This window comes from Actinomyces sp. ZJ308 (genome assembly GCF_011752065.1).
GTDB lineage: Bacteria > Actinomycetota > Actinomycetes > Actinomycetales > Actinomycetaceae > Actinomyces.
The window spans coordinates 56,624-114,294 of record NZ_JAAIJY010000004.1 but is presented as its reverse complement, the minus strand read 5'-3'; the positions used below and the strand labels follow the sequence as shown (position 1 = coordinate 114,294).

Annotated in this window: 46 protein-coding genes (2 of these 46 running past the window's edge); 39 read left to right on the top strand and 7 right to left on the bottom strand. The window is 70.4% G+C overall.

The features are described 5' to 3' along the window. On the top strand, positions 1-84 hold the end of the coding sequence (gene dapB, locus HCR68_RS03375) for a 4-hydroxy-tetrahydrodipicolinate reductase (RefSeq protein ID WP_167146171.1). The gene continues 669 nt to the left of window position 1, outside the view; only the last 84 of its 753 coding nucleotides appear in the window; its start codon lies beyond the left edge, outside the window; the stop codon is at positions 82-84. A gap of 41 nt (positions 85-125) precedes the next feature. On the opposite strand, the gene HCR68_RS03370 is transcribed toward dapB, so the two are convergent. Beyond that, positions 126-884, bottom strand: coding sequence for a GNAT family N-acetyltransferase (locus HCR68_RS03370; RefSeq protein WP_167146169.1), 759 nt, complete (start codon positions 882-884; stop codon positions 126-128). Positions 885-1,206: 322 nt separating this feature from the next. Here HCR68_RS03370 and dapA point away from each other — a divergent pair, with 322 nt between their 5' ends. After that, entirely contained in the window at positions 1,207-2,103 is an 897-nt protein-coding gene (dapA, locus tag HCR68_RS03365) for a 4-hydroxy-tetrahydrodipicolinate synthase (protein WP_167146167.1), read from the top strand. A gap of 27 nt (positions 2,104-2,130) precedes the next feature. Beyond that, positions 2,131-2,577, top strand: a complete 447-nt coding sequence (locus tag HCR68_RS03360) for a pyrimidine dimer DNA glycosylase/endonuclease V (protein WP_208320491.1) — start codon at positions 2,131-2,133, stop codon at positions 2,575-2,577. Between the two features lie 27 nt (positions 2,578-2,604). On the opposite strand, the gene HCR68_RS03355 is transcribed toward HCR68_RS03360, so the two are convergent. From HCR68_RS03355 to HCR68_RS03345, 3 genes are all read right to left on the bottom strand, one after another. Beyond that, a complete protein-coding gene (locus tag HCR68_RS03355; protein ID WP_167146165.1) occupies positions 2,605-4,395 on the bottom strand; it encodes an AMP-binding protein in 1,791 nt (596 codons plus the stop codon). Between the two features lie 81 nt (positions 4,396-4,476). Further along, positions 4,477-6,444, bottom strand: a complete 1,968-nt coding sequence (locus tag HCR68_RS03350; protein ID WP_243858910.1) for an AMP-binding protein — start codon at positions 6,442-6,444, stop codon at positions 4,477-4,479. Between the two features lie 159 nt (positions 6,445-6,603). Beyond that, positions 6,604-9,336, bottom strand: coding sequence for an AAA family ATPase (locus HCR68_RS03345; RefSeq protein WP_167146163.1), 2,733 nt, complete (start codon positions 9,334-9,336; stop codon positions 6,604-6,606). A gap of 481 nt (positions 9,337-9,817) precedes the next feature. Between HCR68_RS03345 and HCR68_RS03340 the strand changes: the two genes are divergently transcribed. After that, the gene (locus HCR68_RS03340) at positions 9,818-10,756 is read left to right on the top strand and encodes a PAC2 family protein (RefSeq protein WP_167146161.1); all 939 of its coding nucleotides are present in this window, start codon (positions 9,818-9,820) and stop codon (positions 10,754-10,756) included. Positions 10,757-10,789: 33 nt separating this feature from the next. On the opposite strand, the gene HCR68_RS03335 is transcribed toward HCR68_RS03340, so the two are convergent. Further along, positions 10,790-11,626 carry a fused MFS/spermidine synthase gene (locus HCR68_RS03335; RefSeq protein WP_243858909.1) on the bottom strand — a complete coding sequence of 279 codons (837 nt, stop codon included), beginning with the start codon at positions 11,624-11,626 and terminating at the stop codon, positions 10,790-10,792. 148 nt (positions 11,627-11,774) lie between these two features. On the opposite strand from HCR68_RS03335, the gene dinB reads away from it, so the two are divergent. Together dinB and HCR68_RS03325 are read left to right on the top strand one after the other, a co-directional pair. Beyond that, a complete protein-coding gene (dinB, locus tag HCR68_RS03330; RefSeq protein WP_167146158.1) occupies positions 11,775-13,055 on the top strand; it encodes a DNA polymerase IV in 1,281 nt (426 codons plus the stop codon). 196 nt (positions 13,056-13,251) lie between these two features. Beyond that, positions 13,252-13,665: a DUF3040 domain-containing protein gene (locus HCR68_RS03325; protein ID WP_167146156.1), complete on the top strand. Its 414-nt coding sequence runs from the start codon at positions 13,252-13,254 to the stop codon at positions 13,663-13,665. 223 nt (positions 13,666-13,888) lie between these two features. Here the strand turns inward: HCR68_RS03325 and HCR68_RS03320 are convergent, their stop codons facing one another. Further along, the gene (locus tag HCR68_RS03320; RefSeq protein ID WP_167146155.1) at positions 13,889-14,077 is read right to left on the bottom strand and encodes a hypothetical protein; all 189 of its coding nucleotides are present in this window, start codon (positions 14,075-14,077) and stop codon (positions 13,889-13,891) included. Positions 14,078-14,239: 162 nt separating this feature from the next. On the opposite strand from HCR68_RS03320, the gene mraZ reads away from it, so the two are divergent. From mraZ to HCR68_RS03205, 23 genes are all read left to right on the top strand, one after another. Further along, positions 14,240-14,671, top strand: a complete 432-nt coding sequence (gene mraZ / locus HCR68_RS03315) for a division/cell wall cluster transcriptional repressor MraZ (protein ID WP_126413762.1) — start codon at positions 14,240-14,242, stop codon at positions 14,669-14,671. A gap of 350 nt (positions 14,672-15,021) precedes the next feature. Next, the gene (gene rsmH / locus HCR68_RS03310; RefSeq protein WP_167146153.1) at positions 15,022-16,134 is read left to right on the top strand and encodes a 16S rRNA (cytosine(1402)-N(4))-methyltransferase RsmH; all 1,113 of its coding nucleotides are present in this window, start codon (positions 15,022-15,024) and stop codon (positions 16,132-16,134) included. A gap of 87 nt (positions 16,135-16,221) precedes the next feature. Next, positions 16,222-16,695, top strand: a complete 474-nt coding sequence (locus HCR68_RS03305; protein ID WP_167146151.1) for a hypothetical protein — start codon at positions 16,222-16,224, stop codon at positions 16,693-16,695. 6 nt (positions 16,696-16,701) lie between these two features. Beyond that, complete coding sequence (locus HCR68_RS03300) at positions 16,702-18,501, top strand: penicillin-binding protein 2 (RefSeq protein ID WP_167146148.1); 1,800 nt, start codon at positions 16,702-16,704, stop codon at positions 18,499-18,501. Between the two features lie 107 nt (positions 18,502-18,608). Next, entirely contained in the window at positions 18,609-20,195 is a 1,587-nt protein-coding gene (locus HCR68_RS03295; RefSeq protein ID WP_167146146.1) for a UDP-N-acetylmuramoyl-L-alanyl-D-glutamate--2,6-diaminopimelate ligase, read from the top strand. Continuing rightward, complete coding sequence (murF, locus tag HCR68_RS03290; RefSeq protein ID WP_167146144.1) at positions 20,180-21,643, top strand: UDP-N-acetylmuramoyl-tripeptide--D-alanyl-D-alanine ligase; 1,464 nt, start codon at positions 20,180-20,182, stop codon at positions 21,641-21,643. Before HCR68_RS03295 ends, murF begins: the two co-directional genes overlap by 16 nt. Further along, complete coding sequence (mraY, locus tag HCR68_RS03285) at positions 21,640-22,740, top strand: phospho-N-acetylmuramoyl-pentapeptide-transferase (protein WP_167146142.1); 1,101 nt, start codon at positions 21,640-21,642, stop codon at positions 22,738-22,740. The genes murF and mraY overlap by 4 nt, the downstream gene beginning before the upstream one ends. A 188-nt stretch (positions 22,741-22,928) precedes the next feature. Then, a complete protein-coding gene (murD, locus tag HCR68_RS03280; RefSeq protein WP_167146336.1) occupies positions 22,929-24,470 on the top strand; it encodes a UDP-N-acetylmuramoyl-L-alanine--D-glutamate ligase in 1,542 nt (513 codons plus the stop codon). 344 nt (positions 24,471-24,814) lie between these two features. Continuing rightward, positions 24,815-26,146: a putative peptidoglycan glycosyltransferase FtsW gene (locus tag HCR68_RS03275; RefSeq protein WP_243858908.1), complete on the top strand. Its 1,332-nt coding sequence runs from the start codon at positions 24,815-24,817 to the stop codon at positions 26,144-26,146. After that, complete coding sequence (locus HCR68_RS03270; protein ID WP_167146140.1) at positions 26,130-27,389, top strand: UDP-N-acetylglucosamine--N-acetylmuramyl-(pentapeptide) pyrophosphoryl-undecaprenol N-acetylglucosamine transferase; 1,260 nt, start codon at positions 26,130-26,132, stop codon at positions 27,387-27,389. Before HCR68_RS03275 ends, HCR68_RS03270 begins: the two co-directional genes overlap by 17 nt. Continuing rightward, positions 27,386-28,963: a UDP-N-acetylmuramate--L-alanine ligase gene (murC, locus tag HCR68_RS03265; RefSeq protein ID WP_167146139.1), complete on the top strand. Its 1,578-nt coding sequence runs from the start codon at positions 27,386-27,388 to the stop codon at positions 28,961-28,963. Before HCR68_RS03270 ends, murC begins: the two co-directional genes overlap by 4 nt. Then, on the top strand, positions 28,960-30,231 hold the full coding sequence (locus HCR68_RS03260; RefSeq protein WP_243858907.1) for an FtsQ-type POTRA domain-containing protein: 1,272 nt from the start codon (positions 28,960-28,962) through the stop codon (positions 30,229-30,231). Before murC ends, HCR68_RS03260 begins: the two co-directional genes overlap by 4 nt. A gap of 245 nt (positions 30,232-30,476) precedes the next feature. Beyond that, on the top strand, positions 30,477-31,841 hold the full coding sequence (gene ftsZ, locus HCR68_RS03255) for a cell division protein FtsZ (protein WP_208320489.1): 1,365 nt from the start codon (positions 30,477-30,479) through the stop codon (positions 31,839-31,841). A gap of 28 nt (positions 31,842-31,869) precedes the next feature. After that, the gene (locus HCR68_RS03250; RefSeq protein WP_167146137.1) at positions 31,870-32,715 is read left to right on the top strand and encodes a polyphenol oxidase family protein; all 846 of its coding nucleotides are present in this window, start codon (positions 31,870-31,872) and stop codon (positions 32,713-32,715) included. Positions 32,716-32,867: 152 nt separating this feature from the next. Then, entirely contained in the window at positions 32,868-33,332 is a 465-nt protein-coding gene (sepF, locus tag HCR68_RS03245; protein WP_167146135.1) for a cell division protein SepF, read from the top strand. 11 nt (positions 33,333-33,343) lie between these two features. Further along, complete coding sequence (locus tag HCR68_RS03240; protein ID WP_167146133.1) at positions 33,344-33,640, top strand: YggT family protein; 297 nt, start codon at positions 33,344-33,346, stop codon at positions 33,638-33,640. Between the two features lie 165 nt (positions 33,641-33,805). Then, positions 33,806-34,411 carry a DivIVA domain-containing protein gene (locus HCR68_RS03235; RefSeq protein WP_009232093.1) on the top strand — a complete coding sequence of 202 codons (606 nt, stop codon included), beginning with the start codon at positions 33,806-33,808 and terminating at the stop codon, positions 34,409-34,411. A 239-nt stretch (positions 34,412-34,650) separates the two neighbouring features. Further along, positions 34,651-35,421, top strand: coding sequence for a signal peptidase II (lspA, locus tag HCR68_RS03230; RefSeq protein ID WP_167146131.1), 771 nt, complete (start codon positions 34,651-34,653; stop codon positions 35,419-35,421). Further along, entirely contained in the window at positions 35,418-36,338 is a 921-nt protein-coding gene (locus tag HCR68_RS03225) for an RluA family pseudouridine synthase (protein ID WP_167146129.1), read from the top strand. Before lspA ends, HCR68_RS03225 begins: the two co-directional genes overlap by 4 nt. 9 nt (positions 36,339-36,347) lie before the next feature. Continuing rightward, entirely contained in the window at positions 36,348-36,941 is a 594-nt protein-coding gene (locus HCR68_RS03220) for a GNAT family N-acetyltransferase (RefSeq protein ID WP_167146127.1), read from the top strand. Between the two features lie 79 nt (positions 36,942-37,020). Next, the gene (locus HCR68_RS03215; RefSeq protein ID WP_167146125.1) at positions 37,021-37,755 is read left to right on the top strand and encodes a ketopantoate reductase C-terminal domain-containing protein; all 735 of its coding nucleotides are present in this window, start codon (positions 37,021-37,023) and stop codon (positions 37,753-37,755) included. Between the two features lie 172 nt (positions 37,756-37,927). Then, positions 37,928-41,521, top strand: a complete 3,594-nt coding sequence (dnaE, locus tag HCR68_RS03210) for a DNA polymerase III subunit alpha (RefSeq protein ID WP_167146123.1) — start codon at positions 37,928-37,930, stop codon at positions 41,519-41,521. Positions 41,522-41,836: 315 nt separating this feature from the next. Beyond that, positions 41,837-43,837, top strand: a complete 2,001-nt coding sequence (locus HCR68_RS03205; protein ID WP_167146121.1) for a BCCT family transporter — start codon at positions 41,837-41,839, stop codon at positions 43,835-43,837. Between the two features lie 43 nt (positions 43,838-43,880). Here the strand turns inward: HCR68_RS03205 and HCR68_RS03200 are convergent, their stop codons facing one another. After that, positions 43,881-44,165, bottom strand: coding sequence for an RNA-binding S4 domain-containing protein (locus HCR68_RS03200; protein WP_167146119.1), 285 nt, complete (start codon positions 44,163-44,165; stop codon positions 43,881-43,883). Positions 44,166-44,351: 186 nt separating this feature from the next. On the opposite strand from HCR68_RS03200, the gene HCR68_RS03195 reads away from it, so the two are divergent. The 10 genes from HCR68_RS03195 to HCR68_RS03150 all read left to right on the top strand — a co-directional run. Then, positions 44,352-46,802: a right-handed parallel beta-helix repeat-containing protein gene (locus HCR68_RS03195; protein WP_167146117.1), complete on the top strand. Its 2,451-nt coding sequence runs from the start codon at positions 44,352-44,354 to the stop codon at positions 46,800-46,802. A gap of 74 nt (positions 46,803-46,876) precedes the next feature. Then, complete coding sequence (locus HCR68_RS03190; protein ID WP_167146115.1) at positions 46,877-47,248, top strand: hypothetical protein; 372 nt, start codon at positions 46,877-46,879, stop codon at positions 47,246-47,248. A 188-nt stretch (positions 47,249-47,436) separates the two neighbouring features. Continuing rightward, positions 47,437-48,669 (top strand): methylenetetrahydrofolate reductase, encoded by a 1,233-nt coding sequence (locus HCR68_RS03185; protein WP_167146113.1) that lies wholly within the window; start codon positions 47,437-47,439, stop codon positions 48,667-48,669. After that, positions 48,666-51,056 (top strand): 5-methyltetrahydropteroyltriglutamate--homocysteine S-methyltransferase, encoded by a 2,391-nt coding sequence (metE, locus tag HCR68_RS03180; protein ID WP_208320488.1) that lies wholly within the window; start codon positions 48,666-48,668, stop codon positions 51,054-51,056. The genes HCR68_RS03185 and metE overlap by 4 nt, the downstream gene beginning before the upstream one ends. A gap of 102 nt (positions 51,057-51,158) precedes the next feature. Continuing rightward, positions 51,159-52,499, top strand: coding sequence for a histidinol dehydrogenase (hisD, locus tag HCR68_RS03175; RefSeq protein WP_167146112.1), 1,341 nt, complete (start codon positions 51,159-51,161; stop codon positions 52,497-52,499). Between the two features lie 397 nt (positions 52,500-52,896). Beyond that, entirely contained in the window at positions 52,897-53,145 is a 249-nt protein-coding gene (locus HCR68_RS03170; RefSeq protein ID WP_243858905.1) for a hypothetical protein, read from the top strand. A gap of 20 nt (positions 53,146-53,165) precedes the next feature. After that, complete coding sequence (locus tag HCR68_RS03165; RefSeq protein WP_243858904.1) at positions 53,166-54,713, top strand: glycosyltransferase family 2 protein; 1,548 nt, start codon at positions 53,166-53,168, stop codon at positions 54,711-54,713. Further along, a complete protein-coding gene (locus HCR68_RS03160) occupies positions 54,710-55,423 on the top strand; it encodes a hypothetical protein (protein ID WP_167146108.1) in 714 nt (237 codons plus the stop codon). The genes HCR68_RS03165 and HCR68_RS03160 overlap by 4 nt, the downstream gene beginning before the upstream one ends. A gap of 101 nt (positions 55,424-55,524) precedes the next feature. After that, positions 55,525-56,727 (top strand): UDP-N-acetylglucosamine 2-epimerase (non-hydrolyzing), encoded by a 1,203-nt coding sequence (wecB, locus tag HCR68_RS03155; protein WP_167146106.1) that lies wholly within the window; start codon positions 55,525-55,527, stop codon positions 56,725-56,727. Next, positions 56,724-57,671, top strand: partial view of a polysaccharide deacetylase family protein gene (locus tag HCR68_RS03150; protein ID WP_167146104.1) — the start only. 1,011 nt of this gene lie beyond the right edge of the window; only the first 948 of its 1,959 coding nucleotides appear in the window; it begins with the start codon at positions 56,724-56,726; the stop codon falls past the right edge of the window. Before wecB ends, HCR68_RS03150 begins: the two co-directional genes overlap by 4 nt.

Genomic DNA, 57,671 nt, shown 5'->3' with positions numbered 1-57,671 from the left:
ATGCCCGGGGTGGTCCTCGCCGTCCGACAGGTCTCCAGCCGTCCCGGCCTGACCATCGGCCTGGACGCCCTTCTCGATCTCTGAGGCGGGGGAGTAGGCAGAGCCGATCGGGACTGACTGACGCTCTACAGTGAGGCCGCCCAGCAGTCCTCGGTGATGCCCTCACCGACGCCGAGCACCCGGTGCGCCCCGGTGGGCGCCATGCCGACCGAGGCCAGGAGCCGGCTGACCGACTCGTCCCCGCGCACGGCCCAGGCCACCAGCGCCCTGGCGTCGTCCTGGCGGGCCAGGTCCACGGCGGCGGCCAGGAGCCTGGACCCATGGCCCCGGCGCTGGCTGGCGGGCTCCACGCCCAGGGCCGTGACCTCCACGGCTCGGACGCCGGCCTCATCGACCTGGCCGTCGGCGTCCACGGACTGCGTGGGGGCCAGGCCCAGCAGACCCACCACCGCCCGCTCCTCGGTACTGTCCCCGGCGGTGGTGGCCACCAGGACGTGGTGCCGGGGCGAGGGCGGTTCGGCCACGGCCGCCTCCCAGCCGGCCGCGATGACCGGGGCGGCGATCATGGCCCGCACTCCCTCGGGCAGGGCCGAGCCGTGCTCAGCGGCGTGCCCGGTCTGCAGGGAGGCGAGCATCGTGGCGGCCTGAACCCGGCCGATCGCCTTCAGGTCCTCCGTCCGGGCCGGACGTACGAAGCCAGCCGGGCCCTGGGCGCCGCCATGGGGGTGCTCGCTATCGTCATGCTCGTTGTGGTCCGCACGGGCGTGCCGGTGCGGCGTTCGCGCGTCCAGGTCCGGGCCAAGTCCGGCCAGCGGGCCGGCCCCCAGGAAGGAGTCGTCCGGGCTTGCGGAAGGTGAGGGGCTTGCGGGGGTCGAGGAGTCCATGACTCGAGCCTAGGACCGTTGCGCATATCGGTGTCGGAGGCCCGGGTGCCGTGGGTACAAGATCTGGAGAGGGCTCGGTGGCAAGGCATATGGCGGGAAAGTGTCCGTACGGGACGACTTTGGCTGGCCGTCTCACGGGGGCGGATTGCGTTTGTGCAGGTCAGAGAGTTCCCGTCCCGGCACTGGTAGGGGACGGAGGCTTCAAAGTCGTCCCATACGGACAAATCGGCTCGTATCGGCTCGTAGGCGGACCGCTCCTGGCCTATCCGACAGATCGTGAGAACGCGTCTTCCGCCGCTCCCGTGGGCGTTAGGGTGGCACCATGAGCGCAGCCCCTTCTCGCAGCTTCGGTTCCGTCGGCGTCGCCATGGTCACGCCCTTCACGCCCGACGGGGAGGTCGACTTCGACGCCGCCCGTGCCCTGGCGGTCAGCCTCGTCGACGACGGCGCCGACATGATCCTCCTGTCGGGCACCACTGGAGAGTCCCCGACCACCCACACCCCCGAGAAGCAGGAGCTGATCCGTCAGGTCAAGGACGCCCTGGCCGGACGCGCCATGGTCATGGCCGGCGCCGGTTCCAACGACACGGCCCACGCGGTGCGCATCGGCCAGGCCTCCCAGGAGGCCGGTGCCGAGGGCCTGCTCATCAACGCCCCCTACTACAACCGCCCCAGCCAGGAGGGCGTCTACCAGCACATCAACGCCGTCGTCGAGGCCACCGACCTGCCCGTCATGATCTACGACATCCCCGGGCGCACCGGCGTGCGGATCACCGAGGCCACCCTGGCCCGCCTGGCCGGCAACCCCCGGGTCAAGGCCGTCAAGGACGCCACCGGGGACGTCGAGCAGGGCTTCAGGCGCATGGAGTCCACGGGCCTGGAGTACTACTCCGGTGACGACGGCCTCAACTTCGCCTGGCTCGCCCACGGCGCCTCCGGAGTCATCTCCGTGGCCGCCCACGCCGACGCCCACTCCTGGCGGGACATGATCGCCGCCGTCGACGCCGGTGACCTGGCCAGTGCCCGCGCCCTGGCCCGGACGCTGCGTCCCCTGGTCCACGCCATCATGGGCGGCGGTCAGGGCGCCGTCATGGCCAAGGAGGCCCTGCACCTGCAGGGGCGCCTGCCCAGCCCCACCCTGCGCCTGCCCCTCGTGCGCGCCGAGGCCGACGAGGTCGCCGCGCTGCGCGAGGTCCTGGCCGCCTCCGGGCTCCTGTAGGCCTGTAAGACGGCAGGGACCGCAGTCATGCGCATGTGGTCGCTTCACCCCTCCCACCTGGACCGTGCGGGGCTGGTAGCCTGCTGGAGAGAGTCGCTGCTGGCCCAGGCGGTCCTGGCCGGGCGCACCCGCGGCTACCGCAACCACCCCCAGCTCGAGCGCTTCCGCGGAGTATCCGCCCCGACGACGCCGGCTGCTGCGGTGGGCGCCTACCTGTGGGGGCTGCGTGAGGAGGCCGTCCGGCGCGGCTACCGCTTCGACGCCTCCCGCATCGACGTGCCGGAGGCTGGCTGCTCCGGCGTCGTCCTGACGGTGACCGAGGGGCAGATGGACTTGGAGCGCAGGCACCTCGAGGCCAAGCTGGCCGTGCGCGCCCCGGATCTCCTGCCTCTGCCGGACCGTCTCAAGGCGCACCCGATCCTCCGGGTGATCCCCGGCGAGATCGAGCCCTGGGAGCGTGCGCTCACCCCGTAGCGCCGGCGAGGAACGGCTGGGGGCGAATCAGCCGCCTGCAGCGAGCACCCGCTCGCGCACGACGCGGCGCAGGACCTTGCCGATCTGGGAACGGGGCATCTCCTCGATGATCTCCAAGCGGCGGGGCAGCGCGTAGCGCGGAACCGTCCGCTCGGCGTGCTCGCGAACCGCCTCCAGGGTCACTGAAGCGGCAGCGGCCCCGTCGGCCAGGACGACGGCGGCGCACACGAGCTCGCCCCTGGCGCCGTCGGGCAGCCCCACGACGGCGACGTCGGCCACGCCCTCCAAGGAGCGGATCGCCGCCTCGACCTGACTGGGGTAGACGTTGAAGCCGCCGGTCAGGATGAGCTCGCGCTTGCGGTCGGCCATCCACAGGAAGGAGTCCTCGCGGCGCACGATGTCACCCGTGCGCAGCCAGCCGTCCGGCAGGATCGCGGCCCGGGTGGCCTCCTCGTCCTCCCAGTAGCCGGCGAAGACCTGGGGGCCGCGCACTAGCAGCTCGCCCGGCTCGCCGTCGGGAACCTCCCGGGCCGGGTCCGGGTCCTCGGGGTCGACGATGCGCACATCCGTGGAGGGGAACGGCAGGCCCAGGGCGCCGAGCCGCCGTGAGGGTCCCATGGGCGTGCCCGCGACGATCGGGCTCGTCTCGGTCATGCCGTAACCCTCGACGAAGTAGCCGCCGGTCGCCTTCTCCCAGCGGGCACCGACCTCCGGAGGCATCGGGGCGGCCCCGCACACCCCGTAGCGCAGGGTGCGCAGGCTCGTGCCCCTTCTCTGGGCGCCCTCGAGGATCCGCTCGAACATGACCGGCACCCCGACGAAGAAGGTGAAGGGGCGCCGCTCGTGCGCCTCGAGCACCTGGTCCACCGAGAACCTGGGCAGCATCACCTGGGTGGCGGCCTTCTGCACCGCGCAGAACAGGTTGAAGGTCAGCCCGAAGGCGTGGAAGAAGGGCAGCAGGCACAGGAAGTTCTCCCCGCCCTCGTGCAGCATCGGCACCCAGGCGATGGCCTGGTTGGCATTGGCCCGAAGGTTCTGGTGGGTGAGCATCGCCGCCTTGGGGGTACCGGTCGTCCCGCCGGTGTGCAGCAGGACCGCGACGTCCGAGCCCGCCGGGTAGGGGAAGCGCGAGGGGATCCGGTGGGCGCCGGCCACCTCCCTGTCCCAGGAGCGCACGCCGCCTGGCAGGCTGCCTGCCCGGAAGGCCGCCCTCTGGCGGCGGGCCCGCTCCACCGGCAGACGCAGCGCGGCGCGTAGGCGCACCGGCATCGCGGCCGAGAGGTCCACGGTGAAGACCGTGCGGCCCCCGAGCCGGTCCCCGCAGGCCGCCTGGGTCGCAGAACCCTCAGGATCCCCAGGATCGCAGACGAGATCGACGCCCTTCTCCCACACGATGACGACCTGAGCGCCATGCGCGTCCAGCTGGGAGCGGATCTCCTCGGCGGGGGCCAGCGGGTTGTGCTCGGCCACGATCGCCCCGACGCGCAGGGCCCCGTAGAGCGCGACGGCGTGCTGCGGGCAGTTCGGCATGATGAGGGCCACCCGGTCGCCCTTGTGCACGCCCGAGGTGCGCAGTACCTGCGCCGCGCGCTCGGAGGCCTCGAGCAGCTCGCGGTAGGTCATCGCGGCGCCCAGGAAGTCGATGGCGACCCGGTCGGGGTAGAAGCGCGCTGCCGTCTCCAGCAGCTCGCTCAGGGGCGCGTCGGGCACCTCGACCGCCGCGGGGATCCCCGGCTGGTAGTGAGGGCGCAGGTAGCGGTGGTAGTCCTCGGTGGCCTGCTGCGGCCGGGCGCCGGCGTCGATGGTGCTGTTGCTCATGTCTGTGGGGTCGGGTGGGCGGTCTCGGTGTGCGGGAGTGAGGGATGTCAGTGGTGCGCAGGGTGCGCGGGGGCGGTGAGCTCAGTGGGGGGCATGGCCGTTCTCTCTGCCGTGCCTGGCGTCGTTCCTAGTGCCGTCCCTACCGTCATGTCTGCTGTCATCCTTGCCGTCGTCCCTGCGCTCGCTCCTGCCGGGGAAGTGCTCGACGATGGAAACGGCTGCCGCCGTCGCGGCACCGGAGGCCGCCTCCCGGGCCGCCAGGAGCTCCTCGCGCACCACGCGGCGCAGGACCTTGCCGATCTGGGATCGGGGCATCTCGGAAAGGATCGCGATCTGACGCGGCAGGGCGTAGTTGGACAGGGTCTTGGCCGCCCACTCGCGCACCTGCTCCAGGGTGACGGTCTGGCCCTCCTTGGGCAGGATCGCGGCGACGACGGACTCGTTGCCGGCCTCGGCCGGCAGCCCGACGACGGCGACCTCCTCCACCTGCGGCATTGAGCGCACCGCCGCCTCCACCTCCGTGGGGTAGATGTTGAAGCCCCCTGAGATGATGAGCTCCTTGCGGCGGTCGGCGATGACGTAGAAGCCGTCCTCCTCCTGGCGCACCAGGTCGCCGGTGCGCAGCCAGCCGCCGGGCAGCAGCACCTCGGCGCTCTCCTCGGGATTGTCCCAGTAGCCGGTGAAGACCTGCGGACCGCGGGCCAGCAGCTCGCCGACCTCGCCGGGAGCCACCTCCCGCTCGACGTCCTCGGGATCCACCAGCCGCACCTGCGTGGAGGGGTAGGGCACCCCCAGGGTGCCGGGGCGGCGCGCCGGCGAGATGGGGTTGCCCAGGATGATGGGGGAGGACTCGGTCATGCCGTAGCCCTCGATGATCGTGCCGCCGGTGGCCTCCTCCCAGGCCTGGGCAACGGCCAGCGGGTTGGGGGCCGCTCCGCACACCGCGATCGTGCAGGAGGACAGGTCGGCGCCCGTGGCCCGGGCCTTGGTCACCAGGCGGTCGAACATGACCGGCACCCCCGGGAAGAAGGTGGCCGGGCGCCGCTTCCAGGCGGCCAGCACCAGGTCCGCCCCGAACTTGGGCAGCACCACCTGGGTGGCGGCCAGCCCCACCGCGCACAGCAGCGACAGGGACATGCCGAAGGCGTGGAAGAAGGGCAGGACGGCGTAGAAGGTCTCCTTGCCCACGCTCGTGGTGCGCGAGGCCCAGGCCAGGGACATCTCGGCGTTGGAGCGCAGGTTCTCATGCGTCAGGCACACCGCCTTGGGCGTGCCCGTGGTCCCGCCGGTGTACAGCAGTGCAGCGGTGTCCGAGACGCCCGGCAGGGGGAAGCCCGTGGCCAGGGGCGTGGCCGACGCCGCCAGGTCGTCCCAGGAACGCACCCCGGCCGGAACCCTCCCGCGCAGCTCGTGGCGCTGGGTGCGGGCCGCGGCCACCGGCAGCCTCAAAGCCAGACGGCTGCGCAGCGGCAGGTGCCGGGACAGGTCCACCGAGTACACGCTCAGGCCCCCCAGGCCCGCCGCCTCCAGGGAGCCGACCGCCGCCACGAGGCGCTCGAGGGTCTTCTCCCAGGCGATGATGACGCGCCCGCGATGGATGTGGAACTGCTCGCGCAGCTGAGCGGCCGGCGCCAGCGGGTTGTGCTCGGCGACGATCGCGCCGATGCGCCAGGCCGCATAGGCCAGGACCACGTGCTGGGGGCAGTTGGGCAGAATGACCCCGACGACGTCCCCGCGCCCGACCCCCAGACCCCGCAGGGCCTCGGCGGCCCGAGCCACCTGGGTCTCCAGCTGGGAGTAGGTGGTGGTGGCGCCCAGGAAGTCCAGGGCGACCCGGTCGGGGAAGTTCCGGGCGGCGTCGCGCAGCATGCAGGACAGGGGCTCGCTCACCGCGGCCACCGTGTCGGGCACCCCGGCCTCCCGGTAGACGGCGTCGAGAACGGCCTCCCGCGAGACGCCCGAGCCGGTCGCCGAGACGACCTCGTCCACCGGACCGGGCTCGCCGGCGTGGCCGTTCCCACTGGGTGGCGACGTGCGTGGAGCGCTCATGGGTCTTCCCCCCTTGTCTGCCGTGAGCCTTCCGCTGACAGGAAGGTCCCGCCCGCCGCAGGTGCCACCGGGCACAACGGCGAGATGTCAGGAGCAACCGTAACCTACGGTGGCGTAACCTGCGTGGTCAGTGCCGCCGACGGCCGTGTGCGATCCCGCTCACCGGGCGCCGGCGGGTGCCTCGAGACCCTGAGGCAGAGGAAGACGGCTGACCACCCGCAGGCGGCGCGTGGGCCGGGTCATCGCCACGTACAGGTCGCCCGCGCTGCGCTCACCGATCTCAGCCGGGTCGACCAGCACGACGACGTCGAACTCCAGCCCCTTGGACAGCATCGGGCTGACCACCAGCAGCCGTGAACGCAGCACGTCCCCGCCCGGCGCCTCCATCGCGGCGTCCAGGACCGGGTCCTGGCGCAGCAGCGCCTCGGTGCGGCGGGGCGAGGGGGAGATGACCGCGATACGCCCGACGCCGGAGCCCACCTCCTGGTCAAGACGGGCCGACTCCTCGCGCACGGCCTCGCGCAGAGCCTGCGCCCAGGCGCCGGAGTCCTCACCCGCCGGGCCCTCCGGCGCGGGCGTGGCCCGCGCGTCCCCGGCGACCTCAGTGACCTCAGTGGCTTCTGAGTTCTCTGCGATGTCGGGGAATGCAGAGGTCTCAGTGATCTCAGTGATTTCGAGGCAGTCGGGCAGGTCGCGTACCGAGCGCACCGGGTAGACCGGCGGATGGCCCAGCTGCGTCACCGTCTCCTCGGCGACCTCCATGATCGTGGCCGGCGTGCGGTAGCAGACGCTGAGCGCCTCCTCGCGCAGCGGGGTCGACCCGCCGCGCGAGCGCCCCGACTGCCTGCCCTGCCGGGAGCGCGAGCGGGCCCGGTGACGGGACTGGGAGCGGGACTGTCCGCCGGGCTCCTGCGCCGACGCCGTCCCCAGGGCGGAGAGCACCTCGCCCCAGCTGTCCGGGGCGTGGGGCCCCGAGTACTGCGCCAGGTCTCCCACCACCGTGAAGGAGCGCACCGGGCAGCGGCGCGCCAGCGCCCGCCAGGCCATGGCACCGAGCTCCTGGGCCTCGTCGACGACGACGTGCCCGTAGGTCCACGTCCGATCCGCACGCGCCCGCTCGGCCAGGGTGAGCGTGGGACCGCCCTGGGAGACCCGGTCGGCGAGCATCTCTGCGCTGACCATCCCGTCCCCCAGGTCCTGGGACTCGATCGCTTGGGCCGCGTAGGCCACCAGGTCCTCACGGCGCCGGGCCTCCAGCCGGGCGCGTCGGGCCTGGGCGTCCTCGCTGGGCCCCAGCAGCTCGGCCAGCTCGTCAATGAGCGGGACGTCCGCCGGGGTGAGAGCGCCTCCCGGCTCCCGGTACAGCAGAGCCCGCTCCTGCTCGCTCAGGGACGGCGCCACCTGCTCCAGGAGGGCCGGCCGGCTCCACAGCCGCTCCAGCAGCCCCTCGGGCGTCGTCGGCATCCAGCACAGGTTGATCTCCCGGCGGGCGTCTCGGGCGGTGCGGATCTCCTCCCGGATCCAGGCGCGCGTGTCCGCGTCCGAGGCGTCCTGGTTCGTGGCCGCCGCGTACTGGTCGGTCAGGCGCTCCAGCAGCCACAGCACGAAGGTCTCCCGGGCCAGGTTGTGGGGCTTGCCGCCCCGGCGGGCCCGGGAGGCCGCCTCGCGCACGTCGCCGGGCTCCAGCCTCAGGCGCGTCCCCTGGACCTCGATCTCGCGCGGGGCCTCGGGGACGCGCTGGAGGCCCCGCACCGCGGACTCCAGGGCCTTGACCCACAGGGCGCGCCCCTTGATCTCGGCGATGCGGGCATCCTCCTGCGCGGTGGCCCGCACGCCCGGCACCAGGTCCCCGATCGTGGTGGATACCACGCCCGTCTCACCCAGGGAGGGCAGCACCTGCTCCACGTAGCGCAGGAAGGTCCGTGACGGCCCCACCAGCAGCACGCCCGAGCGCTCCAGGCGCTCGCGCTCGGAGTAGAACAGGTAGGCCACCCGGTGCAGCGCCACCGCCGTCTTGCCGGTTCCCGGGCCGCCCTGGACCACGAGCACGCCCCGGCCCGAGGAGGTGACGATCCGGTCCTGCTCGGCCTGGATCGTGGCCACGATGTCACCCATCCGGCCGTCGCGGGCCGTGGACATCGCGGCGATGAGGGCGCCCTCTCCCTGCAACTGCCCGGCTGCCACTGCGGCGCCGGACGCTCCCGCCGGGGCGCCGCCCGCCTCCAGGGCGTCCAGGTCGAGGACCTCGTCCTCCACCCCGAGCACCTGGCGGGCCCGGGTGTCGATGTGCCGACGGCGCACCAGCCCCATCGGATGGGAGGCCGTGGCCTGGTAGAAGGCCCGGGCCAGGGGCGCGCGCCAGTCCAGGATCACCTCGCGGTGCTGAGCGTCCTGCAGCCCGATCCGACCCACGTAGTGGCGCCGCCCCCCATCGGTCACCGGGGAGGAGCTGCCCACGCCCCGGCCCGAGCCGGGAGAGGAGGCCGAAGCGGATCCGGAGACGGCTCCTGCGCCGGCTGACCCCGCCGCGTCGTCGGGAGCCCGGCTCATGTCCATCCGCCCGAAGACCAGGCGGTCCTCGACCCCCTCCAGGGAGGAGACCAACGACGAGTAGTGCACGGCGTAGGCGTCCCGCTCCCCGCGCGACTGGTGGGTGCCGCTGACGCCCTGGGCCTCGGTGCGGGCCAGGGAGCGGCGGGCCTGGGCCAGCTGACGGTCCAGCTCGCTGTAGGCGAGGTCGACGACCTCCTGCTCACCGCGCACCTCGCGCTCGCGGACACTGCCCGCATCGCCTCCCGCAACGTCTTTAGCGGCGTCTTCCGCCCGCTGACGTGCCTTCCGCCGGGACTGCGGCGGGCGAGAGGGGATCGTCTGACTCACAAGACCTCGCATCGGTTGGGGTTCTGGCCGGCGGGCTCGTGAGGAGCTCTCGCTGGCGCTGGTTGACGCTGACGGGTACTGGGGTCGGTGATGGCTTCAGTACGGTCGACCCATTATTCTCCTGCTGAGGTCCCGGTGGGGACGCCGAGGGCGAACACGTCGCCCGAACCCGCCACGGACGGGAACATCGACAATCCACAAGGTGTTGGCAGGAGTGCCGAGGACGCTATCCGCTGTTCCCAGGCACTCACCCGGACGAATCCTGATAAAACGCCGAATCTCGTCACCGAGTCGACGTCGCCCGACCAGGACAGGACCGAGTCGGGTACCGAGCCAAGATCATGCCGAGACCGCTGAAACCGCTGAAACCATTGCACGACACCTACACAACCCTTCCCGACACCGTCGGCCGCACCCGCCCCGGCACCGGGGCTGTGGGGACGGGCGGAGGCCCCGGGAGGGCGGACCAGACCAGACAGGAGGAGACGGGCTCGTGAGACCACTGTTCACCATCCAGCACCCCGCGGATCAGCCGATCTCCCCGAGGGTCCTCATCCACTACTTCGAGGGCGCCATGGACGCGGGCAACGCCGGCGCCCTGGCCGTCGACCAGCTGCTCATGACGCTTCCCAGCGAGCGCCTGGCCACCTTCGACATCGACGCCCTCGTGGACTACCGCGCCCGGCGCCCCACGATGACCTTCGTCCACAACACCTACTCCTCGGTCGTCATGCCCGAGCTGGTCCTCGACCTCCTCCACGACGACGACGGCGAGGACCTTCTGCTGCTCCACGGCAGCGAGCCGGACTACCGGTGGGACGAGTTCGTCGGGGCCGTGGCGCACCTGGCCGTGTCCATGGGTGTGAGCCAGGCGGTCGGCATGAGCGGCATCCCCATGGCCGTGCCCCACACGCGCCCGACCTACGTGCACCATCACGGCAGCCAGCCCGACCTGCTGCCCAACCAGCCCGAGCTCTTCGGCCACGTCGAGCTGCCGGGCTCGATGTCGGCCTACCTCGAGCTGCGGCTGGGTGAGCTGGGCCTGGACTCGCGGGGAGTCTCGGCGGCGATCCCGCACTATGTGGCCCGTGACGAGTTCCCGCAGGGCGCCTCGGCGCTGCTGACCGCCGTCGTGCAGGCCACCGGCCTGGCCCTGCCGGTGGGGGACCTGGAGGCCGCCGCCAGCATCAATCGCGCCGAGATCAACGCCGAGGCCGCCCAGCAGCCGGAGGTCAGCGCCGTCGTCTCGGCCCTCGAGGCCCAGTACGACGCCATGGCCCCCAGGATCGCCACCGGCGAGGTGGACACCACCGCGCCCGTCCTCAACCTGCCCAGCGCCGATGAGATCGGTGCTCGACTCGAGGCCTTCCTGGAGGCCAACGACTCCGGGGACCTGGGGCCTCAGGGCTGGAACCCCGGCCGCGGGGGCTGACGGCGAGTCCGACCGGGCTGGGAGCCTGCCGCCTCAGCGGGCCCGGCCGCCCTCGGGACGCGGCAGCGCGGCGTCATCGGCGGGCCAGGTGCGCACCGGCAGCGGCAGGCGGCGCACCGCGCGCTCGATCTCCTCGAGCTCGGGGCCGGTGAAGGGCTCACGGCGGGCCACCAGCACCAGGTTCCCCCGACGTCGGCCGCGCACCGCGGCCGGGTCGGCGACGATCACCAGACCGGAGGAGCCTGCCCCCAGCGCCTCCCTGAGCGCCTCGATCTCGGCCCCGGCCTGGGCCCTGGGCACGGAGGAGGTGTTGACCAGCAGCAGCCCGCCGGGTGCGAGCGCCTCCAGGCACGAGGTCAGGAACTCCCGGCTCCGGCAGGAGGCCGGAACGCTCCCGCCGTTGAACACGTCCCGCACGACGACGTCCCACTGGCCGGGCCGCAGCCCGGAGACCACCTCGGCGGCGTCACCCACCCGGATCCGCAGCCTGGGGGAGCGGGGCAGGTCGAACCAGGCGCGTACCCGGGCCGCCAGGATCTCGTCGATCTCGACGGCGACCTGCTGGGACCCGGGGCGGGTGGTGTCCCACGCCCTGGCCAGGGCGCATCCCGCCCCGCCCAGGTGGAGGGCCCTGACGGGGCCGCCCTCGCCGCGCAGCGCCGTCAGTACCGCATCCATCTGCTGGTGGTACTCGAAGTCCAGGTGGGCCGGGTCTCGCAGGCCCAGGAAGGAGGACTCCGCACCGTCGAGCATGAGGAGGACACCGGTATCGCGCGCCGCCAGCTCGGCCGTGGCGAAGGAGGTTCGCACCGGGCCGGAGGGCAGGCCCGTCAGCGCCGTGGAACCGGAGGCCCTGCGTTTACGTGTCACAGCCCCACGGTAGCCTGAGAGGCACATCAGGGGAGGCGGCCGGTCGTCCCGGTCGTGCCAGTCCTTCTCAGCCGAGGGTCCCGGTCGTCGCGCCGCAGCGCGTCACAGGGCCCTGACGGGCGAGTCCGTCGTATGAGAGGAGGTGGAGATGAGCAGGGCGCCCCGTTCCCAGGCCGCGCGCCGCTCCTGGGGTGATGACGACTCCGCCACCCCCATCATCCACGTCGACATGGACGCCTTCTTCGCCTCGGTCGAGCTCCTCGAGCACCCCGAGCTGGTCGGCCGCCCCGTCATCGTCGGCGGCCGCGACGGCCGGGGCGTCGTCTCGGCCGCCTCCTACGAGGCCCGAGCCTTCGGCGTCTCCTCGGCGATGTCCATGGCCGAGGCCTCCCGGCGCTGCCCCCAGGCCGTGGTCCTGCCCGTGCGCCACGGCCTCTACTCCCAGGTCTCGGCCCAGGTCATGTCCGTCCTGGCGGAGGTCACCCCAGTCCTGGAGAAGGTGAGCATCGACGAGGCCTTCCTCGACGTGACCGGGGCCCGGCGCCGCATGGGCTCGCCAGTGACCATCGGCAGGTGGATCCGCGCCGAGGTCCGCAGGCGCGTGGGTGTTCCGGCCTCTGTGGGCATCGCCTCCACCAAGTTCGTCGCCAAGCTCGCCTCGTCCCACGCCAAGCCCGACGGCCTGCTCCTCATCCCGGCCGACGCCACCCAGGACTTCCTCAACCTGCTGCCGGTCGGGGCGCTGTGGGGCGTGGGCGCCCGGACCCAGGAGGTCCTGGATCGATGGGGCGTCAAGGACGTGCGCACCCTGGCGGCCACCGACGTGCGCCACCTGGAGAGGATCCTGGGCCGGGCCGCCGGGCGTCACCTGCACGAGCTGTCCCACGGCGTCGACCCCCGCCGTGTGGAGCCGGTGCGCGAGGAGAAGTCGGTGGGCACCGAGACGACCTTCTTCGACACGGTCACGGACCGGGAGCACGCCCGACGGGTCCTGCTGGACCAGACCCACCAGTGCGCCGCCCGTCTGCGCGCGGGAGACCTGCGGTGCCGTGTCGTCGTCCTCAAGGCCCGGGGCGCCGACTTCACCACCGTCACCCGCTCACGCACCCTGCCCGTCCCCACCGACCTCGCCCACGACATCTGGGAGACCGTCTCCTCGCTCTACTCCGCCCTGCCCGTGCCGGCCGGCGGCTTCCGCCTCCTGGGGGTGCGGGTCGAGGGCCTGCTGCGTCCCGACGACGGCGTCCAGCTCCTCCTGGACGAGGACCCCCGGCGCGGTGCCTCGGAGAGGGCGGCCGACGCCGTGCGCCGCAGATGGGGCAGCGGTGCGCTGGCCCCGGCCAGCCTGCTGGGAGGCGGAGGCGGGGCCGCCCGGTCGCCGCACGGCAGCACGAGACGGCGAGCGCGCGATGATGAGACGGGGCCGTGAGCGCGAGCGGTGAGGAGAAGACGATGTGCCAGACGGTCAGACGGTCCCGGCCCGCTCGGGTCTCGGCCGCTCCGCCTCGGTCCGACCCGACCAATCTCGACCAACCTGGTTCCGCCAGTTTCTCCTGAGCCCCCACAGCGCCTATCCTGGCAACTACGGCGCAGATCCCCGGCCCCGCCCGGAAGCAAGGAGCATGATGGCACTGTCAGAGCGAGAGCAGCAGGTCCTGCGGGACCTGGAGTCGCAGCTCCACCAGGACGATCCCGACCTGGCGCAGACGCTCCAACGTGAGGAGCGTCAGCTCTCGCGTCTCTCGCCCCGTCATATCGGTGGGGGCGTGGCCCTGGTGCTCATCGGTCTGGCCCTTCTCATCGCCGGGGTCTCGGTGCGTCACAACCTCGTCTCCATCCTGCTGGGGGTGGCGGGCTTCCTCGTGGCCGTCGGCGGCGTGGCCCTGGCCCTGACCCGGGTCGAGAGCGCCTCGGGCTCGAACCGGTCCGCCACCGGTGGCGGTCAGCCCGGTCGAGACCGGAGCGGTAAGAAGAAGCGCTCCTCCTTCATGGACCGTCAGTCCGAGCGCTGGGAGCGCCGCCGCGACACCGAGGACTGACGGACTCACCTGACTCGATCCGCCTCGGCCTTTCCTTCGAGTACTCCTTCGAGGTCGTCCCTGCCGACGTGGCCCCCACTTCCCTCCACCAACACCACCCCCACATCCCACCACCCTTCCAAACCCTTCCAGCATCTGCAGGCCCTGTCCCCGACGCTCACCGGCTCGGGACAGGGCCTGCAGGTTGTCGGCTCCTCACCAGATCCCCGCAAAACCCGCAGAATCACAGGGGATTCCAAGGAACTCCAGGGATCTTCCAGAAGAGCTGCGCCGTCCGGGCCTCATCACCTGAAGCCTGCGTGCAGGCCGGATGAAGGCTGCTTTTTTCCTGTACATCCACCACGCCGAAGAGGTGGTGGTGAATGCCTCCCTCCACCGTCCCTCCACCCTCCTCCACTGCGTTCGAGTTCATCTCTGATGCGTGCGATATCAACGAAAGACGAGGATGTGTCGCCGGTGGAGGAGCGTCGGCGATGCGTAGTTGTGATGTGCTCGCGGGGGAGGGGTGGGAGAAAAGGGAGGGAAGTGGAGTAGGGTGGGGTGCACGGGGTCGTCGAGGGGAAGGAGGTGGCTCATGTTCCTGGGAACGCATGCACCCAAGCTGGACGAGAAGGGCCGTCTCATCCTCCCGGCGAAGTTCCGTGAGGAGCTTGCGGGCGGCGTGGTTCTGACCCGGGGTCAGGAGCACTGCCTGTACGCCTTCACCGCTGCCGAGTTCGAGCGCATGTACGCCCAGCTGCGTGAGGCGCCCCTGGCTCAGAAGCAGGCGCGTGACTACGTGCGCGTCATGCTCTCGGGCGCGGACTCGCAGATCCCGGACAAGCAGGGCCGCATCACGCTGCCGGCGCCACTGAGGGCCTACGCGGGCCTGAAGAAGGACCTGGCCGTGATCGGAGCCGGGGCCCGGGTGGAGATCTGGGACGCCGAGTCCTGGAGCACCTACCTGGCCGCTCAGGAGCAGGTCTTCGCCGATACGGCGGAGGAGATCATCCCCGGCTTCTTCTGAGCCGGAACCGGCCGTCGGTCGCCACCGGCGACCGGCAGCCGAATACCCGGTCGAACCGCCGGCTGAACCCCAACTGAACACCGTGGACCGCACGCTGAGGCCGTCAGGGCTCTGGTGAGCCATCTCGTGAGGTCTCCGCCCGATGTCGCGTCCGACGCCTCTTCCCCGGCGCCGGAACCACGGGAGGAGTCCTGGCGAGATGGCCACCGCCGGTCCGCGAACCGACGTCGACGACGGGCAGCCGATCCGGCAGACCGACGCTCCGCAACCCCTCACGGGGAGCTGAGCCACCCAGCACCAGACGCGTCCAGTGCCCGCCACCGGACCAGCACCAGGAAGGAGAGCGCCGCATGACCAGCCCCCAGGCTCAGGCAACCGCCGACGCCGCCGGCCGGCACGAGCCGGTGCTCCTCCAGCGCTGCCTGGACCTGCTCGCCCCCGCGATCGAGGGGGCCGCCGACCAGACCTCTGCAAGGCCGGTCATGATCGACTGCACCCTGGGCATGGGGGGCCACACCGAGGCGGCGCTCGAGCGCTTCCCGGCTCTGAGCGTCGTGGGCATCGACCGCGACCCCGAGGCGATCGCGCTGGCCTCAGCGCGCCTGGAGCGCTTCGCAGACCGCTTCGTGGCGGTTCAGACCACCTACGACGCCGTGGACCGGGTTGCCCGTGAGTACTCCGTGCGCGCCGAGGGGACGGTGGACGCCGTCCTCATGGACCTGGGCGTCTCCTCCCTCCAGCTCGACGAGGCCTCACGGGGATTCTCCTACGCCCGCCCCGCACCCCTGGACATGCGCATGGACCAGGGCTCGGGGACCACCGCCCAGGACCTGCTGGAGACCGCAGGCGCCGCTGAGATCACCCACATCCTGCGCACCTACGGCGAGGAGCGATTCGCCTCCCGTATCGCCTCCGCCATCGTGCGTCGCCGTGAGGCGGGTAAGCCGGTCGCCAGTACGCAGGAGCTGGCCGAGCTCGTCCGTCAGGCGGTGCCGGCACCGGCCCGCCGCAGTGGCGGGCACCCGGCCAAACGGACCTTCCAGGCGCTGCGCATCGCCGTCAATGCCGAGCTCGACGTCCTGGAGCGGGCCGTGCCCCGGGCGCTCAACAGCCTGCGCGTCGGGGGACGCCTCGTGGTGGAGTCCTACCAGTCGCTGGAGGACCGCATCGTCAAGCGGTCCCTCAGCCGCGGGGCCACCGCTCGGGCGCCGCGGGACCTGCCTGTCGTGCCCGAGGCGGACCGCCCCTACCTCGAGCTGCTCACCAGCGGCGCGGAGAAGGCCGATGCCCGCGAGCTCGACCACAACCCCCGCTCCGCCCCGGTGCGGCTGCGCGCAGCCGTACGCATCCGCCCGGCCGACCAGGCCCCCGTACCCGAGTCCCCACCGGCTCCGGCCGCAGAGCGCAGCCGGAGCCCGGGGCGCAAGGCCGGGCACCGACCCGGTCGGCACCGGAGGACATAGCTAACCGCTGCCAACCGCTGCCAACCGGCCCCACCCGCCCCAGTCATCCAGTCATCAGTCCAGAAACATCACAGGGAAGGCACATCGATGAGCGCCACCGCCACTGCTCGAGTCACCCGCCCGGTCACAACGCGGCGCACCGCCCAGGCAAGTGGTTCCACCGGCACCCAGGGACGCACTGAGGCCGGTTCCGTCACCCGTCCCCAGCTGCGCGTCATCAGCGGCGCCTCCCGGGCGACCTCGTCCTCCCTGCCCTTCCTCACGCTCATCATCATGGTGCTGGCGGGCGCTCTCATCGCCTCGATGCTCCTCAACGCCAAGATGGCCGATACCGCCTACCGGATGAAGGAGAAGCAGGTCGAGCTCAACGTCGCCGAGGACCACGTCGAGACGCTGCGCACCCAGGTGCAGGAGGCCTCGGCACCCGACGCCCTGGCCACCCGTGCCAAGGAGCTCGGCATGGTGCCCGCCGCCGCTCCCGGCGTCGTCGACGTCGACAAGGGCCAGCTCACCGAGGGCACCCCCGCCCAGGCGGCCAAGGCCGGCCAGGCCGGGAAGTAGGCGCCGGTGAATCCCTCGCGTCGTCAGGCGCTCCAGGCCGGGGGCCTGCTGCTCTTCACGGCCCTGGCCGGTCGCACCGTCTACGTCCAGGCGATCGACGGGCCCGAGCTGGCCGCCAAGGCCAAGGCCGAGCGCACGGTCTCCTGGGTCAACCGGGCCCCCCGGGGAGACATCACCGGACGAGACGGCACGGTCCTGGCCTCGTCGGCGGTCAGCTACGACATCGGCGTCAACCAGACCCTCATCGCCCAGTACGAGCGCACCGAGATGCGTCCGAACGAGTCCACCGGCGTCAACGAGAAGGTCGTCGTCGGCTACGGGGCGGCGGCGGTCGCCGCCCAGCTCGCCCCGATCCTCGACGTCGACCCCCTCGAGCTCGGGGCCAAGCTCGTGGGAGAGCGGACCTACGAGGTCATCGCCCAGGAGGTCGCCCCCGACACCTGGCGCAAGATCAAGGCCCTGGACATCCCCGGCGTCGAGCCCGACCAGCGCACCCGACGCACCTACCCGGCCGGGACCGTGGCCGGCAACGTCCTGGGCTTCACCCACGAGGGGGAGCACAACCGCGAGCTCATCGGGGCCGCCGGGCTGGAGCTCACCCAGAACAAGCTGCTCACCGGCGTCGACGGCAAGGGCAGTGAGGAGATCGGACGCAGCGGCGTCATCATCCCCACCGGCGAGCAGGAGGACAAACCGGCCAGGCCCGGCGCCACGGTGCGCACCACCCTCAACCCGGACCTGCAGTCCATCGCCCAGGAGACCATCGACCGCACGGTGGCCGCCCAGCACGCCGACTGGGGAATCGTCATGGCCATGGAGCCGAGTACCGGCAAGGTCGTCGTCCTGGCCGACTCCAACTCCGTCGACCCCTCCGACCCCTCGGCCACCTCCGAGGAGAACCGCACCGCCCGCAGCGTCCAGGCCGTCTTCGAGCCCGGAAGCGTCGGTAAGGTCGTCACCTTCGCCACCGCCCTGGAGGAGGGCGCGGTCAAGCCCGAGGACACCTGGACCATCCCCTACACCTGGACCTCGGCCAGCGGGCAGACCTTCAAGGACTCCCACGAGCACGAGACCCAGACGCTGACCACCTCCGGGGTCCTGGCGGAGTCCTCCAATGTCGGCACCGTCCAGATCGGTGAGAAGGTCTCCGACGACGTCCGCTACGACTACATGAAGCGCTTCGGCTGGGGCGAGGCCACAGGCATCGAGATGCCCGCCGAGTCCGACGGGATCATCTACCCGCCCAGCTCCTGGGACGACCGCACCCGCTACACCACGATGTTCGGGCAGGGGGTCGCCGGAACCACCCTCCAGTCCCTCCAGGTGCTGGCCACCGTGGCCAACAAGGGCGTGCGCGTGGCGCCGCGCGTCATCGACGCATGGATCGACGCCGACGGCAAGGAGACTCCCCAGACCCGCCCCGAGGGGGCGCGGGTCATCTCCGAGGCCACCGCCAAGACCCTCACCGAGATGCTCATCGGCGTCACCCAGGAGGGCGGCACCGCCGAGTCCGCCTCCATCAACGGCTACCTGGTGGCGGGCAAGACCGGGACCACCGAGATCCTCACCGACGACTCCACCGTGGCCTCCTTCGTCGGCTTCCTGCCCGCACGCGACCCGGTCCTGGCGATCGCCGTCATCGTCTACCGGCCCGAGGGCATCTTCGGGGGCACCGTCGCCGCCCCCGTCTTCCGGGAGGTGGCGCTGGCCGCCATGCAGGCGCTCAACATCGCCCCGGACCCGAGCGTCGTCGCCGCCCAGGCCGCCCGGGACGGAGCCGGCGGGGAACGGGACGCGAGCCAGTGAGGTGCCCCATGAGCTAGGTGAGCGTGACCACCAGCACCCCGGCGAAGTGGGCCGGAGGGGCTCTTGTGGAAGATCGACAGTCGAAGGTCGCGATAGATTGAGGAACTATGAGCAACCACGCCTACGAGTCGGCCGCCGCCCTACGGCCGGGCTCCAATGGTCCCATCCCCATCAGCACTCTGTGCGAGCGCTTCTCCCTGGTTCCCGCCTCAGCTGATGATGCCGCCGCCCTGGGCGACCTGAGCGTCCTGGGAGTCAGTGTCGACTCCGGTGACACCGCCCCGGGCGAGCTCTTCGTGGGCCTGCCCGGCTTCACCGTCCACGGCGCCCGTTTCGCCGCCGAGGCCGTCGCCTCCGGGGCCGTCGCGGTCCTGACCGACACCGACGGCGCCCGGATCGTCCACGAGATCGCCCCCGGCACCCCGGTCCTCGTCCACGACGATCCCCGCGCCGTCGTCGGCCCCCTGAGCGCCGAGGTCTACCACCACCCCGCACGCGGTCTGGTCACCACCGCAGTGACCGGCACCAACGGCAAGACGACCACTTCCTACTTCCTGGATGCGATCCTGTCGGCCCACGTCGGCGGCTGCATGGTGGCCGGGACCGTTGAGCTGCGCGTGGGGGAGCGCTCCGTGGAGTCCCCGCGCACCACCGTCGAGGCCCCCGTCCTGCAGCGGATGATGGCCCTGGCCGTGGAGGACCGGGTCGGCGCCGCCTCCCTGGAGGCCTCCAGCCACGCCATCGTCCTGCACCGGCTCGACGGCGTCGTCTTCGACGTCGCCGGCTTCACCAACCTCCAGCGCGACCACCTCGACTTCCACAAGACCATGGAGGGATATCTGGAGGCCAAGGCGCAGCTGTTCACCCCCGAGCACGCCCGTCGCGGCGTTGTCTGCGTCGACGACCAGTGGGGCGCCCGGCTCGCGCAGGAGGCCCCCATCGAGGTCGACCGCGTGCGCGCCTACCCCGGCGACACCCCCGCCGACTGGTGGGTCAGCGATGCCGCCGTCTCCCTGACCGACTCCGCCACCACCTTCATCCTCCACGGGCCCGACGGCGAGCAGATCGAGGCCTCCTGCCCCCTGCCCGGGCTCGTCAACGTCCAGAACGCCGCCCTGGCCCTGGTCATGGCCATCCGTGCGGGCGTTCCCGCCGCCACGGCCACCGCCGCCCTGGCAGGAGCCCACAACATCCCGGGTCGGATGCAGCGCATCAGTCAGCGCGACGACCGACGCGGCCTGTGCATCGTGGACTTCGCCCACACCCCCGACGCCATGGAGCTGGCCCTCAAGGCCGTGCGTCCCATCACCCCCGGTCGCCTCATCGTGGTCTTCGGCTCCGACGGCGACCGCGATCAGGGCAAGCGCCCCATGCTGGGCGAGGTGTGCGCCCGCCTGGCCGACGTCCTGGTCATCACCGATGAGAACCCCCGCAGCGAGGACCCCCAGCTCATCCGTGACGCCATCCTGGAGGGGGTGCGCAGCGTGCGCCCGGACCTGAAGGACGTCGAGGAGGTCACCACCTGGCGCGGCGACGCCGTGCGCCGGGGGGTCGAGCTGTGCGGGCCCGACGACACCGTCATCGTCACCGGCAAGGGCCACGAGCCCTTCCTGGAGATGGCCGGCGAGTTCATCCGCTACAACGACGCCCCCGTCATGGCCCAGGCCGTTGAGGAGAAATGGGGACGGGGATGAACCTCAGCCTGAGTCAGATCGCAGCCGCCGTCGGCGGCAGACTCATCGGCCCGGACGCCTCCGTCACCGGCCCCGTCGTCACCGACTCCCGTCAGGCCGCCGAGGGCGCCCTGTTCGTCGCCGTCCACGGCGAACGCACCGACGGCCATGCCCATCTGGGCTCCGCACTCGGCCTGGGCGCCGTCGGGGCCATCGTCTCCGACCTGGAGGCGGCCCGAGCCGGGCTGTCCGGGGAGGAGATCGAGGCGGCCCCCGAGGACCCGCCCATGGGACTCGTCCTCGTGGAGGACACCGTCACGGCCCTGGGCGCCCTGGCCCGCACCCACCTGGCCGGCCTGCGCCAGGCAGCAGCGGATCGCGGTCAGCGGCTCACCGTCGTCGCGATGACCGGCTCGGTGGGTAAGACCACCACGAAGGACCTCACCCGCCAGCTGCTGGCCGCCTCCGGGCCGACGGTGGCTCCCAGAGCCAGCTTCAACAACGAGATCGGCCTGCCGCTGACCGTCCTGGAGGCCGACGAGCGCACCCGCTACCTCGTCCTGGAGATGGGAGCCTCGGGCCCCGGCCACATCGCCTACCTCACCGATATCGCGCCACTGGACGCGGCCGGCGTCCTCATGATCGGCCACGCCCACATGGGCGGGTTCGGCTCCATCGAGGGAGTCGCCGCCGCCAAGGCGGAGATCATCGCCGGCCTGCTTCCCGGCGGCACCGCCATCCTCAACGCCGACGACGCGCGCGCCGCCGCCATGGCGGAGCTCGCCCCGGCGCAGGTCCTCACCTTCTCCAGCCGGGGAGGCGCTGCGGACCTGCGCGCCGAGCACATCGTCCTGGACGAGGCCGCCCGAGCGGCCTTCGACCTCCGCCTGCCCGGACTCGATGAGCCCCGGCGCGTCCGGCTGGCCGTGGCCGGCGCTCACAACGTGGCCAACGCCCTGGCCGCGGCGGGCCTGGCCCTGGCCGCGGGGCTGGGACCCGAGCTCGTCGCCGAGCGGCTCGGCTCCGTGAGCATCGAGAGCCCCCACCGCATGGACGTGACCGAGCTCAGTGGTGATCTTCTCCTCATCGACGACTCCTACAACGCCAACATCGACTCCATGACGGCGGCGCTGGCCGCTCTGCCTGCCCTGGCCGGGGACCGGCGCCGCGTCGTCGTGGTTTCCGAGATGCTCGAGCTGGGGGAGTCCTCCGCCGCCGATCACGCGCGCACCGGGGAGTTAGCCGCCCAGGCCGGAGCCGCTATGCTCATCGGCATCGGCTCCACCCAGGAGGCACTCGAGGCAGCCGGGGCGCGAGGGGTCGAGGTCGTCGGCTTCGCCGATGCCGCGACCGCCATCTCCCAGATCGACGCCCTCCTGTCCGACGGCGACGCCGTCCTGGTCAAGGGCTCCAACGGATCAGGCGCCTGGCGCCTGGCCGACCACCTCAAGGAGGTTCGTCCCCGATGACCGCCATCCTCATCTCCGGCGTGGTCGGACTGGTGGGCACCCTGCTGGGAACCCCGTTGCTCATCCGCTACCTCCACGCCAAGGAGTACGGGCAGTTCATCCGCCAGGACGGCCCTCAGGGCCACTTCACCAAGCGCGGCACGCCGACCATGGGCGGCCTCGTCATCATCATCTCCACCGTCCTGGGATACACCCTGGCCAACCTCACCCAGCTGCGCACACCGCGCGCTTCCGGGGTCCTGCTGCTCTTCCTCATCGTCGGGCTCGGGCTCATCGGCTTCCTGGACGACTTCGAGAAGATCTCCAAGCAGCGCTCCCTGGGGCTGCGGGCCTGGCAGAAGATCGTGGGACAGGCGCTCATCGGCGTCGGCTTCTCGGTGGCCGCCCTGCGCTTCGCCGACCGCAACGGGCTCACCCCCGGCTCCACACGGATCTCCTTCGCCCGGGACTCGGCGATCGACCTGGCCTTCGCCGGCAGCGTCGTCGGGCTCATCCTGTTCATCCTGTGGGCGAACTTCCTCATCACCGCCTGGTCCAACGCCGTCAACCTCACCGACGGTCTCGACGGGCTGGCCGCCGGCGCCTCGGCCATGGTCTTCGGCGCCTACACCCTCATCGGCGTGTGGCAGACCAACCAGTCCTGCAACTACGGCCACGAGTCCATGGTCCCCACCACCTGCTACCAGGTCAGGGACCCTCGCGACCTGGCGATGATCGCCGCGGCCCTCATGGGGGCCTGCTTCGGGTTCCTGTGGTGGAACGCCTCACCCGCCAAGATCTTCATGGGTGACACCGGCTCCCTGGCGCTGGGAGGGGCCGTGGCGGGGCTGTCGATCCTGACCCGCACCGAGTTCCTCGCCGTCATCCTGGGCGGGCTCTTCCTGGCCGAGGTCATGAGCGACATCATCCAGATCGTCTCGTTCAAGTCGACAGGCCGACGCGTCTTCCGCATGGCTCCACTGCATCACCACTTCGAACTGGGAGGATGGACCGAGGTCAACGTGGTGATCCGCTTCTGGATCATCGCCGGCCTGTGTGTCATCGCAGGACTGGGACTCTTCTACGCCGAGTACCTGCGCCAGCTCATCTTCGGGTGAGCCGGGCCGCCCGGGCCACCAGGGCCCGACGAACCACTGATGCAGAGCCTCCCGCCGGCGGACCGGTGAGGAGGCGTGAGGAACCAGGAGCGTGAACCCGCACCGTGACGAGTCTGACTGAAGTCCCCGGTGAACCGACCAGCGGCGCCGGTCCGGTGGGTGCACCCGGATCCGCTGCGGCCGGTGCCGTGAGCGGCCCTGGCGGGTCCCTGAGCGACCAGCTCGACGGCGCCCACGTGGCCGTCGTCGGGCTCGGGCGAACCGGACGCGCCGTCGTCGACGCCCTGGCCACCCTGGGGGCCCGCATCCACGTCTTCGACAGCCGCGAGGCCTCCATCGAGGCGCTGGACGCCACCGCGCACGGCACCCTGGCCACCTCCGTGGTCTCGGCCACCGTCGCCGACGGCGAGGCGACAGCGGCCGCCCTGGCCGACTCCCCGGCGCGGCTGCTCGTCGTCTCCCCCGGAGTCCCGGCCACCGGCCCGGTCCTGCGCACCGCCGAGGCGGCTGGCATCGAGACCTGGAGCGAGATCGAGCTGGCCTGGAGGCTCCAGCAGGACTCCTCGCGTGCGGACGTCCCCTGGCTCACGCTGACCGGCACGGACGGCAAGACCACGACGGTCGGCATGCTCTCGGCGATCCTGGAGGCCCAGGGACTCACGGCCCCTGCCGTCGGCAACATCGGCACCCCCGTCATCGAGGCGGTGCTGGCCGGCAGCGCCGACGCCCTGGCCGTGGAGCTGTCCAGCTTCCAGCTCCACACCACCCGGACCCTCTCCCCCCTGGCCTCGGCCTGCCTCAACCTGGCCGCCGACCACCTCGACTGGCACGGGGGCCCGGAGGCCTACGCCGCGGACAAGGCCCGCGTCTACGCCCGCACCCGGCTCGCCGCCGTCTACAACCTCGCCGACGGCGCCACTGAGGACATGGTGCGCCGGGCCGACGTCGTCGAGGGCTGCCGGGCCGTCGGCTTCACCCTGGCCGCGCCGGGCCTGGGACAGGTCGGCATGGTCGAGGACATGCTGGTGGACCGTGCCTTCCACGCCGAGCGCCGCTCCAGCGGCGTCGAGCTCGCCACCGCCACCGACATGGCCCACCTGGCCCCGGGGCGGCGCCCCGAGAACCTGCCCGCGCACCTGCTCGCCGACGCCCTGGCGGCCGCCTGCCTGGCCCGCGCGGCCGGGGTCGGAGCGGAGTCGGTCGCGGCCGGGCTGCGCGACTACAGCCCCGGTGCCCACCGGATCGTCACCGTCGCCCAGGCCGACGGCGTCACCTGGGTCGACGACTCCAAGGCCACCAACCCGCACTCCGCCGAGGCCGCGCTGACCTCCCTGCCGAAGGGAACCGGTGTGTGGATCTGCGGCGGAGACACCAAGGGTGCCCAGTTCTTCGACCTGGTCCGCACCGTGCGGCCCCATCTGCGCGGCGCCGTCGTCATCGGCAAGGACCAGAGCGACATCCTGGCCGCCCTGGAGCAGGAGGCGCCAGGACTGCCGGTCACCCGCGTCAGCGACGCCGCGCCCGAGCGGGTCAGCGTCGCGGCGGTGGAGGCGGCCGGAGCCCTGGCCCGCAGCGGCGACACCGTCATGCTGGCGCCGGCCTGCGCCTCCTGGGACCAGTTCACCTCCTACGCCCAGCGCGGTGACCTGTTCGCCGCCGCGGCCCGGGCCCACACCGGACTCGCCGGCGCCCAGACGGTGGAGGCCTCCGGTGTCCAGGGGCAGCCGTGAAGACCGGGTCCACCTCGGCCACCGCTCCTCGCTCGTCGAGACCGCCCTCGTCGGGGTCCTCGGCGCCCTCCGACCGCGCAGCGGAGAAGGGCCGTGGCGATCACAGGTCCGGCGGGGCCGAGACTCGAGGAGCGTCGGCCGCATCGTCCAAGCGACCCGGGAAGCAGTCGAGGAAGCAGCCGAGGTCTGCCAAGCGGACCGGCTCGCGCTCGGCCCAGCCCCGGCAGTCGTCGGGCTCCCCGAGGCGACGGACGGGCGTCCCCTCGCCCCAGGCGTCCTCACCGACATCGCCGAGGAGGTCGTCGAACGGTGGCGGCTCCCGGACCACGGGCCGTATCGGCCAGGTGCGTGCCGCCTGGTCCGGGCGCCTGGCGCGCTGGGGCGAGCGCCTGGCCCGCCCCTGGGACGGAGCCGGCTCCACCGAGCCCGACGGCGCCTCATCGCACGGGCGTCGCGGACGCCGGCCGAACAGCGCCGCTGACGCTGCTCAGAGCGCCGAGCAGGTGACCCTGACCTACTACTGCCTGCTCGTCTCCACCCTGGTGCTGGAGACCTTCGGGCTCATCATGGTCTTCTCCGTGCAGTCGGTGACCGTGGCCGCCAACGGGGGCAACGCCTTCACCGACTTCGCCAAGTACCTCATCTTCGCCGTCGTGGGGACCGTGGGCATGATCGGGATCTCCCGCATGCCCCTGTCCTGGTTCCCCCGGGTCGCCTGGGCGGTCCTGGGGCTGACGATCGCCATGCAGTGCCTTGTCTTCACTCCCATCGGCGTCAACGTCTACGGAAACCGCAACTGGATCCTGGTGCCCGGGGTCGGCACGGCCCAGCCCTCGGAGTTCATCAAGATGGCTCTTGCCCTGGTCCTGGGCACAATGGTGACCTGGTACGTGGCCAAGCGCCGGGACCGGTCGTGGCACGCGGGCTGGGCCGGCGTCGGTATCGCGATCCTGAGCGTCCTGGGGGGACAGGACCTGGGAACCGTCATCATCCTGGTCCTCATCGTCGCCGGCGCCCTGTGGGTGGGGGGACTGAGAAAACGATGGTTCGCCCTCCTGGGCACGCTCGGCATGCTGCTGTTCGCAGCGGCCTCCATGCTCAGCGCCAACCGGCGCGCCCGCATCATCGCCTGGATCCACCCCGAGGGGGCGGACCCCACCGGCGTGGGCTACCAGCCCAAGCACGGCATGTGGGCGCTGGGAACCGGCGGCTGGTTCGGCGTCGGACCGGGCTCCTCGCGCCAGAAATGGGGCTACCTCACCCAGGCCGACTCCGACTACATCTTCGCCGTGCTCGGCGAGGAGTTCGGACTGGTGGGCACCCTCGTCGTCATCGTCCTGTTCGCCGCCATCGGCGCCTGCTGCCTGCGCCTCATGAGACGCCACACCTCGATCTACGTCGTGGCCACGACCTCGGCCATCGGCGCGTGGATCGTGGGGCAGGCGATCATCAACATGGGGGTCGTCACCGGCGCCCTGCCGGTGCTGGGCGTCCCGCTTCCCCTCGTCAGCCGTGGAGGAACCGCCCTGGTCTCGGTCCTCCTGGCCATCGGGGTGCTTCTGGCCTTCGCCCGCCACGAACCCGGCGCGCAGGAGGCCCTGTCCACGAGTCCCGGGGCGCTGCGTCGCTCCCTGGCAGTCATTGTCCCTAGGAGGAACCGTGCCCGAGACAAGTGAGAGCGCAGGCTCGCCCCAGGAGGCGCCGTCCAGCAGACCGGAGCGGCCCCAGCCGCTGCGGGTGCTGCTGGCCGGTGGCGGCACCGCCGGCCACGTCAACCCGTTGCTGGCCACGGCCGCGGCCCTGCAGGAGCCGGCCCTGGGCGGCGACCCCCGCACGCGGATCCTCGTCCTGGGAACGGCCGAGGGGCTGGAGAACCGCCTCGTGCCCGAGGCCGGCTTCGAGCTGGCCCTCGTTCCCCGGGTTCCCCTGCCCCGGCGTCCCAGCGGGGACCTGCTGCGCCTGCCGCACCGGCTGGGAAAGGCGATCAGCGCAGCCACCGAGGCCATCGAGGCGGTCGGGGCCGACGTCGTCGTCGGCTTCGGCGGCTACGTCTCCACCCCCGCGTACCTGGCCGCCCGGAAGGCCGGCGTGCCGGTCGTCATCCACGAGCAGAACGCCCGGCCCGGCCTGGCCAACCGGCTGGGGGCGTCCTGGGCCAGGGCGGTCGCCCTGACATTCGCCTCCACCCGTCTCAAGGCCTCCAAGGGAAGCACCGAGGTCACCGGGCTGCCACTGCGCCCGGCCATCGCCACCCTGGTGACGCAGCGGGCCACCTCCGAGGGGGCCCGGCGCGCCCGCGTCGAGGGCGCCCGGGCGCTGGGACTCGACCCCGACATGCCCACGCTCCTGGTGACGGGTGGCTCGTTGGGGGCCCAGCACCTCAACGAGGTCCTCAGCGAGTCACTGGACTCCCTGCCCGCAGGCCTGCAGGTGCTGCACCTGACCGGCAAGGACAAGGACGCCCCCGTGCGCGCCGCACTCGAGGCGGCAGTGGCCTCCGGCGCGCCGCAGGATCTGACCGATCGCTACCACGTGCTGGACTACCTGACCACCATGGAACAGGCCTACGCCTGTGCCGACGGGGTCCTGTGCCGCTCCGGTGCCGGTACCGTCGCGGAGATCACCGCCCTGGGACTGCCCGCGCTCTACGTCCCCCTTCCGATCGGCAACGGTGAGCAGCGTCTCAACGCCGCCGACGTCCTGGCCTCAGGAGGCGGGCGCCTGGTGCTCGACGCCGACCTCAAGCCCTCCGACATCCTCGACTTCGCGGTGCTCATCTCCGACCCCGAGCATCAGGCCGCCATGGCCCGGGCCGCGGCCTCCACCGGAGTCCAGGACGCGGCGGCCCGACTGTCCGCCCTCATCCAGCAGTGCGCCTCCACGAATCCCGCTCCCACCGACGAGGAGAGTGCGGCATGACCGCCCCGACACACCACCCCGCCCCCCACGCCGTCTCCCGGCAGGCCGGTACTGACCGACACACGATGGCCGGCAGGTCGTTCCACCTCATCGGTATCGGGGGAGCGGGCATGAGCGTGGTCGCCCAGCTGCTCGCGGCTCGGGGTGCCCGGGTCTCGGGCTCCGACGCCCACGGCGGTCCCGCCTTCGACCACCTGGCCGACCTGGGGATCACGACCCACCTGGGCCATGACGCCGCGCACGTCCCCGAGGCGAGCACGGTCGTGGTCTCCACTGCGATCAAGGAGACCAACCCCGAGCTCGCCCAGGCCCGCCGACGGGGTCAGGAGGTCATCCACCGCTCCCAGGCCCTGGCCCTGGCCGCCCAGGGGCTGGACTTCGTCGCCGTGGCCGGCGCGCACGGCAAGACGACGACCTCGGGCATGCTCGCCGAGGCCCTCACCCAGGCCGGTGCCGACCCCTCCTTCGCCATCGGCGGGGTCGTCAGGGCGCTGGGTACCGGGGCCCACCTGGGGAGCGGCTCCGCCCTCGTGGCCGAGGCCGACGAGTCCGACCGCTCCTTCCTCAACTACTCACCCCGCGTGGAGATCGTCACCAACGTCGAGCCGGACCACCTCGACAGCTACGGCACCGCCGAGGCCTTCGAGGCGGCCTTCGTCGACTTCGCCCACCGCCTGGTTCCCGGGGGCCTCCTGGTGGCCTGCGCCGAGGACCCCGGCTCACTGCGCCTGGCGCAGTCGGCCGCCGATGAGGGGCTGCGCGTGGTCACCTACTCCTTCGCAGGTCCCGAGACCCTGCCCGGCGGGACGCTGGTGGGGGAGGGGCACGTCCACCTGGACATCCAGGAGCGCGGGGCCTCCGCCACCCGTGCGCTGCTGACCCTGACCAGCACGGAGCACCGGGCCCAGACCGGCGCCGTGGGCGCGCAGGAGCCGCCCCGGAGCCCGGTCGAGCTGGTGCTGGCCGTGCCCGGAGACCATGTGGCCCTCGATGCCGCCGGCGCCTGGGCCGCCGGCATCGAGCTGGGCATCGAACCGGCCGAGATGGCCCGTGCCCTGGGCGCCTTCGGAGGCACCGGGCGGCGCTTCGAGGATCGGGGCGAGGCCGACGGCGTACGCGTCATCGACGACTACGCCCACCACCCCACGGAGATCGAGGCACTCCTGCACACCGCGCGCGAGGTCGCCCAGGAGCGCGGCGGCCGGGTCCTGGTGCTCTTCCAGCCGCACCTGTTCTCCCGCACCCGGGCCTTCGCCGACCGCTTCGGTCAGGCCCTGGCCCTGGCCGACGCCGTCGTCGTCGCAGACGTCTACCCCGCCAGGGAGACCCAGGCCGACTTCCCCGACATCACCGGAGACACGGTCGCCCGGCGGGTTCCCCCCGGCAGGGCCGCCTTCGTCGCGGATCGCCAGGAGGCCGCGCACGCCGTGGCCGCACTGGCCCGCTCCGGCGACCTGCTGCTGACGGTCGGGGCGGGTGACGTCACCGAGCTGGCCTCCACGGTTCTGGATGACCTGACGGCCCGCGAGGGCAGTGCCCCCGGCTCGCCCGAGGATCGAGGCGGGCGGGCATGAGGAAGCCCTCGGCACCCCGCCCCGAGCCGTCCAACCGGTCTCAGGGAACGCCGGCCAGCATTCCTCCGCGCCGCTCGGGGAACCGGCGCCCGCGCCCCGTCCGCTCCGGGCAGACCGGCCAGGGCGGCCAGAGCGGGAGTGGACAGTCCGACACGAGGCGCTCCCAGCAGAACCCGCAGACCTCGCAGACTCAGCGGGCGGCCGAGCGCCGGGCCACTGCCGGCCCGGCCAGGCGACCCCGGGCTCCTGGTGCCGGCGGGGCCCCACGCTCCGGTCGGGGCGCCGTGAGGGAAACGACCCCCTCCGCGGGCGGCTCACGCCCGACCTCCTCCGGCAAGCAGCATGGTCAGACTCCGTCGAAGGGGAGCAAGGCGCCGGAGACGACCGCCGGCCCGCAGAGCGCGTCGAGTACCGAGCTGACCGTCTTCGGCCGCCGTCAGGTCGCGCTGCCCAGAGGGGATGACCGGGTCGTCTCCACCGGGCTCGCCGACCGTCTCAAGGAACGTCAGCAGGCCCTGCGCCGACTGCGCCTGCGCCGACTGGCAACGGCCGTCGTCGTCGTGCTCGCCGTCGTCCTGGTGGTCTGGGCCCTGGTCTTCTCACCCCTCCTGGGCCTGCAGACACAGAGGATCTCCGTCGTCGGATCGGACGGCAGCGTCTCGGACAAGCAGGTCCGTGACGTCCTGGCCTCCTACTCGGGCGACTCGTTGCTGCGGCTCGACACCGGACGGCTCTCCTCCCAGGTGAGTGACAAGCTGGTCCGGGTGCGCCAGGCACAGGTGACCAGGGCCTGGCCCCGGGGACTTCGGGTGCAGCTGACGATGCGGGTACCGGTGGCCACCGTCCAGGGAGCGGACGGCTACCAGGTGCTCGACAACGAGGCCGTGGTCCTCGATCGGGTCCCCGAGGCGCCGTCGGGCCTGGTGACCATCATGCCCGACCAGGCCGACGGCGCGAGCGGACCTCAGACGATCTCAGCCAAGCAGGTCGCGGCCGTCACCCAGGTGGTGGGCTCTCTCACGCCTCAGACTCTGGCTCAGGTGACCAGCGGGAGCGCCACGGAGTCCGGGCAGGTCACGCTCACCCTGTCCAACGGCGCCAGCGTGGTGTGGGGAGACACCCAGGACAACGAGCTCAAGGCGCGGGTCCTGGCCACCCTCATGACCTCCAGCGCGTCCGTCTATGACGTCTCCTCACCTCATCGCCCCACGACGCGATCCGCCGACGGGGCTACGACGGCGCCCGAGACGTCGCCTCCGGCGTCCTGAGCGGCTCGGTCAGGCGCGTGGACACCGAGCTGGGAGACACGAGCTTCAAACCTTCAGATTTATTACAGGTAAGTCGCAGGGATATAGCAGGAAATCCGCAGGCAACTGCACGCGAACACGCCGGGCTTCAATGCGTCACGACGTCCTGGAAGTCTCATAGCGTTAAGCCAGTCATTCAGAGAATGACATAAGTATAGACCTTAACTTGAGGTTGAGGTTTGAGGGGAGCCCTCACCGGAGGGCTCATGACGAAACTCGCGGAGGGGACGCCAGTGGTCGAGAGCATGGCTGTGGACGACGCACAGCACTACCAGGCAGAGATCAAGGTCGTCGGCGTCGGCGGCGGCGGCGTCAACGCCGTCAACCGCATGATCGAGGCCGATCTGCGTGGCGTCGAGTTCATCGCCGTGAACACCGACGCCCAGGCGCTGCTCATGTCCGACGCCGACGTCAAGCTCGATGTCGGACGTGACCTGACCCGAGGGCTGGGGGCGGGTGCCGACCCGGCCATCGGCCGCAAGGCCGCCGAGGACCACGAGTCCGAGATCCGCGAGGCCCTCGACGGATCAGACATGGTCTTCGTCACCGCCGGAGAGGGAGGCGGTACCGGCACCGGAGCCGCCCCCGTGGTCGCCCGCCTGGCCAAGAGCATCGGCGCGCTGACCATCGGCGTGGTCACCCGCCCCTTCTCCTTCGAGGGGCGTCGCCGCTCGGCGCAGGCCGAGGACGGCGTCCAGGCGCTGCGCGAGGAGGTCGACACCCTCATCGTCATCCCCAACGACCGCCTCCTGCAGATCGCCGACAAGAACATCTCCGTCGTGGACGCCTTCAAGCAGGCGGACCAGGTGCTTCTTCAGGGTGTTCAGGGCATCACCGAGCTCATCACCACCCCCGGCCTCATCAACGTCGACTTCAACGACGTCAAGTCCGTCATGCAGGGCGCCGGCAGCGCCCTCATGGGCATCGGCTCGGCCACCGGTGAGGGCCGCGCGATCACGGCCACCGAGGAGGCCATCGCCTCGCCGCTGCTGGAGACCTCGATCGACGGCGCCCACGGCGTGCTGCTCTTCTTCCAGGGGGGCTCCGACCTGGGTCTGTTCGAGATGAACGAGGCCGCCAACCTCGTGCGGGAGGCCGTCCACCCCGAGGCCAACATCATCGTCGGAAACGTTGTCGACGGCGCTCTGGGCGACGAGGTCCGGGTGACGGTCATCGCCGCCGGCTTCGACTCCGAGCCGGTGGTGGGCGGCCTGGCCGATCCGGTGACCCGGCTGTCGCGGGCCGCCGCCGTCCCGCCGGTTGCCGCCTCCCCGGTCGAGGACCTGCCGCCGGCCCCCGCACCTCGCGGCGGTGCCCACGCCGCGCAGAATCCCGTGACCCGGCCCGTCCCGCTGGCTCCGGCCCCGTCGCCGGCGGCCGCGGCTCACCTGTCGGAGGTCAGTGCGGCAGAGGCCCTGTCGTCAGGGAGCATGCCCGCCTACGTCGACGACTCCTACGGCTCGTACGGCTCGGTTCCGGCTCAGCAGCCGGTCTCCGAGCTCGAGGTTCCTCAGGTCATCGGGGTCGACGCCGACGACGACGGCATCGACCTGCCCGACTTCCTGCGCTGAGCGGAACCGACGTCGGGGCCGCTCGGAGATGTGTGACACGAACGTCGGTCAGGTCTCGGACATGATCGAGGTGGATCTGGGCCCGGGGGCCCGCGGGTACTTCACCACCCGTGGCCTGCGGGCCCGTCCCGTCCCTGGCGGGAGCGGCGCCGTCGCACAGGCTGAGGGGCGCGTCAGCGGGATCGATGGCAGTGGTGGAAGCGGTGGGGGGACGACGGCCTACACCGGGTGGAACCTGGCGCTGCACGTCGGAGACGACCCGCAGCGTGTTCATGGTCACCGTCGCAGGCTCGAGGCGCTGCTCGGTCTTGAGCAGGACCGGCACCTGGCCTGGATGAACCAGGTCCACTCCGCCGTCGTGGCCACGGCCCGGGTCGAGCCGGTGCCCACCGCGGACGCGCTCGTCCTGGATGCCCGGGCGGCCGGTGCGCCCGCCGGCTGCTGCGTCCTCGTCGCCGACTGCGTCCCCCTCCTGCTGGCCTCCCGAGACGGTTCTCTGACGGCGGCGGTCCATGCCGGACGCCGCGGCATGCTTGACGGAGTCGTTCCCGCCACGATCGAGTCCCTCCGCAGAGCCGGAGCGGACCCGACCGACCTCTGGGCCGCCGTCGGCCCGTCGATCTGCGGCTCCTGCTACGAGGTTCCGGATCACATGCGCACGCTGTCCGCGCAGCGCGAACCCGCCTGTGCCTCACGCACGTCGTGGGGCACTCCCGGCCTTGACGTGGCGGCGGGCGTCCTCGCTCAGCTCGAGCGCGCGGGGGTCGGGCACATCAGTGCAGGTCAGTGGTGCACCTATGAGGACCCGCGCTTCTACTCCTTCCGGCGAGACGGGGTGACTGGACGGCTGGCAGGTGTCGTGGTCCCGCGTTGACGCCCAGACGACTGAATACTTCCTGAGCGTGACCTACCTGGAACCTGAGGTTAGGGACACGCCGGGTTGAGGTCCCCGTGCGGTGTTGCGGGGGCGGATACGGTCGCAGCACATCCGGAACGCAGGGGACCGGACGAACCAAGGAGCGATAAATGGGCGCGCTGCGCAGTATGACCAGTTTCCTCGGCTACTCGGAGCCGGAGGAGGAGACCTACGAGGACAGCTATGAGGCTGCCGACGCCGGTTACGCCGTGCAGGAGCACGAGCAGGACTTCGTCGACGAGGGTTACGAGGACTTCTCCGCCCCGGCCGCGCCCGAGCCCGTTGACGCCGCCCCGGACCTCCGTCGCATCGTCACGGTGCACCCCTCGACCTACAACGAGGCCAGGATCATCGGCGAGTCCTTCCGTGACGGGGTTCCCGTCATCATCAACCTCACGGGTATGAGTGAGTCGGACGCCCGTCGCATGGTGGACTTCTCCGCCGGCCTGGTCTTCGGCCTGCACGGCGCGATCGAGCGAGTCACTCCGCGGGTGTTCCTGCTGACTCCAGCGAGTGTCGAGATCGACGGCGGTGAGGTCGCACAGGCCCGCGGCCGGTTCTTCAATCAGAGCTGAGCTGACCGCACGTGAGCCTTGTCTCGCCGCTGGCCTGGATCCTGTCGAGCATTCTGAGCCTGTACTTCCTCATCCTCCTGGTCAGGGTCGTGCTCGACTGGATTCAGGTGTTCGCCCGCCAGTGGCGCCCTCAGGGAGTCGTCCTGGTGCTGGCCAACCTGGTGTACGCCCTGACGGATCCGCCTCTGCGACTGATCCGTCAGAAGGTTCCCATGGCACGCCTGGGAGGGGTTGGCATCGACCTGAGCTTCCTGGTCCTGGTCTTCGGGATCTGGATCCTCCAGTGGTTCCTCAGACTTCTCATCTGAACAGGTGTCAAGTCGCGAACGAACCGCTAGAGTGCTGTCCTCACGTCAGCGTGAGATAGCGCGCTTGATGTGGCCTGAACCTCGAGTTCAGGTACTCTGTCCGCATGAGTGACCGGATGCCCGGTGCTCGTGACCTTATCCGTAACGACACCGAGGTGACGACCCATGACGCTGCTGACAGCAGACGACGTCCTCAACAAAAAGTTCCAGGCGACCAAGTTCCGTGAGGGCTACGAGCAGGACGAGGTCGACGAGTTCCTCGACGAGGTAGTCGAGGCAATGCGTCAGCTGGAGGCTGAGAACGCCGACCTCAAGGCCAAGCTCGAGGCCGCCAACCGCCGAGTGGCCCAGCTCGGCGAAGGGGCTGCCATCCCCGCCGCCCCCGCTTCCCCCGTCTCTCCGGTCCAGGCCGAGCCGGCTGTGTCCGTGCCTGCGGTCTCCGGCGAGTCCGGCGGCCAGGGCCCGGCCGCTGCGTCCGGCATGCTCGAGCTGGCCCAGCGCCTCCACGACGAGCACGTCGCCAACGGCAAGGCCGAGGGTGAGCGCATCGTCACTGAGGCCCGCTCCACCGGGGAGCAGATCGTGCGTGAGGCCGAGGACCAGCGCAACCGGACCCTGGCTCAGCTGGAGAAGGAGCGCTCCGGTCTCGAGCACAAGATCGACGAGCTGCGGCGCTTCGAGTCCGACTACCGCACCCGCCTCAAGAGTTACCTGCAGAACCTGCTGACCAACGTCGAGGACGGCGGCGAGAGCTCCATCTCCGGACTGTGACCGTGACCGTCCGGTCCGTGATCTTCCAGATCGCCTCCCGGTGCCACCCGTGAGTACCTCAGGGGCAGGCCTACGGAGTGCTATGGCTGCCGTCCGCCAAGGAAGGCTCAGCCCCTCCAGCTGTCTCTGACACGGCCTCCTACGAAGGGCGGCGACCCGCGCGGGTCGCCGCCCTTCGCTCGGTGCGCACGCTCCTACCCATCACCTGTTCTCTTTTGAGCGCAATGCGAGAAAGCCTCATGCCAGACCACATGGACCCGGCCTCCTCTGAGGACGCCGCAGACAATGTCGTTTCACTGCCAGCAGACAGCCCGTTCGGCACCATGGAGAAGATCCTGGGATCGCAGGACGGCGAGAACGCAGGCGGCCGTCGATCCAAGCGCTTCGCGGTTGCCGTGCTGTGGACGGTGGCGATCGTCATCGTCGTCGTCGACCAGATCACCAAGCAGTGGGCTCTCTCCGCCCTGGCCGACGGACGGCACACGGCGCTGCTCGGCCAGGCGCTGGGGCTCGTCCTGGTGCGCAACCCCGGTGCCGCCTTCTCCTTCGCCACCGGACAGACCTGGATCTTCGCACTCATCGCCCTGCTCGTGGTGATCATCATCATCCGCGTCTCCCGCAACCTGGTGTCCCGATCGTGGGCGGTGGCCCTCGGCCTGGTGCTCGGCGGCGCGGTCGGCAACCTCATCGACCGCCTCCTGAGAGAGCCCGGGTTCCTGCGCGGACACGTCATCGACTTCATCGACTACGGCGGCTACTTCGTGGGCAACATCGCGGACATCGCGATCGTGCTCGCCGCCGTGGGGATCATCATCCTGTCCCTGGGAGGCTGGGAGATCGACGGGACGCGCGCCGGTGCGGGTGACGCCACGGAGCCCGGGGGATCGAAGACCTCGGTTCGCAAGACCGGTGGCGCCAGGAGGCTCCGGAGGCACGGCGACGCCCGGCCCTCAGGGGACTCGGAGACCTCAGAGGCGTCTGCTCCGGTGGAGCCCACGGAGCCGCAATGAGCCTGCGCCTCATGCCAGTACCCGATGGCTTCGACGGCGAACGCGTTGACGCAGCCCTGGCCCGCATGACCGGCTTGTCCCGCAGCCGGGTCGGCGACCTGTGCGAGAGCGGCGACGTGCGCAGGGACGGCGATCGGCTTACCAAGTCCGCTCGCCTCCGCACCGGCGACGTCCTCGAGGTCGACCTGCCCGACCCGCGCCCCGTCGAGCCCGTTGCGACCCCCGTCGAGGGAATGGACCTCCTCTACGAGGACGAGGACATCGTCGTCGTGGACAAGCCCGCCGGCGTCGCCGCCCACCCCTCCATGGGATGGGACGGCCCCGACGTCCTGGGCGCCCTCAAGGCGATGCACGTGCGGGTGGCCACCTCCGGAGCCGCCGAGCGCCAGGGCATCGTCTCGCGCCTGGACGTGGGCACCTCGGGGGTCATGATCGTGGCCAAGGGGGAGAGGGCCTACTCCGTGCTCAAACGCTCCTTCCGGGAGCACACGGTGGACAAGGTCTACCACGCCCTGGTCCAGGGCCATCTCGATCCCTCCAGCGGCACGATCGATGCCCCTATCGGCCGCCACCCGAGCCGGGAGTGGAAGATGGCGATCATCGATGGCGGGCGCGAGTCCGTCACCCACTACGACGTCATCGAGGCGATGCCCGGGGCGTGCCTGGCCGAGGTTCAGCTGGAGACCGGACGCACCCACCAGATCCGCGTCCACATGGCGGCGGTCGGCCATCCCTGCGTCGGTGACGCCACCTATGGCGCCGACCCGGCCATGACGGCGCGCACCGGACTCAGTCGTCAATGGCTTCACGCCCGCCGGCTCGGCATCGCCCACCCCATCACCGGTGAGCACATGGTCTTCACCTCCGACTACCCCGCCGACCTCGTCCACGCCCTCGATGTTCTCCGGCTCCCGTGAGGGATATGCATGACCGACACGACAGAGACTGCCGGCAGTCGACCCGGTTCCTGTACACCCGCCCTCGATATCAGGCCCGCCACCGTCCGTGAGCCGATCGGCTTCGCCACCGTCCGCGGCGATCGGACCGGGGCCGAGGCGGACCGGCTGCGCACCGCCGTGGCCGACGTGCGCCTCGAGGTCTTCGTCGGTGAGCAGGCGGTTCCCCTCATCCAGGAGATCGATGCCAGGGATGACGCCCCCACCACGGTTCACCTCCTGGCCCGCGGGGCCGACGGCACGCCCCTGGGAGCCGGGCGCATCCTCATGGAGCCCGAGCACCCCGACCAGGTTCACCTCGGCCGCCTGGCCGTGCGCCGTCTCGCGCGCGGTACGGGTCTGGGGGCGCGCGTCGTAGCAGCCCTCGAGCAGGCGGCACTGAGGTACTCGGGCCGGTCCGGCGTCGAGGTGATCCTCTCCGCCCAGGAGCAGGCCATGGGCTTCTACCAGCGCTGCGGCTACCGGGTCCTGGACGGCCACCGCTACCTCGACGCCGGAATCTGGCATCAGGACATGGCACGCACCGTCACTACCGTCACCACCACCGCGGACGGCCCGTCCTGACGCCCCCCGAATGGCGCAGAGGCCACACGCGGCGAGGCTCAGCCGAACGGGGCGGAGCGGTGCAGGAGAGGAGAGGCCCATGAGGATCGTCGTCATCGGTGCCGGAGGCATCGGCGGATGGCTCGGCGCCCGCCTGGCCGCGAGCGGCCAGCAGGTCGGGTTCCTCGTCCACGGCCGCACACTGAAGGCCCTGCGCTGCGGCGGGTTGACGCTACGTGACTGCTCCAACGGTGAGCCCGGCGCCGTGACGGCCCGGGTCTACGCCGCCGTCGTCTCACCCGGAACCGTCCGCACCATCGGCTCCGCCGGCTCACTGGCCCTGGGGGAGTGGGACGGCAGTGCCTCCGCCCGCAGCGCTGCCATCGTCGCCGCACTGGAGGCAGCAGGCATCCGTGCCTGGGTCCCCGACTCCGTCTGGGCCGAGCTGTGGCGCAAGGCGTCCTTCGTCGTCGTCCAGGGCGCGCTCGGCGCTGCTGCGCAGGCCCCCATCGGCATCCTGCGCAGCGAGTTGCGCGACGCCTTCATCCGGGGCGTGGAAGAGGTGGTCGCCGTCGCCTCCGGCCTCGGGCACGACCTGGCCACCGACGCCGCCCCCGACCCGGTCACCGCCGTCATGGCCCTGGCCGACGCCCAGCCCGCCGGAGCCACCACCTCGATGCAACGAGACATCGCCGCCGGTCTGCCCAGCGAGCTCGACGCCCAGCTCGGGGCAGTCTGCCGCGCCGGCGACGAGACGGGCGTGCCCACACCCGTGCTCGACCTCGCCCATGCCGTCCTGGCCCCGAGGGAGGCCGGAGCCCGGGCCCGGGGCTGACGGCCGTCCCGTCGCAGGCCGCTGGCCGGTCGAGGACGTCCACCGGGGGCGGAATTCTCACAACATATGCTCAACCGCACCGGGAATGTCCAGACGGCGCAACGGTTTCACGGCGACACCGCCGCCGGGCGCCTCCCGGAGACGAGGCGCCTGACGGGCCTAGGATGGGTTCATGGCGGAGATGAGCAGTCAGGAAGATGCAGCCCCCAGGGACGACTTCGTCCACCTTCACGTCCACACCGACTACTCCATGCTGGACGGCGCCGGAAAGATCAAGGACTACGTGGCCGAGGCCAAGCGCCTGGGCCAGCCCGCCCTGGCGATCACCGACCACGGCTACATGTTCGGCGCCTACGAGTTCTACTCCGCCGCCAGGGCCGCCGGCATCAAGCCGATCATCGGGGTGGAGGCCTACATGACCCCCGGTACCTCGCGCTTCGACAAGACTCGGATCTTCTGGGGCGATGAGTCCCAGAGAAGCGACGACGTCTCCGCCCGCGGCTCCTACACGCACATGACGCTGCTCTCGCGCAACGACGAGGGCCTGCACAACCTCATGCGCATGGACTCCTTCGCATCCCTGGAGGGCCAGTGGGGCAAGGCGCCCCGCATCGACCGCGAGCTGCTCTCCCGTTACGGCGCCGGCCTCATCGGCACCACCGGCTGCCCCTCCTCGGAGGTCCAGACCCGTCTGCGCCTGGGCCAGTGGGACGAGGCCCTGCGCGCCGCCGGAGAGCTTCAGGACATCTTCGGCAAGGAGTTCTTCTACGTCGAGCTCATGGACCACGGCCTGGAGATCGAGCAGCGCGTCACCAAGGACCTGCTGCGCCTGGCCCAGGAGCTCGGTGCCCCGCTGCTGGCCACCAACGACTCCCACTACGTGCGCCCCGAGGACCGCACCATCCAGGACGCGATGCTGTGCATCAACTCCGGCTCGGTGCTCTCCGACCCAGACCGCTTCAGGTTCGACGGCGACACCTACTACCTTCGCCCCGGCAATGAGATGCGCCGACTCTTCTCCGAGATGCCCCAGGCCTGCGACAACACCCTGCTCGTGGCCGAGCAGTGCGACGTGCGCTTCCGCACCGTGGACGAGGGCGCCTCCTTCATGCCGGCCTTCCCCGTCCCCGAGGGTGAGAACGATGAGTCCTGGTTCGTCAAGGAGTGCTGGCGCGGCATGGATCGTCGCTTCAACGGCGACATCCCCGAGGACTGCCGTAAGCAGGCCGAGTACGAGATCGGCGTCATCACCCAGATGGGGTTCCCCGGCTACTTCCTCGTCGTGGCCGACTACATCAACTGGGCCAAGGCCCACGGCATCCGGGTGGGTCCGGGACGCGGTTCGGGAGCCGGGTCGATGGTGGCCTACGCGATGGGCATCACCGAGCTCAACCCGCTGCGCCACGGACTCATCTTCGAGCGCTTCCTCAACCCCGAGCGCATCTCCATGCCCGATATCGACGTCGACTTCGACGAGCGTCGGCGCGACGAGGTCATCGAGTACGTGCGTGAGAAGTACGGCGCCGACCGCATCAGTCAGGTGGTCACCTACGGCGTCATCAAGGCCAAGCAGTCCCTGAAGGACTCCAGCCGCGTCATGGGCTACCCCTACGCGGTCGGCGACCGCCTCACCAAGGCCATGCCCCCCTCGGTCCAGGGAAAGGACATCTCGATCAAGGGCATCTTCAACCCCGACGACGAGCGCTACGGGGAGGCCGAGGAGTTCCGCAGGCTTCACGCCGAGGACCCCGACGCCCAGAAGATCGTCGAGCTGGCCAAGGGACTGGAGGGCATGACCCGGCAGTGGGGCGTCCACGCCTGCGCCGTCATCATGTCCTCGGCCACACTCACCGACATCATCCCCATGATGCAGCGCCTCCAGGACGGCGCCGTCATCACCCAGTTCGACTACCCCACCTGCGAGCACCTGGGACTGCTCAAGATGGACTTCCTGGGGCTGCGCAACCTCACGGTCATCTCCGACGCCCTGGACAACATCGTCGCCAACGGCAAGCCGGCCCTGGACATCGACCATGTCGAGCTCGATGACCGCGCGACCTACGAGCTGCTCTCACGCGGCGAGACCCTGGGCGTCTTCCAGCTCGACGGCGGCGGGATGCGCACCCTGCTGCGCCTGATGAAGCCCGACAACTTCGAGGACATCTCCGCCGTCGGCGCCCTCTACCGTCCCGGCCCCATGGGGGCGGAGTCGCACACCAACTACGCGCTGCGCAAGAACGGCCTGCAGGAGGTCGTTCCGATCCACCCCGAGCTCAAGGACGCCCTCGACCCGATCCTGGGAACCACGCACGGCCTCATCGTGTACCAGGAGCAGGTCATGAAGATCGCCACCGACCTGGCGGGCTTCTCGATGGGCAAGGCCGACGCGCTGCGCAAGGCCATGGGCAAGAAGAAGATGGACATCCTGGCCAAGATGTTCGTCGAGTTCGAGGCCGGCATGGTTGAGGCCGGATTCTCCAAGGAGAGCGTCAAGACCCTGTGGGACGTCGTGGTGCCCTTCGCCAAGTACGCCTTCAACAAGGCCCACTCGGCCGCCTACGGGGTGGTGTCCTACTGGACGGCCTACCTCAAGGCGCACTACCCGACCGAGTACATGGCGGCCCTGCTCACCAGCCAGAAGGACAACAAGGACAAGCTGGCGGTCTACCTGGGGGAGTGCCGTCACATGGGCATCACCGTGCTGCCCCCGGACGTCAACGCCTCGCGCGCCCAGTTCTCCGCGGTCGACGAGGACGTGCGCTTCGGCCTGTCCGCGGTGCGCAACGTCGGCATCAACGTCGTCGACGCCATCGTCGCCGCCCGCCGGGAGAAGGGCGAGTTCACCTCCTTCGAGGACTTCCTCGACAAGGTGCCCGCCGTCGTGTGCAACAAGCGCACCATCGACTCCCTCATCAAGGCCGGCGCCTTCGACTCGCTGGGGCACACGCGGCGCTCCTTGCAGGCCTGCCACGAGGACTTCGTCGACGAGGTCATCGGCGTCAAGCGCAACGAGGCGGCCGGCCAGTTCGACCTGTTCGCGTCCCTCATGGGCGGCCCCGACGGCGAGGACGCCTCGCCCTTCGGCAACGGTCCGGTCTTCTCCTCCGACGTCCCCAACCTGCCGGAGTGGGACAAGAAGGACAAGCTGGCCTACGAGCGCGACATGCTGGGGCTCTACGTCTCCGACCACCCCCTCATGGGCCTGGAGGGCCTGCTCGGCAAGCTCGCAGACAAGGAGATCTCCGAGCTCCACGAGAACGACGAGCTTCCCGACGGCGCCATGGTGACCATTGCCGGTCTCATCACCTCGCTGACCCGCAAGACCACCAAGCAGGGAAACCTGTGGGCCATCGCCCAGATCGAGGACCTGGCCGGAAGCATTGAGGTGCTCTTCTTCCCCCAGACCTATCAGACCGTCTCCACCATGCTGGCTCCGGACACGGTGGTCACAGTGCGTGGACGCCTCAACCGACGTGACGGGCAGGTCGCCCTGTACGCCCAGGAGATGACGATTCCGGACATCTCGAGCGCCGCCCACGAGGCGGTCCTCATCACGCTGCCCACCAACCGGTGCACCGGGCCGCTGGTGGAGCAGTTCAAGGACGTGCTCACCAAGCACCCGGGAGGGTCCACGGTGCGTCTGACGCTGACCAGCCCGGGGCGCGAGGTGCGTACCCAGCTGGATGCCTCGCTGCGGGTGGAGGCCTCGCCGGCCTTCTACTCCGACATCAAGGCGTTGCTGGGCCCGGGTTGCCTGCGCCACTAGCTGCGTGCCGCTGCGCCCCGGCGACGGCGGCAGCGCCTGATGCAACCTAACTCACACAGGTCCGCCTGAGCACGGTGAGGAGGCCCCGGTCGTGACCTCGCCGTATCCTCCGTATCCTCGCCAATGCCTGACGAACAGCAGGTCAGAGGCGGTCCAAGCCGCCTCCCAGGAAGACTGAGGCAGGCTTTGGAGCGACATTCCGGCATCCTTGCGATGCCCGTGCCAGCAGGCTCTCAGGTGGCGGGTTCTCGTCGCCTTGATACGCTCGTAACGTCCCAAAGCAGTCAGTGACTGTACTGTCTACGAGGTTATTTGATGAGTGACGAGGATCTGAACCCTCCAACGATGACACAGGAACCGGAGCAGGAAGGCTCCGAGCGAGAAGAGGAAGCGTCTGAACAGTCTCAGGGAACGACTTCGACGCCGGCCTTCCACGCCTCGCCGGCGACGGTGAAACGGCGGCAGCGTCACCTGCTCGAGCGTCTGAGGAGATCGGTCTCCCGCCAGCCCCACGACACGGGCGAGGGCATGGACAAGGTGGTCTTCGGCGTCGCCGCGACCGCCACCCTCGCCTTCGTCACCTGGGGCTTCATCGATCCGCACGGGCTGAGGCGAGTCTCCAAGTGGGCCCTGGGCGGAACGATCAGCAACTTCGGATGGCTCTTCGTCCTGTCCTCCACCCTGTTCGTCGTCTTCGTGGTCTTCGTCGCGGCCTCGCGGTTCGGCAAGATCCCCCTGGGCGGCGACGGGGAGGAGCCCGAGTACTCCACCGGCTCGTGGGTCTCCATGATGTTCGCGACCGGAATGGGGATCGGCCTGATTTTCTACGGCGTTGGTGAACCGCTGTACTTCTACATGTCGCCTCCGCCGGACACCGTCGATCCGCAGACGGCCAAGGCCGCCAGCACCGCGATGGGAACCGCGCTGTTCCACTGGACGATCTATCCGTGGGCGATGTACGCCCTGGTGGGACTCGGAATGGCGTACGGAACCTACCGACTGGGCCGGTCCCAGCTCTTCTCCGCGATGTTCACCTCCCTGTTCGGGCGTCAGGCCGTTGACGGCATCGGGGGGCGCATCATCAACATCCTGGCGATCGTCGCCACCCTGTTCGGATCCGCCTGCTCCCTGGGACTGGGGGCGCTGCAGATCGGGGGAGGCATGGTGTCGACCAACCTCGTCGACAAGGTGAGCTCCGGGACACTGGTCGCGATCATCGCGGTTCTGACCGCCTGCTTCGTGGCCTCCGCCATCTCGGGCATTGAGAAGGGCATCCAGTGGCTGTCGAACATCAACATGGTGCTGGCCGTGCTCCTGGCGATCATCGTCTTCATCGGTGGCCCCACGCTGTTCATCCTCAACATCATCCCCTCGGCGATCGGCGACTTCATCGACGAGCTGCCCGCCATGGCCTCGCGCACCGCGGCCATCGGCAACAAGGACATGTCCGAGTGGCTCTCCTCCTGGACGATCTTCTACTGGGCCTGGTGGATCTCCTGGACGCCCTTCGTGGGCATGTTCATCGCCCGGATCTCGCGCGGGCGCACCATCCGGCAGTTCGTCACCGGTGTCATGTTCGTTCCCTCGGTGGTCTCCCTCATCTGGTTCGCCATCTTCGGCGGCGGCGCCATCGGGCTTCAGGAGCGGGCCGAGCGCGCCGGCAGGACGGTGGACGCCCTCGTCCACCTCAAGGGCGACGGCACTCCCGACCTGAACTTCGACACCATCCTGTTCGACCTGCTCAACGCCATGCCCGTGCACAGCGTGGTCCTCTTCGTGCTCATGGCCCTGGCAGTGGTCCTGGTGGCGATCTTCTTCGTCACCGGCGCCGACTCCGCCTCCATCGTCATGGGCGGGCTGTCGGAGAACGGGGCGACCGACCCGAGTCGCTTCACGGTCGTCTTCTGGGGGGTGGCCACCGGCGGGGTGGCCTCCGCCATGCTGCTCGCCGGAGGAAACGATCCTGCGGAGGTCCTCACCGGCCTGCGTGACATCACGATCGTCTCGGCACTGCCCTTCGTCGTCGTCATGCTGCTGCTGTGCGTCTCGCTCTACAAGGACCTCAACAACGACCCCATGCTGCTGCGGCACTCACTGGCCAACCAGGTCCTGGTGGACTCGGTGACCACTGCCGTCACCACCGCCAGTGAGCCTCATGAGGTCGAGACCATCGAGCTGCACACCACGCTGTCCTCCACCGCAGACAGCACGGACGGCGAGAACGGTACCGGCGACGGTGGGCAGGAACCCGACTCCGATACTGACGTCGTCGGCGACGACGGCGCCGGTGAGTCCGACGGGAACCGGGACGGGTAGGTCCCGGCCGCTGCATCCCGACTGAGCTTCGGGCGGCTCGTTGTCAGCGCCGGGGTCCGGGACCAGTCCCGGACCCCGGTTGCTCGACGATGGCGCCGACCCGACCGGCGGGGTGGTCGATGACCACGACGTCGCCGTCGGAGAGATGGTGCCCGCGACGCGTCTCCAAGGCGCCATTGACCGTGACGTCGCCGGACTGGATGGCGATGCGCGCCTGCGCACCGTCCTCCACCAGGCCGGCCAGCTTGAGGAACTGACCGAGCTTGATGCTTCCAGACACTGAGACGGTCGGGTACCGGGATGCGTTCTGCGATGTTGCGTGCGTCATAGGTCGATCCTTGCAGAAAGGAAGCAGATCACGCACATCGATCGAGGTAGTGCCTGGGGCAAGACTGCAACGGCATCATGAGTGAGAGAAGCATCTCTCAGAAGTAAGCGGATATAACGGATGCCAAATGCAATTTATCACGGTAGGGTAACGGCGTTCTGATAACACTACGGAGACGGAGACACCATGAAGCGTCGAATCGTCGCCCAGATGGCGATACTCGCTCTATCGCTGTCGGCGCCTGTTCTGGCCGTGACACATGCGCCAGAAGCGGCCGCTGCGGACGGCAGCACCATCCATGTCTCGGCCGAAGGGGGCTCGGACGCGGGGGACGGAACCGCGGCCAAGCCCTTCCAAACCATTGGAGCGGCCCTGAAGACGGCCGGCAACGGCGACACCATTGAATTGGCCAACGGCACCTACCGCGAGGGTGAGCTCGCGGTGGACAAGGGTGTGACCATCAAGGCGGCCGAGGGGGCCAAGCCGGTTCTCACCGGCGCAGAGGTCCCCACCAGCTGGAGCGCCGGGGGTGACGGAAAGTGGTCCACGGGCAACGACATGGTCCGCTTCTGCACGGTCTGCACCATCAACGCCGACCCTGCCAAGGAGGGGATGGCCGCTCACCCCGAGCAGGTGTTCGTCGACGGCCAGCCCCTGACCCAGGTGCTCAGCCGTGACGAGGTCACCGCGTCGACCTTCTACGTCGACGACCCGGACCCGGTCACCCTGAAGAACCCGAACAACAACCAGGCCGGCTACAACGTCAAGGCGCACCGGGGCACCTCCTACGTCATCGGTGTCGACCCCAGTCAGCACCAGGTCGAGGTGGTCCAGCACTCCCGGGCACTGTCCTTCAACACCGACAACATCACCCTGTCCGGGCTGACGGTGGAGAAGTACTCCGCGGTCCAGCGCTGGGACTACCAGGACCCTGAGATCGGCACCATCTCCGGTGGTGGGATGATTGTGGCCGCGCACGGAGCCCCCCGCATCGAGAACTCCACCTTCCGCTACTCCTCGACGGCGGGTGCGCTGCAGGTCATTGACTCCACCAACGCGGTCGTGTCGAACAACCTGTTCGAGAACAACGGATCCAACGCCTTCGGCATCAATGACTCCAGCGGAGCCAAGGTCGAGAACAACCTGTGGAGGAATAACAACACCTCCGGCTTCATCACGAAGGACTGCGGCGCCTACTGCACCCTGGCCGACACCAAGATCACCCACTCCAAGAACATCCGTTTCGCCAACAACACCGTGGACTACTCGGCCACCGGCGTGGACATCTCCGACCCCACGGCCTATGACCAGAACCGCGGCGCGGGCATCTGGTTCGACGAGGGCGTGATGGACTCCGAGATCGTCGGCAACTACTTCGTCAACGTCCCGGTGGCGATCTTCAACGAGGTCTCCTCCAACAACCTCATCGCCTCCAACATCGTGGCGGGAGCCGGCGTCGGTATCCACATCTCCGGCTCCAACGACAGCAGGGTGTGGAACAACACCGTCTCCCACGCGCTGACCAGCCTGTGGATCCAGGAGGACACCCGCTCCGACGGCTGCAACGCCCGCAATGAGCAGGGTGTGTGCACCCAGGTGCAGAAGTGGAGCGCTGAGCACGGGCTGAGCTGGGACACCACCAACACCACGGTGATGAACAACATCTTCTCCTCCGAGCAGACCACCCCCAAGCCCGGGGACGAGTGGCGCTACTCGGCGATGGTCCAGGTCCTCGGCGGTGCCAACCAGGACGGCTCCGGCGCCGTCTACGCCAATGAGATGGTCTCCACCATCGACTACGACGCCTACTACCGCCACGAGAACCCCCAGACCCTGTCGACCACGGTCCTGTGGAACTGGGGCGCCGACCGCCAGACCCAGTCGGTCAACGCCGAGAAGCTCGCCGACTTCACGGCCGACTCGAACGTGAAGGCCTCCGGCAAGGAGGCCAACGGCCTGGACCTGCACGGCTCTCCGGAGAACAACCCGTTCTTCGTCAAGGAGTCCGCCAACCCGATGGACAAGACCTCCGACTTCCACCTCAAGGAGGGCAGCCCCGCCTCCGGCACCGGTCACGCCCTGCCTGAGGACGTCGCCAAGACCCTCGGCGTGAACGCCAATGTCGCCGTGGACCGCGGCGCGCTGGTCAACGTCGCCTGGGGCGGCGGTGCCGTGCCCGGCGCCGGCGACAACGGCGGTAACGCCGGAGACGGCGGTAACAACAACGGCGGTGGCAACAACGCCGGAGACGGTGGCAATGCCAACAATGGTGGCAATAACAACGGCGGCGCCGGTGACAACGGTGGCGGCAACGGTGGCGGCCAGCCCTCCTCCACCGCGGCTGCTCAGGACGGCAACGGCTCGACCGCAGGTGGGACCTCCGGTACCGCCGGTCAGGGCTCTGAGAGCGCCAACCCCTCCAGCTCCAAGGCCGGCGCCGGCCAGAAGAACTCCAGCGTCGCCAAGCCCGGTGCCAACGCCGAGGCCGGCCAGGGACAGGACGCCGCCGCCGCGGCGGCCGCCGGCGGTGGTCGGCTTCCGCTGACGGGTACCAGCATCACCGCCATCGTGCTGGCGGTGGCTGCCATCGCGATGGGAGGCGGCTTCATCCTGGTGCGCCGTCGCATGGCCGGCTGATCGGAGCCGGTCCCAGGGTGAGGCGCGGCGGCATGATCTTGTGAGCAGTCCCGGACATCCCGGATCATCATTCTGTGTCACAGCAGCTCGCCATCACCGTCGGTGACCGCTTCCCCGTGGGGGAGAGGATGCACCGACTCACCCCGAGGCTGGCCCAGTCCACCATCGCAGCACGCTCCGTCCTTATCGACGTCGCTCAGCACCGAGAGGTCATCACCTACGGCGAGCTCAGCGACTCGATCGGACGGGGCGTGCTGCCGCGTCATATGGGTCCCCTGCTCTGCATGATCAGCCACGACTGCCGGGCCCGCGGCGAGCCGAGCCTGGCGGCCCTCGTGGTGTCCGCGGCCACCGGCGAGGTCGGCACCGAGGATGAGAGCTGGGCGCCGCCTGAGCGACTCGCCTGTTGGGCGAGATGGTCGGGAGGAGCGCCCAAGGTGTACTGACCGGGGCGCACGACGCGGTACAGGCTTGCTGACTGAGCGGAAGATTCTCGCTATCTGGGACGCCGCCGGGGCCGGGGTGCGGCCATGGTTTGATACGCTCGACCATCCAGAGCGGCCGAGAGACCTGGTTCGACGACGCCGCAGCAACCCGGTGCGCGGGTGCTTCAGCCAGGATCGATGGAGACGACGTGATAGACAATGAGTCCACTGAGCCCACCGAGTCCACTGCCGGAGTCGGGAGCCGCGGCGATGACTCAAGCAGTGGTGGGCCGGCAGCGGCACGGTCACCGAAACGGGCGCTGCCCACCGTCAGTCTGGAGCTCTTCCCCCCACGTCCGGGCAAGGCCGCCTCGGCCACCTGGGGGCGGATCGACAGGCTCCTGGCCACCGGCCCCGACTTCGTCTCGGTGACCTACCGTCCCACCTTCGTGACCGAGCCTGCCTCGGCAGCCGGTACGCGGGTGCGTGGAGCGGATCTTCCGGATCCGGTGGACGGTCGGTGCGACGACGCGCCTCGTGTGCGCGTCGTCCGGGAGGAGACCAACCCGTCCGAGTGCGTGCTCGCCCACGTGCTCGAGTCCAGCACCATCCCCCTCATGGCGCACCTGACCTGCATCGGCTACCGCAAGCAGGAGGCCGTCGACATCGTCACCCGCTTCCTGCGCATGGGCGTGCGACGCTTCCTGGCACTGCGCGGTGACCCCCCAGCCGGTACCCGGGCCGACGACGTCGCCGGGGAGCTGCGCCACGCCGACGACCTCGTCCGGGTCATCCGGGAGGTCGAGGCCGACTTCTTCGGTGACGGCCGGCGCCATGTCACCATCGCCGTGGCCGCCTACCCGGCCACCAGCGACCACATCGAGGCCATCGAGGTCCTGGCCGCCAAGCAGGCCGCCGGCGCCGACCTGGCCATCACCCAGGTGTTCTACGACCCGGCCGACTACGTGGCCCTGACCAACGCCGCCTCCTACGCGGGGGTGAGCATCCCGATCCTGCCCGGGGTCATTCCTCTGACCGACCTGCGCCGGCTCACCCGCCTTGAGGCGCTCACCGGGGTCAAGGTTCCTCAGGGTCTGCGGTCCTCACTGGGCTCTGCCAGCGGCGCCACCCTCGTGGAGCGCGGTATTGGCGCCACGCTCGACCTGGCCACGGCGCTGCTGCGTGCCGGGGCGCCCGGACTGCACCTGTACACCTTCAACCGGACCCGTCCGGCCCTCGATGTCATCAGCCACCTGCGTCTGGGTGGCATCCTGGCCGGGGCCGCCCCTGACCGGGAGGTGCGCGACGCCGTCGACCGCGGCTACCTCCAGGCCACCCCCGGCCGGGGCCCCTCCTTCCTGCGCTGCGGCTCCTCGGGCTCAGCAGCCTCTTCCCGTCACCCCGTCCAGCCCCACACCACCATCACCAAGGAGAACGCATGAGCGCCACCCCTGAGCCGGACACCACCGTCTCGCCGGCGGAGATCGCCGTGACCGAGTCGCAGGTCCCCTCGGCCCCTCTTCCGGGAGCCACCATTCTGGGCTACCCCCGCATCGGCAGGGACCGCGAGCTCAAACGCGCTGTCGAGTCCTTCTGGAAGGGGAACCTGAGCGTTGACGAGCTCGGGCACGCCGCCGCCGAGCTGCGCGGCGCCACCCGCTCGCGCCTGACGGACCTGGGCCTGACTCAGCCCGCCTCGGTGCCAGCTGACTTCACCCTTTACGACCAGGTGCTCCAGGTGACCGCCACCCTGGGCGCCGCCCCCGCCCGCTTCCGTGACCTGCTGGACGCCGACGGCGCCCTGGACGTCGAGGGCTACTTCACGCTGGCTCGTGGCGAGGGGGCCCGCCCCGCCCTGGAGATGACCAAGTGGCTCGACTCCAACTACCACTACCTGGTTCCCGAGATCGATGCCTCCACCCCCATCGGATACGTCGACACCGCCATCGCCGACCAGGTCCGTGAGGCCAAGGACGCCGGCGTCGAGGTGCGCCCCGTCGTCGTGGGACCGGTGAGCTACCTGCTCATGGCCAAGCCCTCCGACGAGGCGGCCGAGGACTTCCACCCCCTGGACCGGCTCGGCGACGTCCTGCACGCCTACGGCCACCTGCTCATGGACCTGCAGAGGGCCGGTGCCACCTGGGTCCAGCTCGATGAGCCCGCCCTGGTCTCCGACTCCTGGAGCGTTGATCGCGGGCGCATCCTCGATGCCGTGCGCGACGCCTACACCTGGCTCGGCGCCATCGTGGAGCGTCCCCAGATCCTCGTGGCCGGAACCTACGGCTCCCTGGGTGACGCGCTGCCCGTGCTCGGGGCCACCCCGATCGAGGCCGTGGGCCTCGACCTCGTTGCCGGCGACCTGCCCGAGGCCGGTGACCTGGCCGCCCTCGAGGGCAAGGCCGTCGTCGCCGGCGTCGTCTCGGGACGCAACATCTGGCGCACCGACCTGGACGCGGCACTGACGACGCTCGAGCAGCTGCGCGAGCGCCTTCCCGAGGGCGCCCCGATCACCGTGGCCACCTCGACCTCCCTTCAGCACGTGCCTCACGACGTCGAGCGCGAGACCTCCATCGATGCGCAGATCCGTTCCTGGCTCGCCTTCGCCGACCAGAAGGTCGGCGAGGTCATCACTCTGGCCAAGGGACTGGCCGAGGGGCGCGACGCCATCGGTGCAGAGCTCGCCCAGGACACCGACCTGCGCCACCAGCGCGCCGCCCACCCGGGTGTGCACCGTGACGAGGTGCGCGCCGCCGTCGACGCCGTCACCGACGCCGACCGCACCCGCGCCCCCTACGTCGAGCGCAAGGCCGCCCAGGACGAGCGCCTCGGCCTGCCCGAGCTGCCCACCACCACCATCGGCTCCTTCCCGCAGACCGCCGAGATCCGCAAGGCCCGGGCCGCCTGGCGCAAGGGCGAGATCGACGACGCAGCCTACGACGCCGCCATGCGCGCCGAGATCGCCAGCGTCGTCGCCCTCCAGGAGCGCCTCGGACTGGACGTGCTGGTGCACGGCGAGGCCGAGCGCAACGACATGGTGCAGTACTTCGCCGAGCTTCTCGACGGATTCGTGACCACCGAGCACGGCTGGGTCCAGTCCTACGGCTCGCGCTGCACCCGTCCCTCGATCCTGTGGGGCGACGTCGCCCGTCCCGAGCCCATGACGGTGGCCTGGTCGGCCTACGCCCAGTCCTTGACCGACAAGCCCCTCAAGGGCATGCTCACCGGTCCGGTGACGATCATGGCCTGGTCCTTCGTGCGTGACGACGTCCCACGCGCTCAGGTCGCCGACCAGCTGGGCCTGGCTCTGCGCGAGGAGGTCGCAGACCTCGAGGCCGCCGGCATCGGCGTCATCCAGGTCGACGAGCCGGCCATCCGCGAGACCCTGCCGCTGCGTCGCGCCGACCGCCCGGCCTACCTGGAGTGGTCCGTCGGATCCTTCCGCCTGGCCACCGGGGGCGCCGCGCCCGCCACGCAGGTCCACACCCACCTGTGCTACTCGGAGTTCGACGTCGTCATCGACGCGGTCGACCACCTCGACGCCGATGTCACATCGATCGAGGCCTCCCGCTCACGCATGGACATCCTGCCCGCCGTGGCCGAGCACGGCTTCGAGCGCCAGCTCGGCCCGGGCGTGTGGGACATCCACTCCCCGCGCGTTCCCAGCCAGGCCGAGTGCACCGAGCTGCTCCAGCGGGCCGTGGACGCCCTGGGGGCGGAGAAGGTCTGGGTCAACCCCGACTGCGGCCTCAAGACCCGCGCCTACGCCGAGACCGAGGCGAGCCTGACCAGCCTCGTCGGCGCCGCCCGCGCCGTGCGCGAGAACCTGTGATCTGACACAGGGAGCATCTGAGGCGGCCCGAGGCGTGTGAGGCGGCCTGGGAGAGGACATCTCTCCCAGGCCGCCTCGCGCACGGCCGGTAGGCTTGCGGGCATGCTCAACCGCACTGATCTGCGCAGTACCCAACTGTCTCCTCGCCAGCTGGCGCAGGCGCTTCCCCGGGCCACCCTCGACGTGACCACCGCCCAGGACGCGGTGGCCCCGCTGATCGAGGACGTCCGCTCCCGGGGCGCGGCCGCCCTGCGCGACGCCGCCGAGCGCTTCGACGGAGTACGCCCGGCCCATCTGCGCGTACCCGCCCAGGCCATCGCCCGGGCGCTGAGCGACCTGGACCCGGGCGTGCGCGAGGCGCTGGAGCTGTCCATTGCCCACAACCGCGCCGGACACGGCGCCCAGGTGCCCACCGAGTGCACCACGGAGGTGATTCCCGGAGGCACCGTCACCCAGCGCTGGATCCCGGTCCGGCGCGTCGGGCTCTACGTTCCCGGGGGACTGGCCGTCTACCCCTCCAGCGTGGTCATGAACGCGGTGGCCGCCCAGGTGGCCGGCGTCGAGCAGATCGCCCTGGCCAGCCCGCCCCAGGCCGAGTTCGCCGGACTGCCCCACCCCACGATCCTGGCGGCGTGCGCGCTGCTGGGGCTGACCGAGGTCTACGCCGTCGGCGGTGCCCAGGCGATCGCGATGCTCGCCTACGGCGCCGACGCCCAGAACGACACCGACCGTGCCGATGCCGGGGGAGAGGTCCTGTGCCAGGGCGTCGACGTCATCACCGGCCCCGGCAACGTCTACGTGGCCGCGGCCAAGCGCGCCGTCATGGGTGCGGTCGGCATCGACGCCGAGGCCGGCCCCACCGAGATCGCCGTCCTGGCTGATGCCGGCGCCAACCCCGAGTACGTGGCCGCCGACCTGCTCTCCCAGGCGGAGCACGATCCCAACGCGGGCAGCGTCCTCATCACCGACTCCCCGCAGCTGGCCGATGCCGTCGACGTCGCGCTCGAGCGCAGGCTCAGCGCGACCCGGCACCGGGAGCGGGCCGGCGCCGCCCTGAGCGGTCCGCAGTCGGGGACCGTCCTGGTGCGTGACCTCGAGCAGGCCATCGAGGTGGCCGACGCCTACGCCGCCGAGCACCTGGAGATCCACACCGCCGAGGCCTCCGAGGTCGCCCGTCGGATCCGCAACGCCGGAGCCGTCTTCGTCGGCCCCTACAGCCCGGTGCCCCTGGGGGACTACCTGGCCGGCTCCAACCACGTCCTGCCCACCGGCGGCACCGCCCGGTTCGCCGCCGGGCTGAGCGTCATGGCCTTCCTCAAACCGGTCCAGCTCATCGAGTACGACGCGAGCGCCCTGGAGACCATGACACCGGCCCTCGAGGTCCTGGCGACGTGTGAGGACCTGCCCGCCCACGGGGAGGCGGCCCGTGCCCGGCAGGAGTGAAAAAGACCGCCGAACAGACCCTGTGAGACCAATCTGTTACCTTCCGTGACCTTCTCTCCGCTCCATCAAGGAGGGGGTGCCTCAATCGAGGCACCCCCTCCTTGATGCTTCAATCGTTGAAATAGTGCCACTTGAGGCTCTTGTGAGCCTTCCTCTAACAACCTGTTTTCCGGATAGTTGATTGACACAGTGTTGCGTAGCGTTACTCTATTGTTATATTTGGTTGTGACGCACGGTGTGCCGTGCCCGACGGGCTGAGTTCCCACATCCCGTCACCCCCGGGCACGCCGCACCGAGGCGTTGGTGCCGACTGGCTCTGCTTGCTCTACCTGGTCTTCTGTAGCCGGTGATGCCGGTCGGCGCCGGCCCTACCCCTTGGATCCAGATGGATGGCCTCATGCACTACTCCCCATTCGCGGCCGGAACCGGATTGTTCGTCGTGTGGTACGTCGCTCCGGCAGGCTCCCCTCCCGCTCTCATCGCCCGGTTCCTCATCGACTGCGCCGGACTGGTGTTCGTCGCCATCCTGGCCTTCTTCCTGCTGACCAACCTCTACGGCGCCACACGCGGCCTGCTCCTGGGAGTGCGGCGCACCGGGGGCCGTCATGCGCGACGGCGCGGCGGCACGATGAGCCTGCGGGCGTGATGAGTACGCAGGCCCCGTTCATGCGTACTGATCTCGGTCCCTCAAGCCCTCTGGGAGTCCTCGACCGCATCGGGTGGTGGGGTGCCCTGGTGATGATCGCCATCGCGCTCGTCTACACGCTCTTCATGCTGCTCTCCTCCCGAGGGGCTCCCAAGCACGGTGGGCCCTCCCACCCCGATGCGCCGCTCCTCATCGTGATCCTCATGCCCTGCCTCAACGAGGCCGAGGTGATCGGTGCCAGCGTCAGACGGCTCACCTCGATCCCGGACCCGGGCCTGCGCATCATGGTCATCGACGACGGGTCCGATGACGACACCGCCCAGGCCGCCGCCCGGGCCGGGGATGAGCGCGTCGAGGTGGTCCGTCGTCAGCCTCCCCGCGCCCGTCTGGGCAAGGGGGAGGCGCTCAACGACGCGCTGTCGATCGTGCGCTCCCGCTGCACCTCGGTGTCCTCCTCCAGAGTCGTCGTGGGGGTAATGGACGCCGACGGCAGGCTCGACCCGCACGCCATCGGTGAGGTCCGCAAGGCCTTCGCCCCCCAGGAGGTCGGCGCCGTCCAGATGGGAGTGCGCATCAACAACCGCTTCGGCTCCCTGCTCGCTCGCATGCAGGACATGGAGTTCGTCATCTTCACCGAGGTCTTCCAACGGGGACGTCGCCGGGTGCGCAGCGTCGGCATGGGCGGCAACGCCCAGTTCGTCCGCCTCAGCGCACTCGACGCCCTGGGCCCCAGGCCCTGGACCCGGTCACTGACCGAGGACTTCGACCTGGGGATCCGGCTCAATGCCACCAGCTGGACCAACGAGTTCTGGCCCTCGGCCAGCGTCCACCAGCAGGGTGTGACCAACATGCGGCGCCTCGTGCGCCAACGCACCCGCTGGTTCCAGGGAAACCTCCAGGCGCTCCACCTTCTGCGCTCCGTCGCCAGGGAGCAGCGCGGCCTGGGGCGCGCCGACACGCTCTGGCAGATCCTCACGCCCTACCTGCTCCTGACCGGATCCCTGCTGACCCTGTCCTTCCTCATCTCCATGGCGACCGCCGGCGTGGCCGCGGTCCTGAGATGGGAGCAGTCCTGGATGTGGCTCGTCGGCGCCTACGTCATCGCCTTCGGGCCCGCGCTCATCTACGCCTGGATCTACTGGCGCATCGAGCGCAGCGAGGGCCTGGGCCTGATCAGGGCCGTGGCCTACTCCCACCTGTTCGTCCTGTACGGACTCCTTCCCAGCCTCTACGGCTGGCGGGCGGTGGCCAGGGAGCTGACCGGACGCACCGGGTGGGCGAAGACCGCCCGGGAGGCGGAGCCGGATCAGGCCGCCCAGGCCCAGCCCTCCCACACCGCTGCGGTCACCGGTCCTGGTGGGCAGGTCCCAGCAGGCTCACCGGTGCCGGGCAACCTGCCCCCTCCGGACGGACGTGCGAGGGAGGCTCCCCTCACGGCTCCTCGGGCCGGGGGAGCGGGCATCCCCATTCCGACCGGTTCCTCACCGAACGACCTGAACGACACCGCCATCATCGGACGCAGCACCCACCGTGCAGCCAGCAACCTGACCAACGAGGAGACGAGATGACAGCCACCAACGCACCTCAGAACGCAGGAGCACTCGACGGATCCGGCCACAGCAGGATCCTGCGCCGCGTACTGCTGGTGGGCTGCGTCCTGGCCATGATCCTAGGAATCACCGTGTACTGCCATGCCAGAGAGACCGAGGCCCAGGGCTGCACGCAGTGGGAGATCATCTTCGACGGCTACGGCGAGGCCTCCTGCTCCGACGGCCTGCTGCGCCTCAAGCCGACGTCGGCCGACTCCCAGGACAAGACCCACGCGGGCCTGGCCAAGTCCACCACGGTCGAGATCGAGGCGGGCAACGTCCAGACCATCCACACCACCATGACCACCGTCAGGCAGCTGCGCGAGGACGGCAACCCCAATGCCTGGGAGGTCGCCTGGCTCCTGTGGAACTACTCCGACAACAACCACTTCTACGCCCTGGCCCTCAAGCCCAACGGCTGGGAGGTCTCCAAGCAGGACACCGCCTACGAGGGGGCCCAGCGATTCCTCGCCTCCGGCAACTCACCCGTCTACCCGGCCGGGACGAGCCACGACGTCACCGTCAAGATCGACACCACCAACCCGGCAACGGTCTCCTTCGTCATCACCGTGGACGGAAAGGAGCTCGGAACCGTCACCGACTCCGAGTCCCCCTACAGGTCCGGTGCCGTGGCGGCCTACTGCGAGGACTCCGACGTCACCTTCACCCCGATCACCGAGGACGAGTGAGACCGGTTCGCGGCGGCCGCCCACCCGGCCGCAGGGCAGTGCCAACCGCAGCCAACCGCAGCCACCCGCCCCGTTCCCGACACACCTGAGCAGGAGAACCCATGACAACGAATTCCACGCCAACGGGCGACCCCCTGCGGATCATGCTCGTTTACGGCACCCGCCCGGAGGCGATCAAGCTCGCCCCCGTGGTGGCCGCCATGCGCGACGACGAGCGCTTCACCCCGATCGTCGTCGTCACGGGACAGCACCGCGAGATGCTCGACCAGGTCCACGAGTTCTTCGGCATCGTGCCCGACGACGACCTCGACATCCACTCTCCGGGACAGACCCTCACCCAGATCACCAACCGCTCCCTTCAAGGGGTGGGTCGGGCGATCGAGGCCCACCGGCCCGACGCCGTCGTGGTCCAGGGCGACACCACCTCCGCCTTCGCCGCCGCGCTCGCAGCCTTCTACCACGAGGTGCCGGTCCTCCATGTCGAGGCCGGCCTGCGCACCGGCGACATCTCCTCGCCCTTCCCCGAGGAGGCCAACCGTCGGCTCATCAGCCAGGTGACCACCCTGCACCTGTGTCCCACCACCACCAGCCGGGACAACCTGCTGCGCGAGAGTACGGACCCGCAGACCGTTCGCGTGACGGGCAACACGGTCATCGACGCCCTCCTGGTCGCCGTCGACCGACGGGTTCCGCCACCGGACGAGGACCTGGCGGCGGCGCTGGCGGACACCACCCGGAGGGTCGTGCTCGTCACCGCCCACCGCCGTGAGTCCTGGGGCGAGCCGATGCGCTCGATCGGACGCTCCGTCGCCCGTCTGGCCGGCCAGCACCCAGAGGTGCTCTTCGTCCTGCCGGTCCACCGCAACCCCAGGGTCCGTGGGGACCTCCTGCCGCAGATCGAGGGCCACGGCAACATCCTGTGGTGCGACCCGCTGGAGTACGGCGCCTTCTGCGCGCTCATCGACCGCTGCGACGTCGTCCTGACCGACTCCGGGGGCGTCCAGGAGGAGGCCCCCGCACTGTCCAAGCCGGTTCTGGTCATGCGTGACAACACCGAGCGTCCCGAGGCCGTCGCCTTCGGGGTCGCCGAGCTGGTCGGGACCGATGAGGACCGCATCGTGGAGAGGGTCTCCACCCTGCTGACCGATGAGGCCGCCTACACGGCCATGGCCCAGGCCGCCAACCCCTACGGCGACGGACACGCCTGCAAGCGCATCCTGGCCGCCACCGCCGCCCTGTTCGGGCGAGGTGTTCCCCTTCCCGAGTTCGAGCCCGTTCCCACCTCATCCAAGGAGAGCTCATGATCACTCCGAGTATCCTGTCCGCCCGACGACGTCGCTGCGTTCTGGCCGCCATCGCGGTGTGCCTGGGCAGCTCCGTCGCCTCCGTCGGTCCCGCCCAGGCCACGCCCCAGGCGGCCGCCCCCCAGGCGCCGGTCGCGGTCCAGGCCGCAGCCGCCCAGGACAAGGGCGTCAACCCGGCCAACGACGCCGACCCGGCCAAGACGCCCCTTCCGGCTCCGCCCGAGCCCGCCGCCGCGGCCAAGAAGGAGCTGCCCCTCAAGGGCGACAACCAGGCCGACGTCGACCTGAACCGGCCCGCGCCCGCGGCCGGCCAGGTCCAGCTGCGAGACCTGACTCAGAACGCCCCGGAGGTGCCGGCCGGCGCCGTCAGCTTCTCCAACCAGGACGCAGGACCGGCCTCGACCCTGGTCCTGTTCGACACGACCGGCGACTACGCCAAGCTGGGGGAGTACTACGCCCTGAGCATGGGCACCCTTGCCAGCCACTCCGGAGCCGTGACCACCCTTCCCGTCAAGGACTACGTGGCCGGGCTGGCCGGCCGCTTCACCAACGTCGTCTACGTCGGCTCCACCTACGACGAGCCCCTGCCGCGGGCCTTCATCGACGACGCCCTCACCGGCAACATCCCGGTCATGTGGTCCGGCTTCAACATCTGGCAGCTGACCAAGACCGACGCCGACCGTGCCGCCTTCACCCAGCGCTACGGCTGGGACCCCGCCACCTCCTACATCGACTCCACCGACCGGGTGACCAAGATCAGCTACAACGGCGCCTCCCTGAAGCGCAACGAGCTCAACACCGGCGGCATCATCGCCCCGCACATCACCCGTGAGCAGGACGTCAAGGTCCTGGGGCGAGCCGAGTGCTCCAAGCCCGACGGCGCCGCCACCGCCTGCGCCTCCGTCGCCCAGTCCGGCACCAGCTCCTTCCCCTGGGCCGTCAGC

What these genes read in the sequence shown, in the direction of transcription:
- HCR68_RS03370 (WP_167146169.1), bottom strand. Translation starts at nt 884, where the DNA reads ATGGACTCCTCGACCCCCGCAAGCCCCTCACCTTCCGCAAGCCCGGAC.
- dapA (WP_167146167.1), top strand. Translation starts at nt 1,207, where the DNA reads ATGAGCGCAGCCCCTTCTCGCAGCTTCGGTTCCGTCGGCGTCGCCATG.
- HCR68_RS03360 (WP_208320491.1), top strand. Translation starts at nt 2,131, where the DNA reads ATGCGCATGTGGTCGCTTCACCCCTCCCACCTGGACCGTGCGGGGCTG.
- HCR68_RS03355 (WP_167146165.1), bottom strand. Translation starts at nt 4,395, where the DNA reads ATGAGCAACAGCACCATCGACGCCGGCGCCCGGCCGCAGCAGGCCACC.
- HCR68_RS03350 (WP_243858910.1), bottom strand. Translation starts at nt 6,444, where the DNA reads ATGAGCGCTCCACGCACGTCGCCACCCAGTGGGAACGGCCACGCCGGC.
- HCR68_RS03345 (WP_167146163.1), bottom strand. Translation starts at nt 9,336, where the DNA reads ATGCGAGGTCTTGTGAGTCAGACGATCCCCTCTCGCCCGCCGCAGTCC.
- dinB (WP_167146158.1), top strand. Translation starts at nt 11,775, where the DNA reads ATGAGCAGGGCGCCCCGTTCCCAGGCCGCGCGCCGCTCCTGGGGTGAT.
- HCR68_RS03325 (WP_167146156.1), top strand. Translation starts at nt 13,252, where the DNA reads ATGGCACTGTCAGAGCGAGAGCAGCAGGTCCTGCGGGACCTGGAGTCG.
- HCR68_RS03320 (WP_167146155.1), bottom strand. Translation starts at nt 14,077, where the DNA reads ATGAACTCGAACGCAGTGGAGGAGGGTGGAGGGACGGTGGAGGGAGGC.
- mraZ (WP_126413762.1), top strand. Translation starts at nt 14,240, where the DNA reads ATGTTCCTGGGAACGCATGCACCCAAGCTGGACGAGAAGGGCCGTCTC.
- rsmH (WP_167146153.1), top strand. Translation starts at nt 15,022, where the DNA reads ATGACCAGCCCCCAGGCTCAGGCAACCGCCGACGCCGCCGGCCGGCAC.
- HCR68_RS03305 (WP_167146151.1), top strand. Translation starts at nt 16,222, where the DNA reads ATGAGCGCCACCGCCACTGCTCGAGTCACCCGCCCGGTCACAACGCGG.
- HCR68_RS03295 (WP_167146146.1), top strand. Translation starts at nt 18,609, where the DNA reads ATGAGCAACCACGCCTACGAGTCGGCCGCCGCCCTACGGCCGGGCTCC.
- murF (WP_167146144.1), top strand. Translation starts at nt 20,180, where the DNA reads ATGGGGACGGGGATGAACCTCAGCCTGAGTCAGATCGCAGCCGCCGTC.
- mraY (WP_167146142.1), top strand. Translation starts at nt 21,640, where the DNA reads ATGACCGCCATCCTCATCTCCGGCGTGGTCGGACTGGTGGGCACCCTG.
- murC (WP_167146139.1), top strand. Translation starts at nt 27,386, where the DNA reads ATGACCGCCCCGACACACCACCCCGCCCCCCACGCCGTCTCCCGGCAG.
- HCR68_RS03260 (WP_243858907.1), top strand. Translation starts at nt 28,960, where the DNA reads ATGAGGAAGCCCTCGGCACCCCGCCCCGAGCCGTCCAACCGGTCTCAG.
- ftsZ (WP_208320489.1), top strand. Translation starts at nt 30,477, where the DNA reads ATGACGAAACTCGCGGAGGGGACGCCAGTGGTCGAGAGCATGGCTGTG.
- HCR68_RS03250 (WP_167146137.1), top strand. Translation starts at nt 31,870, where the DNA reads ATGTGTGACACGAACGTCGGTCAGGTCTCGGACATGATCGAGGTGGAT.
- sepF (WP_167146135.1), top strand. Translation starts at nt 32,868, where the DNA reads ATGGGCGCGCTGCGCAGTATGACCAGTTTCCTCGGCTACTCGGAGCCG.
- HCR68_RS03235 (WP_009232093.1), top strand. Translation starts at nt 33,806, where the DNA reads ATGACGCTGCTGACAGCAGACGACGTCCTCAACAAAAAGTTCCAGGCG.
- lspA (WP_167146131.1), top strand. Translation starts at nt 34,651, where the DNA reads ATGCCAGACCACATGGACCCGGCCTCCTCTGAGGACGCCGCAGACAAT.
- HCR68_RS03225 (WP_167146129.1), top strand. Translation starts at nt 35,418, where the DNA reads ATGAGCCTGCGCCTCATGCCAGTACCCGATGGCTTCGACGGCGAACGC.
- HCR68_RS03220 (WP_167146127.1), top strand. Translation starts at nt 36,348, where the DNA reads ATGACCGACACGACAGAGACTGCCGGCAGTCGACCCGGTTCCTGTACA.
- HCR68_RS03215 (WP_167146125.1), top strand. Translation starts at nt 37,021, where the DNA reads ATGAGGATCGTCGTCATCGGTGCCGGAGGCATCGGCGGATGGCTCGGC.
- dnaE (WP_167146123.1), top strand. Translation starts at nt 37,928, where the DNA reads ATGGCGGAGATGAGCAGTCAGGAAGATGCAGCCCCCAGGGACGACTTC.
- HCR68_RS03205 (WP_167146121.1), top strand. Translation starts at nt 41,837, where the DNA reads ATGAGTGACGAGGATCTGAACCCTCCAACGATGACACAGGAACCGGAG.
- HCR68_RS03200 (WP_167146119.1), bottom strand. Translation starts at nt 44,165, where the DNA reads ATGACGCACGCAACATCGCAGAACGCATCCCGGTACCCGACCGTCTCA.
- HCR68_RS03195 (WP_167146117.1), top strand. Translation starts at nt 44,352, where the DNA reads ATGAAGCGTCGAATCGTCGCCCAGATGGCGATACTCGCTCTATCGCTG.
- metE (WP_208320488.1), top strand. Translation starts at nt 48,666, where the DNA reads ATGAGCGCCACCCCTGAGCCGGACACCACCGTCTCGCCGGCGGAGATC.
- hisD (WP_167146112.1), top strand. Translation starts at nt 51,159, where the DNA reads ATGCTCAACCGCACTGATCTGCGCAGTACCCAACTGTCTCCTCGCCAG.
- HCR68_RS03170 (WP_243858905.1), top strand. Translation starts at nt 52,897, where the DNA reads ATGCACTACTCCCCATTCGCGGCCGGAACCGGATTGTTCGTCGTGTGG.
- HCR68_RS03165 (WP_243858904.1), top strand. Translation starts at nt 53,166, where the DNA reads ATGCGTACTGATCTCGGTCCCTCAAGCCCTCTGGGAGTCCTCGACCGC.
- HCR68_RS03160 (WP_167146108.1), top strand. Translation starts at nt 54,710, where the DNA reads ATGACAGCCACCAACGCACCTCAGAACGCAGGAGCACTCGACGGATCC.
- wecB (WP_167146106.1), top strand. Translation starts at nt 55,525, where the DNA reads ATGACAACGAATTCCACGCCAACGGGCGACCCCCTGCGGATCATGCTC.